This is a genomic window from Methanobrevibacter sp. (assembly GCF_045603845.1).
Classification (GTDB): domain Archaea; phylum Methanobacteriota; class Methanobacteria; order Methanobacteriales; family Methanobacteriaceae; genus Methanocatella.
Window position 1 is genome coordinate 1 of record NZ_JAZUMY010000066.1, and the last position, 49,347, is coordinate 49,347.

Annotated in this window: 48 protein-coding genes; 26 read left to right on the forward strand and 22 right to left on the reverse strand. The window is 35.0% G+C overall.

What is annotated here, in order from left to right; translation table 11 throughout:
- Positions 1 to 238: 238 nt before the first annotated feature.
- Positions 239 to 3,580, forward strand: coding sequence for a hypothetical protein (locus tag ACKI2W_RS05960; RefSeq protein ID WP_407380209.1), 3,342 nt, complete (start codon positions 239 to 241; stop codon positions 3,578 to 3,580).
- 13 nt (positions 3,581 to 3,593) lie between these two features.
- On the opposite strand, the gene ACKI2W_RS05965 is transcribed toward ACKI2W_RS05960, so the two are convergent.
- On the reverse strand, positions 3,594 to 4,148 hold the full coding sequence (locus ACKI2W_RS05965; RefSeq protein WP_407380211.1) for a hypothetical protein: 555 nt from the start codon (positions 4,146 to 4,148) through the stop codon (positions 3,594 to 3,596).
- Positions 4,149 to 4,373: 225 nt separating this feature from the next.
- On the opposite strand from ACKI2W_RS05965, the gene ACKI2W_RS05970 reads away from it, so the two are divergent.
- The 10 genes from ACKI2W_RS05970 (at position 4,374) to ACKI2W_RS06015 (ending at position 14,503) form a co-directional block, all read left to right on the forward strand.
- Positions 4,374 to 5,177 carry a DUF169 domain-containing protein gene (locus tag ACKI2W_RS05970; protein ID WP_407380213.1) on the forward strand — a complete coding sequence of 268 codons (804 nt, stop codon included), beginning with the start codon at positions 4,374 to 4,376 and terminating at the stop codon, positions 5,175 to 5,177.
- A 556-nt stretch (positions 5,178 to 5,733) separates the two neighbouring features.
- Entirely contained in the window at positions 5,734 to 6,474 is a 741-nt protein-coding gene (locus ACKI2W_RS05975; protein WP_407380215.1) for a hypothetical protein, read from the forward strand.
- A 2-nt stretch (positions 6,475 to 6,476) separates the two neighbouring features.
- A complete protein-coding gene (locus ACKI2W_RS05980; protein ID WP_407380217.1) occupies positions 6,477 to 6,929 on the forward strand; it encodes a MarR family winged helix-turn-helix transcriptional regulator in 453 nt (150 codons plus the stop codon).
- A gap of 84 nt (positions 6,930 to 7,013) precedes the next feature.
- Positions 7,014 to 7,553, forward strand: coding sequence for a glutathione peroxidase (locus ACKI2W_RS05985; protein WP_407380219.1), 540 nt, complete (start codon positions 7,014 to 7,016; stop codon positions 7,551 to 7,553).
- A gap of 9 nt (positions 7,554 to 7,562) precedes the next feature.
- Complete coding sequence (trxB, locus tag ACKI2W_RS05990; RefSeq protein WP_407380221.1) at positions 7,563 to 8,471, forward strand: thioredoxin-disulfide reductase; 909 nt, start codon at positions 7,563 to 7,565, stop codon at positions 8,469 to 8,471.
- 114 nt (positions 8,472 to 8,585) lie between these two features.
- On the forward strand, positions 8,586 to 9,416 hold the full coding sequence (locus ACKI2W_RS05995; RefSeq protein WP_407380224.1) for a zinc-ribbon domain-containing protein: 831 nt from the start codon (positions 8,586 to 8,588) through the stop codon (positions 9,414 to 9,416).
- Positions 9,417 to 9,494: 78 nt separating this feature from the next.
- The gene (locus ACKI2W_RS06000) at positions 9,495 to 10,895 is read left to right on the forward strand and encodes a radical SAM protein (protein ID WP_407380226.1); all 1,401 of its coding nucleotides are present in this window, start codon (positions 9,495 to 9,497) and stop codon (positions 10,893 to 10,895) included.
- Positions 10,892 to 11,692: a nitroreductase family protein gene (locus ACKI2W_RS06005; protein WP_407380228.1), complete on the forward strand. Its 801-nt coding sequence runs from the start codon at positions 10,892 to 10,894 to the stop codon at positions 11,690 to 11,692. Before ACKI2W_RS06000 ends, ACKI2W_RS06005 begins: the two co-directional genes overlap by 4 nt.
- A gap of 43 nt (positions 11,693 to 11,735) precedes the next feature.
- Entirely contained in the window at positions 11,736 to 13,919 is a 2,184-nt protein-coding gene (locus ACKI2W_RS06010) for a hypothetical protein (protein ID WP_407380230.1), read from the forward strand.
- Positions 13,920 to 13,927: 8 nt separating this feature from the next.
- Positions 13,928 to 14,503, forward strand: a complete 576-nt coding sequence (locus tag ACKI2W_RS06015; RefSeq protein ID WP_407380232.1) for a flavin reductase family protein — start codon at positions 13,928 to 13,930, stop codon at positions 14,501 to 14,503.
- A gap of 14 nt (positions 14,504 to 14,517) precedes the next feature.
- Here the strand turns inward: ACKI2W_RS06015 and ACKI2W_RS06020 are convergent, their stop codons facing one another.
- From ACKI2W_RS06020 to ACKI2W_RS06055, 8 genes are all read right to left on the reverse strand, one after another.
- Positions 14,518 to 14,766: a hypothetical protein gene (locus tag ACKI2W_RS06020; RefSeq protein WP_407380234.1), complete on the reverse strand. Its 249-nt coding sequence runs from the start codon at positions 14,764 to 14,766 to the stop codon at positions 14,518 to 14,520.
- 2 nt (positions 14,767 to 14,768) lie between these two features.
- Positions 14,769 to 16,001: an FprA family A-type flavoprotein gene (locus ACKI2W_RS06025; RefSeq protein ID WP_407380236.1), complete on the reverse strand. Its 1,233-nt coding sequence runs from the start codon at positions 15,999 to 16,001 to the stop codon at positions 14,769 to 14,771.
- Between the two features lie 45 nt (positions 16,002 to 16,046).
- Positions 16,047 to 16,841 (reverse strand): TrmB family transcriptional regulator, encoded by a 795-nt coding sequence (locus ACKI2W_RS06030; RefSeq protein ID WP_407380238.1) that lies wholly within the window; start codon positions 16,839 to 16,841, stop codon positions 16,047 to 16,049.
- A 107-nt stretch (positions 16,842 to 16,948) separates the two neighbouring features.
- Entirely contained in the window at positions 16,949 to 17,419 is a 471-nt protein-coding gene (locus ACKI2W_RS06035) for a pyridoxamine 5'-phosphate oxidase family protein (RefSeq protein ID WP_407380240.1), read from the reverse strand.
- Between the two features lie 39 nt (positions 17,420 to 17,458).
- Positions 17,459 to 18,187: a flavodoxin family protein gene (locus ACKI2W_RS06040; RefSeq protein WP_407380242.1), complete on the reverse strand. Its 729-nt coding sequence runs from the start codon at positions 18,185 to 18,187 to the stop codon at positions 17,459 to 17,461.
- 2 nt (positions 18,188 to 18,189) lie between these two features.
- Positions 18,190 to 18,813, reverse strand: coding sequence for a TetR/AcrR family transcriptional regulator (locus ACKI2W_RS06045; RefSeq protein ID WP_407380244.1), 624 nt, complete (start codon positions 18,811 to 18,813; stop codon positions 18,190 to 18,192).
- 102 nt (positions 18,814 to 18,915) lie between these two features.
- Complete coding sequence (locus ACKI2W_RS06050; RefSeq protein ID WP_407380246.1) at positions 18,916 to 19,881, reverse strand: carboxypeptidase-like regulatory domain-containing protein; 966 nt, start codon at positions 19,879 to 19,881, stop codon at positions 18,916 to 18,918.
- Between the two features lie 46 nt (positions 19,882 to 19,927).
- Positions 19,928 to 20,758 (reverse strand): HIRAN domain-containing protein, encoded by an 831-nt coding sequence (locus ACKI2W_RS06055; protein ID WP_407380248.1) that lies wholly within the window; start codon positions 20,756 to 20,758, stop codon positions 19,928 to 19,930.
- 74 nt (positions 20,759 to 20,832) lie between these two features.
- On the opposite strand from ACKI2W_RS06055, the gene ACKI2W_RS06060 reads away from it, so the two are divergent.
- Together ACKI2W_RS06060 and ACKI2W_RS06065 are read left to right on the forward strand one after the other, a co-directional pair.
- The gene (locus ACKI2W_RS06060) at positions 20,833 to 22,281 is read left to right on the forward strand and encodes a dihydrolipoyl dehydrogenase family protein (RefSeq protein ID WP_407380250.1); all 1,449 of its coding nucleotides are present in this window, start codon (positions 20,833 to 20,835) and stop codon (positions 22,279 to 22,281) included.
- 69 nt (positions 22,282 to 22,350) lie between these two features.
- Positions 22,351 to 24,510: a hypothetical protein gene (locus ACKI2W_RS06065; RefSeq protein ID WP_407380252.1), complete on the forward strand. Its 2,160-nt coding sequence runs from the start codon at positions 22,351 to 22,353 to the stop codon at positions 24,508 to 24,510.
- Between the two features lie 471 nt (positions 24,511 to 24,981).
- Here the strand turns inward: ACKI2W_RS06065 and ACKI2W_RS06070 are convergent, their stop codons facing one another.
- The 4 genes from ACKI2W_RS06070 to ACKI2W_RS06085 form a co-directional block, all read right to left on the reverse strand.
- Positions 24,982 to 25,245: a zinc ribbon domain-containing protein gene (locus ACKI2W_RS06070; protein WP_407380254.1), complete on the reverse strand. Its 264-nt coding sequence runs from the start codon at positions 25,243 to 25,245 to the stop codon at positions 24,982 to 24,984.
- Positions 25,245 to 26,204 carry a PLP-dependent cysteine synthase family protein gene (locus tag ACKI2W_RS06075; RefSeq protein ID WP_407380256.1) on the reverse strand — a complete coding sequence of 320 codons (960 nt, stop codon included), beginning with the start codon at positions 26,202 to 26,204 and terminating at the stop codon, positions 25,245 to 25,247. Before ACKI2W_RS06075 ends, ACKI2W_RS06070 begins: the two co-directional genes overlap by 1 nt.
- A gap of 275 nt (positions 26,205 to 26,479) precedes the next feature.
- Positions 26,480 to 27,520: an aldo/keto reductase gene (locus tag ACKI2W_RS06080; protein WP_407380258.1), complete on the reverse strand. Its 1,041-nt coding sequence runs from the start codon at positions 27,518 to 27,520 to the stop codon at positions 26,480 to 26,482.
- 1 nt (position 27,521) lies between these two features.
- Positions 27,522 to 28,613 (reverse strand): radical SAM/SPASM domain-containing protein, encoded by a 1,092-nt coding sequence (locus ACKI2W_RS06085; protein ID WP_407380260.1) that lies wholly within the window; start codon positions 28,611 to 28,613, stop codon positions 27,522 to 27,524.
- 108 nt (positions 28,614 to 28,721) lie between these two features.
- Between ACKI2W_RS06085 and ACKI2W_RS06090 the strand changes: the two genes are divergently transcribed.
- Positions 28,722 to 29,510, forward strand: coding sequence for an ATP-binding protein (locus tag ACKI2W_RS06090; RefSeq protein WP_407380262.1), 789 nt, complete (start codon positions 28,722 to 28,724; stop codon positions 29,508 to 29,510).
- A gap of 26 nt (positions 29,511 to 29,536) precedes the next feature.
- Here the strand turns inward: ACKI2W_RS06090 and ACKI2W_RS06095 are convergent, their stop codons facing one another.
- Positions 29,537 to 30,145, reverse strand: coding sequence for a GNAT family N-acetyltransferase (locus tag ACKI2W_RS06095; protein ID WP_407380264.1), 609 nt, complete (start codon positions 30,143 to 30,145; stop codon positions 29,537 to 29,539).
- Between the two features lie 11 nt (positions 30,146 to 30,156).
- A complete protein-coding gene (locus ACKI2W_RS06100; RefSeq protein WP_407380266.1) occupies positions 30,157 to 30,867 on the reverse strand; it encodes a hypothetical protein in 711 nt (236 codons plus the stop codon).
- 137 nt (positions 30,868 to 31,004) lie between these two features.
- Between ACKI2W_RS06100 and surE the strand changes: the two genes are divergently transcribed.
- A complete protein-coding gene (gene surE, locus ACKI2W_RS06105; protein WP_407380268.1) occupies positions 31,005 to 31,817 on the forward strand; it encodes a 5'/3'-nucleotidase SurE in 813 nt (270 codons plus the stop codon).
- Positions 31,818 to 31,822: 5 nt separating this feature from the next.
- Here the strand turns inward: surE and ACKI2W_RS06110 are convergent, their stop codons facing one another.
- Complete coding sequence (locus ACKI2W_RS06110; protein WP_407380270.1) at positions 31,823 to 32,896, reverse strand: acyltransferase; 1,074 nt, start codon at positions 32,894 to 32,896, stop codon at positions 31,823 to 31,825.
- Positions 32,897 to 32,937: 41 nt separating this feature from the next.
- Positions 32,938 to 33,783 carry a pyridoxamine kinase gene (locus tag ACKI2W_RS06115; RefSeq protein ID WP_407380272.1) on the reverse strand — a complete coding sequence of 282 codons (846 nt, stop codon included), beginning with the start codon at positions 33,781 to 33,783 and terminating at the stop codon, positions 32,938 to 32,940.
- A 157-nt stretch (positions 33,784 to 33,940) separates the two neighbouring features.
- Between ACKI2W_RS06115 and ACKI2W_RS06120 the strand changes: the two genes are divergently transcribed.
- Positions 33,941 to 35,107, forward strand: a complete 1,167-nt coding sequence (locus ACKI2W_RS06120) for a cytosine permease (RefSeq protein WP_407380274.1) — start codon at positions 33,941 to 33,943, stop codon at positions 35,105 to 35,107.
- A gap of 11 nt (positions 35,108 to 35,118) precedes the next feature.
- On the opposite strand, the gene ACKI2W_RS06125 is transcribed toward ACKI2W_RS06120, so the two are convergent.
- Positions 35,119 to 35,358, reverse strand: coding sequence for a hypothetical protein (locus tag ACKI2W_RS06125; RefSeq protein ID WP_407380276.1), 240 nt, complete (start codon positions 35,356 to 35,358; stop codon positions 35,119 to 35,121).
- A gap of 122 nt (positions 35,359 to 35,480) precedes the next feature.
- Positions 35,481 to 36,467, reverse strand: a complete 987-nt coding sequence (locus ACKI2W_RS06130; RefSeq protein ID WP_407380277.1) for a coiled-coil domain-containing protein — start codon at positions 36,465 to 36,467, stop codon at positions 35,481 to 35,483.
- Between the two features lie 341 nt (positions 36,468 to 36,808).
- Here ACKI2W_RS06130 and ACKI2W_RS06135 point away from each other — a divergent pair, with 341 nt between their 5' ends.
- The 7 genes from ACKI2W_RS06135 (at position 36,809) to ACKI2W_RS06165 (ending at position 43,170) form a co-directional block, all read left to right on the forward strand.
- Complete coding sequence (locus ACKI2W_RS06135) at positions 36,809 to 37,786, forward strand: SAP domain-containing protein (protein ID WP_407380279.1); 978 nt, start codon at positions 36,809 to 36,811, stop codon at positions 37,784 to 37,786.
- A 54-nt stretch (positions 37,787 to 37,840) separates the two neighbouring features.
- Positions 37,841 to 39,706 carry a histidine kinase dimerization/phosphoacceptor domain -containing protein gene (locus tag ACKI2W_RS06140; protein ID WP_407380281.1) on the forward strand — a complete coding sequence of 622 codons (1,866 nt, stop codon included), beginning with the start codon at positions 37,841 to 37,843 and terminating at the stop codon, positions 39,704 to 39,706.
- A 3-nt stretch (positions 39,707 to 39,709) separates the two neighbouring features.
- The gene (locus tag ACKI2W_RS06145) at positions 39,710 to 40,336 is read left to right on the forward strand and encodes a sister chromatid cohesion protein PDS5 (protein WP_407380283.1); all 627 of its coding nucleotides are present in this window, start codon (positions 39,710 to 39,712) and stop codon (positions 40,334 to 40,336) included.
- 62 nt (positions 40,337 to 40,398) lie between these two features.
- Complete coding sequence (locus ACKI2W_RS06150) at positions 40,399 to 40,542, forward strand: hypothetical protein (RefSeq protein WP_407380285.1); 144 nt, start codon at positions 40,399 to 40,401, stop codon at positions 40,540 to 40,542.
- A 332-nt stretch (positions 40,543 to 40,874) separates the two neighbouring features.
- Entirely contained in the window at positions 40,875 to 41,552 is a 678-nt protein-coding gene (locus ACKI2W_RS06155) for a type II CAAX prenyl endopeptidase Rce1 family protein (protein WP_407380287.1), read from the forward strand.
- Between the two features lie 345 nt (positions 41,553 to 41,897).
- Positions 41,898 to 42,404 carry a hypothetical protein gene (locus ACKI2W_RS06160; protein ID WP_407380289.1) on the forward strand — a complete coding sequence of 169 codons (507 nt, stop codon included), beginning with the start codon at positions 41,898 to 41,900 and terminating at the stop codon, positions 42,402 to 42,404.
- Positions 42,405 to 42,876: 472 nt separating this feature from the next.
- A complete protein-coding gene (locus tag ACKI2W_RS06165) occupies positions 42,877 to 43,170 on the forward strand; it encodes a hypothetical protein (RefSeq protein WP_407380291.1) in 294 nt (97 codons plus the stop codon).
- A 401-nt stretch (positions 43,171 to 43,571) separates the two neighbouring features.
- On the opposite strand, the gene cas1 is transcribed toward ACKI2W_RS06165, so the two are convergent.
- Together cas1 and cas2 are read right to left on the reverse strand one after the other, a co-directional pair.
- Positions 43,572 to 44,561 (reverse strand): CRISPR-associated endonuclease Cas1, encoded by a 990-nt coding sequence (gene cas1 / locus ACKI2W_RS06170; protein ID WP_407380293.1) that lies wholly within the window; start codon positions 44,559 to 44,561, stop codon positions 43,572 to 43,574.
- Complete coding sequence (cas2, locus tag ACKI2W_RS06175; protein ID WP_407380296.1) at positions 44,562 to 44,837, reverse strand: CRISPR-associated endonuclease Cas2; 276 nt, start codon at positions 44,835 to 44,837, stop codon at positions 44,562 to 44,564.
- Between the two features lie 188 nt (positions 44,838 to 45,025).
- Here cas2 and ACKI2W_RS06180 point away from each other — a divergent pair, with 188 nt between their 5' ends.
- Positions 45,026 to 46,222 carry an AAA family ATPase gene (locus tag ACKI2W_RS06180; protein WP_407380297.1) on the forward strand — a complete coding sequence of 399 codons (1,197 nt, stop codon included), beginning with the start codon at positions 45,026 to 45,028 and terminating at the stop codon, positions 46,220 to 46,222.
- 42 nt (positions 46,223 to 46,264) lie between these two features.
- Here the strand turns inward: ACKI2W_RS06180 and ACKI2W_RS06185 are convergent, their stop codons facing one another.
- The gene (locus ACKI2W_RS06185) at positions 46,265 to 47,047 is read right to left on the reverse strand and encodes a DUF4013 domain-containing protein (RefSeq protein ID WP_407380300.1); all 783 of its coding nucleotides are present in this window, start codon (positions 47,045 to 47,047) and stop codon (positions 46,265 to 46,267) included.
- A 336-nt stretch (positions 47,048 to 47,383) separates the two neighbouring features.
- On the opposite strand from ACKI2W_RS06185, the gene ACKI2W_RS06190 reads away from it, so the two are divergent.
- Together ACKI2W_RS06190 and ACKI2W_RS06195 are read left to right on the forward strand one after the other, a co-directional pair.
- Positions 47,384 to 48,358, forward strand: a complete 975-nt coding sequence (locus ACKI2W_RS06190; RefSeq protein WP_407380302.1) for a hypothetical protein — start codon at positions 47,384 to 47,386, stop codon at positions 48,356 to 48,358.
- Positions 48,359 to 48,369: 11 nt separating this feature from the next.
- Positions 48,370 to 48,942 carry a hypothetical protein gene (locus ACKI2W_RS06195; RefSeq protein WP_407380304.1) on the forward strand — a complete coding sequence of 191 codons (573 nt, stop codon included), beginning with the start codon at positions 48,370 to 48,372 and terminating at the stop codon, positions 48,940 to 48,942.
- The last annotated feature ends 405 nt before the right edge of the window (positions 48,943 to 49,347 follow it).

Consider the following 49,347-nt stretch of genomic DNA (forward strand, 5'->3'; position numbering starts at 1 on the left):
GTATCATTCTCTAACTTTTTGATTTCCGTTTGAATCTCGGAAATAATCCCAGGATATTCTTCAATTAATGTTTGATTAGACATGATTATAATATTTATAATCAATAGTATTTATAATTTTCAGTGTCGAGTACTATAATCACTGATTTTAGTAAAGCTTTTTTATACATTATTAACATACATTTATATAATGATTAGCTTATTTTTTCAATAATCATTAAAAAAATGAGGGATTAATAATGAAAATTAGCAAAATACTTTTATTTTTAATATCATTCGTTTCACTGATATTAATTATATCCTCAGTTAATGCGGCCGATTTGGATAATGAAACTGTTTTTGAAACTCCAGCGGATGACAATGTTCTTTCAATAGAAGTTGGAGCCGGAGATTTCGCCAGTTTGGAAAATGCAATCGGCATGTCAAGAACTATTGAGTTAACTGGAGATATCACTCGTACAAGCAGTGACCGGGACATAAACATTTATGACTACAGGAATGTCACAATAAACGGTAACGGTCACACAATAAATGCAAACAGACTTGGTAGAATCTTTTTCGTGCTTCCGGGAGGACAGCTCACATTAAACAATGTCAAATTGACTAACGGTTATCTGGCATCAACTTTGGCTGAAGACTTCGACGGAGGCGCTATTCTGAATATGGGAACGCTCACTGTCACCGACTGTCAGTTCACCAATAATTTCGCCCGTAACGGCGGAGCCATTGCAAGTGACAGTATGGATGCTGCAGTCACATTGTCCGGAACCAACACCTTTTCCAGAAACAGTGTATGGCAGGACGGTGGAGCCATTTCCAACCAGTTCGGATCCAAGTTAGTCATAACCGGAAAAAATACTTTTGATTCAAACAGCGCCTATTTCACAGGCCAGACAACCATAACTGTCGATGAGGGAAAAGGAGGTGCGATTTTAAACGCATTTGCATCCCTTGAAAATCCAAGGATAAAATCCTCTCTTTACATGTCAGGGGAATCTATCTTCAACAACAATGAGGCAAATTCCGACGGAGGTGCTATTTTCAACCACCAGGCCGTTGCCAATGTAACCGGAAAAAACACTTTCACAAACAATAAGTTAAGGTATGCAACCAGTAAAGGCGGAGCAATAAACAACGAAAACGCAACTTTCTATTTAAGCGGGGAAAACCTCTTCCAGTCCAATGCAGCTTACAGGGGAGGAGCTATAGACAACAATCTCTTCCTCTCCACATTCACCATGTCAGGTAAAAATATCTTCAGGGAAAACAGAGGCAGTCTTGGAGGAGCAATAGCCAACCAGCAGTCAACAAGACTGGACATATATGGTGAAAACATATTCGAATCAAATAAGGCTGATTACGGCCAGAACGTTGGCGGAAACAATATCGGAGGTGCAATCTTTTCATACAGCGGATATCTCAATATCGATGCCAACAATATTTTCACCAAAAACTCTGCTCTGGGAGCCGGAGGTGCAATATACTCTGCAAATAACAATGTGGCAATTAAAGGAACAAACACCTTCACTCAAAACTCCGCACCGACTGGAGGAGCACTGATTTTCCTTGATTCAACACGTGTTGACATTTTAGGTGAAAACGTATTCGATTCAAATACAGCATCTTCCACTGCAGGTGCCATCAGAGCAAACAACGTCAAGGAACTGATTTTGGGCAATCACAATTACTTCTCAAACAACAGGGCATCCCACAGCGGAGGAGCTATTTACACCCAGAACTCAGTGCTTAACACTCAGGGAGCATTATATGAAAGCAATTCTGCCCAGTACGGCGGTGCAATATTTTTGGAAAATACAGCATTTGCAGGTAACTACAATATTTTCAAAAACAATTATGCAAGCGCAACCGGTTCAGACATTGAATCCTATCAAAGCTCAATAAACAGCCTTGAATATAATTACTGGAATTCACAAAACAAGGTAGCGCAAAACAACATCCACAATTATGACGTTTCAAATATAAGGACATGGACTGTAATTGACTTTACAATACCTTCCCAAATCAAACAGAACACAGACACTGAAGTTGTAAGATTCAAAACAAACACTTTCACCAATCTCAACGGTGAAATGCCTATGTATGGCGTTGCAGCATCTCCAAACTTCAATCCGTCAACTGTTATAATTAAAAATAACGTCGGAACAAGCCAGTACACAGGCCCTACCGGTCAGGTAACAGTAACTGTGTCAAGCTCCAATTTCGGCGGATCAAAAGCGGTCAATGTCATTGAAGGCAAATCAAAAACCAAACTTACAGGAAACAATGTTATCCTGAATGATTCTTCACAAAGCGCAAACTATGAGGTTGTACTGAGCGATGCCAGCGGAAAAGCGCTGTCAGGCAAATCTGTTTCAATTACCGTTGACGGCAGGAAATACACCAAAACCACCAACAGTCAGGGTAAGGCTACTTTGACTTTGAATGATTTGGAAAATGGTTACCATGAAATCGTCTCAAGTTATGCCGGTGAAACCAATTATTACGACTCAACCACCAAAAACAGCATAGTATGTCTTTTCTCCAACCAATCAAATACCAATATTACCGGAAGCGATTTTGAAATGTATTACAAGGATGGTTCCAGATATTACGTTACCCTGACCGATTCCAATTCAAATCCTCTCGCTTCAAAAAATGTCAAGATTTATATCAATAATAATGCATATGACAGGGTAACCAACAGTGAGGGAAAAGCATCCATTGCAATCAATCTTGATGCCGGTGAAGCCAATATCCTTTCTGTCTTTGCAGGTGATGATGAAAACGAATTCGCATATGTTGAAAACACAATTACCATAAAAACCACGATTTTCGGAAATGACGTCGTAAAGTATTACAGAAATGCAACCCAGTACTATGCCAAGTTTTTAGATTCAAACGGCAATCCTTTGAAAAACACTGCAATAACCTTTAACATAAACGGTGTGATGTATACAAGAAACACCAATGCAAGCGGTATTGCCCGTATGAACATTAACTTGAACCCTGGAGTTTATGTTATCACCGCAATGAATACCAACGGTGAAATGAACAGTAATACAATCACTGTACTTTCATTCCTTCAGGGTAATGACTTGACAAAATATTACAGAAACGACTCACAGTACTACATCAAGGTATTGAACGATGACGGAACTCCGGCAAAGGCCAACGATACTGTTAACTTCAACATAAACGGTGTATTCTATAAAAGGGCGATTAATGCAAGCGGTTATGCCCGTATGAACATTAATCTTGATCCGGGTGTCTATATCATCACGGCAGAGTATAACGGTTTGAGATATTCAAATACAGTCACTGTACTGCCTGTACTGTATGGAAATGACATTACCATGAAATATAGGGACGGAACCCGTTACAGAGTTAAACTGATTGACGGTCAGGGAAATCCTATGGCCGGTAAACTTGTCGGATTTAATGTAAATGGTGTATTTTATGAAAGGACAACTGCCAGTGACGGTTATGCGTCTTTAAATATTAATCTGATACCTGGAAAATACATCATAACATCAATCTATGATAGCGCAAGAACGTCCAATCAAATTTCAATAAGCATGTGAGGATATCATTTCCTCATATTATTTTTTTATATTTAATTTTTCTGTTTTCACGTTTTCTTGAATCCATATCCACCAGATCATAGACCAGTCTGTTTTTCAATAAAAATCTCCAGGTCTTGTAGGTCTCTTTTACAAAATCATCATTCAATTTTATATTGTCCTTTATTAAGGGGCACCTGTAGGGATACTGGCTGTCATCAAAGATTAAATGAAAACGCCTGTCCTTGGTGATGTGGGGAATCAATGGAAAAGTCCTGCACTGGATGGGTCTTATTTCACGCTCGCAGTTAGGCGGATTGGTGCACTTTACCGTGTATACTCCATCCTTCCATGAATGGGGATATTTTATTTCGCTGATTTTGAAGTGTTTGAGTTCAAAGGATTTGCTGTTTTCATAAAGTGTCTCTTCGCCCGGAAGCAGATAGATTATCAAATCATCATTTGGAAACTCCTCGCTGTCATAAACGCAGCAGATTTCTCCGCAGAGCTTTCCGCAGTCATAATCAACCGGTGAGACTTCATTGAGCTTTTCATGAATTTTTCTGATGTTTTCTTCAGTGATTTCCATTGATTAATATTTTGTCGGATAATCTTTATAGCATTTGCCATTCGTTTAGTTGAAAGTATGGTTAATTATATTGGTTTTATTATTTTAAACATATGAATTATTAATGCTATAATCATTTTGTTCGTGTTTAATTAAAAATTCTGTAATATTTTGTATTGTCATGTATGGATAAAGTAAAAAATTTTATTAGTTTCATTATAAAATATTAAATCAGAGGTTATTGAAATGGAAAGTTATATTGCTAATGAAATGGGATTAAAATTTCCGCCAATTGTTCTTTTAAAATCAGATGAAAAACCTTCTGATGCAAAAGGACCTAAGCCGGGCCGTGGCGGATGTGTGATGAGCTTTGTTGCACAGACTATTGCAAAAAGAATCACCACATGTTTTGGCCGTGAAAACATTACCTGCGGCGGAATCGCAACAGGATTCGGTTGGGGAGACGGATTTTCCACACAGGAGGATATGGATTTTCAGGCCACATTTCTTTCATGCGGACTTGAGTCAGCTCCCGATAAGGAAGCCTATCAAAAGAGACTGGACAGGATGCCCAGAGTAAGTGAAATGTTTCTTGAAGGCGAAAGGATTTATGCTGACTTTGACACGGCCATAACAAACATCAAAAACCGGCCAGTATATGATGATGGTCAGTATGTGATTTTCAAGGCAATTGAAAATCTTGAGGAGGGCGATATTCCAAAATCTGTTATATTTACCCTAAATCCCTTGGAGCTGACTGCCCTTATTCAGATTAACTCCTCTTTCAGGACAAAGGATGCCTATTTATTGACTCCTCAGGCATCATCATGCCAGTCCATAGGTTCTTTTGTATTCGAGCAGGATGAAAGTGATGATCCAAAGCCTATTTTGGGGCCGATTGATTTTGCAGGCAGGTCAAAGACAAGACATTTCATTCCGGATGAGTATCTGACATTGTCAATGCCTTGGAAGCTTTTTTTAAAGCTTGAGGAAGTAAGCAAGAAGAGTGTTCTTCAGACTGAACTTTTTAGAAATTATTTGAGAAAATAATTTCTCTTTTTTTATATCTTTTTAGCATGTTTGCATAATTTTTATTCATTTTTTCACATTTATTTTGAAATTTAATATTATTAATCATTTATTCATTTTAATGGGGGTTTATTTTTACTGTGAAAAAACTTTTTTTACAATCTGAAACAATTTTACTCGCTAAAAGCAATATTATAATCGAAAAGGCTTTAAATTAGTTAAAATGAATTATAATCAATTTTTCCCACAAATCCGAATAATATATATGGAAGTTAATAAAATTTAATAAATAGAATTATTTTAATAATTCAAAGTGAATTATTTTTTCACTAAAAAACCATGGTATATAAAATCAATGTCTCGGGGATTTTGTGGGATTTTTAATCTCACATTAAGGCATTGATTATAAATAACGCTTTTTTTGCAGTAAACTTAAAGAAAACTGCAGTAAATTATCTCACAGAAAACCATATGATGTTAAAATCAATGTTTAAGAGATTTTTTCAATCTTGGCCATATGATTCAAATACCTGATTGTTCAATTAATTTATTAAAGATTAATAATATAATACTGATTATGTTGAACAGTCCTCCAAGTGATGATTCTTATCAGGTTGTCAATGCATTGTTTTCAAAAGGCTTTTTCAATGACTATGAAATGTCTGTAAATTCGCTTTCATTGACCGTTTTGGAATTAATCAGAAAAGGTTATATCAAAGTTGACATTGACTGTGATGAATCATATTCCATAGGCAAAAAGATTAAGGATAAGGATTTGAAAGTAATGAACGCCATTAACTTCAGAATCACTTCCAAATCCGGTGATTTAAAGACTTCCGAGGTCATCGCTACCAGTATGCTTAAAACAGTTAACAAGTCTAAAAAATTCAACCTGAAAAGCATGTACAATCAGATAAAGACAACTTCTATTGCCAACAAGTTCAAAAGAGACTATCTGAAATATGTCAGGATTCTTGAAGGCGAAAACGACTACTCTTCAAAGGAATATAAGGACATTCTGGCCGAATCCACACTGTCCGATAAAGGAAAGGATTTGAAAAGGCAGTGGAAGGATTATTGCAAATATCTGAAAAGCGAAAAATGCGGAGATTTTCATCTTATCTGTGCATGCTGCTTTAACATCGAACGGGATGTTGAATGTGAGGATTCACAGTTATCTGATTTCATTGATAAGGACGGTTATAAAATGCTGAATGTTATTTTTAAGGAGGCATTGTCTAATGCCCGTGAAAAATCAAAGGGTGACGGTATATTTTATGACATCAACGACAAGTATACCATTCCGGGAGGCGGATGATTATGGTTGAGGAGAAGTGGAAGGAAGACAGGATTATGTTTACTCCATTGAATCTCTATATGGAGTATATCCTTTTGAGCTACAACAATTATCTTAAAAACAATCTGGAGGATGTGGACATCACATACGGTGAGCTGACCTATATCTACTCCATAATGTATTACGGGCCAAGTTCACAGAGGCAGATGGCTGAAAGATTGTATGTAAGCGAGGCAAATGTTGCCAAGATGATAAAAAAGCTTGTAAATAAGGGACTTGTAGAAAAGCACAAGGACGAAAGAAATAAAAGCAGAAATGTTGTTTCATTAACGAAAAAAGGTGAGGAGGCTCTTGTTAAAATCAACCTTTTAACTTGCGGCTGGGAGAGAAATATTACAAGGCAGCTGTCCAATGAAAAATTAGCTGATTTAAAGGAAATGCTGTATCAATTGACCTTAGAATCTGCCGATTTGTAATCAGTTAACTTTATATAATAATTGTTATAAATATTTAGTCAAGCCTTAACTTGGTTAAGTCTATATTTTTAGTAGGTGAAAAACATGTCAATTTATGATTTTGAAGTAAAAGACGGAGAAGGAAACACAGTAAGCCTATCCGAATACAAAGACAAAGTATTGTTGATTGTAAACTCAGCAACAAAATGCGGTTTCACTCCGCAATACACTGAACTGAATGAAATTTATGCAGAATTTAACGAACAGGGATTTGAAATTCTGGATTTCCCATGCAACCAGTTCGGAAATCAGGCACCTGGTGAAACCTCAGAAATCAAGGAAGTATGCCGCAACAAATGGCTGGTTCCATACGCAATATTCGATAAGATTGACGTCAACGGGGAAAATGCAGATCCGTTATTCGAGTACCTTAAAAACGAACAGCCTTTCAAGGACATCACCGGAAAAGGTGCAACAAAACTTAAGCTTGTCTTAAAAGCTGTTGACAGACATTACAAAGACAACAATGACATCAAATGGAACTTCACCAAGTTTTTAGTGGACCGTGAAGGTAATGTTGTAAGAAGATTCGAGCCGACTGAAGATTTGGCCGATGTAAGAGATGCCATAAGGGATTTAATTTAGAGGTAAAATATGGAATATGACATTATAATTATCGGAGCAGGTCCGGGAGGCCTTACCGCAGGAATCTATGCGGGACGTCAGGGAACCAAAAACCTGATTGTAGACCGTGGCCTGGCAGGCGGAATTGGCCGTGAAGTTCCGCAAATGGAAAACTATCCGGGATTTGAAAGCATTTCAGGTCTGAAGTTAGTTGAAACCATGAAAGAGCAGGCAATGAAAAACTGCGAGCTTCATGAAAATGAGGACGTCACCGAAATCATCAAAACTGACGGCGAATACAGATTCATTGTTAAAACCGACAAGGCAGAATATAAGTCAAAAACCATTATACTGGCCACCGGAAGCTCACACAGACATCTTGACGCTAAAGGTGAAGATGAATTTCTTGGAAAAGGTGTCAGCTACTGCGCAACATGCGACGGATTTTTCTTCCAGTCAAGAGACATAATCATGGTTGGCGGAGGAAACAGCGCACTTCAGGAAGCCCTTTACCTTAAAAACCTTGGAGCTAACGTTACCTTAGTCCACAGAAGGGATGAATTCAGAGCCCAGAAGCACCTGCAGGACATGGTTGAAAAGGAAGGCATTAATGTCATCTACAATGCAACGGTCGAAGAGATAAAAGGCAACATGCTTGTGGAGTCAGTTGTCCTTAAAGATACTCAAACAGGAGAATTGAGTGAAATGCCGGTAAACGGAATTTTCATAAGCGTAGGATATCTTCCCCACACTGAACTTGCCACTCAGCTCGGTGTCGATTTGGATGAATCCGGCCACATCATAATAGACAAGGACCAGAAGACCAATGTGGATTACGTATATGCCGTCGGCGATGTATGTATAGGCCTGAAACAGTGGGTTGTGGCATGCGGTGAAGGTGCAGTGGCCGCAACAACGGCTTTCAACGAAATCAAATAAAACAGCTAATTTTTTGAAGTATTAATTTACTTCTCTTTTTTATATATTTCAATTAAATTACTATAAACTTATTAATTAATGATTTACAATATATTAATTAGGAGGTATATTCTTATGTCTAAGTATTGTAAATCTTGTGGTAAAGAAATCGATGATGATAGTCAATTTTGCCTTTATTGTGGAGAAAAAGTTGATGATATTGTTAAAGTACAAAAACATGATGATGGCAGTTTTATAAATAAATTACCATTAATTCTAGCTGTAATTTCTATTATAATTGGAATTGTTGAAGTTCTTTCTACTCCCATATTGATGGGTTATGATTCAATTGCAATTGCAGGTTTAGTGGCAGTTGTTGGTGGAATACTTGGTATCTATTTCTTAATTAAACTAGATGAACCCTTGGTTACAGCAATTCAATTTATTGTTGTTGGTGCATTAATCTTCTTGTTCATTGGAAGATTCGGAGAAATTTCCACAATACTGTTTATCATAACCGCTATAGTCACATTATATGTTGAAGGCACTCATATTCACAATAAAAAATTAGTTCTAATACCTATTGCGATTATTATAATTTTATTTTTAATTTTAATCATTGGTGGAGTTGCATATAATATCAATGCAGAAAATTCAATAGCTGTTGGAAATATAACTAATGATATTTCTTATAGTTATGGTTATTGGGATGGTCATGTAAAAGGAGATATCCATATTGATACTTCATTTGATTATTTATGTGTTAACGTAAATTTCTATGATCAAAATAATAAAATTCTTGATTCAACAATAGGGTGGAATGAGTTAAATCCAACATCTGGAAAAACATATACTTTTGATGCAATGTATTTCAAGGATACTCAACCGGCAAAAGCAGAAATTATCGTCACTGATACATCAGATTCTTCAAATATATTGTATACTGAAAATATAACTTTGAATTAAAATTATATTTTCTATTTTTCTATTTTTTTAAACTTTATTAACCCTTTTGACCAAATATAATATTTGTAGGAGATTTCAATGAATATTATATCTCAGATTAAAAGCAAGTTCAATAAAAAAGAGGAAAGAACAGTAATCGAACCGCAAAGGGAAGAAATGCTATTTGATGCTGTCAATATGGATATAAACAATACATGCAACCAGAGATGCCGGTTCTGTTTCAGTTCCTTTTGGGACAAGCCTGTAAATATGGATGCGGACACTTTCAGAAAAATGATTGAGGTTCTTCCCCTGGTCAGGGATTATGCAGGCGGAGGATACGGCTTTTACATTTCATGTATCTATGAGCCTACAATCAACCCGAATTTTATAGAATGTCTGAATTCACTTCCCGAAATGGCTAAAAGGAAATGCTTTTTTACTACAAATCTGGTAAGGCCAATGGATGAGGAATATATAACAGATATGATTTCGGCCAATGTGGGCCTTATTAACATCTCAATAGAAAGCCTCAGGCCTGAGCGCTTCGAATACATTACCCAAAACAAGAAATTCCACCATTATCACAACAATCTCAACATGCTGGAGAGGATTTTAAAAAATAGGGATGATTTGCCACAGTTCAGATTCATCACAATGCTTCTTGAGGAAAACAGTGATGAAATAATTGATTTAATCAAGTATTGCCAAGAACACTTCCCGATAATGTCTCATGAGATAAGAACTCCATATATATCCGTTTATGACAATATGAAGTGGAATGAAAGCCAGCTGATGTCAAAGCAAAAAGTTGAAAAACTTACAAATGAAATAAAATCTCTTGGATATCCTGTGGATATGGACATCAAGTCAGTTGACGATTTGGAGATTCTCGATGATGCTCCTGACGAGTCCTGCGGTGAAGAAAACAAAACAGATTTTTATGCCGAGGCCAGAAAAAGATTTTCAAAGGTTGAAGACTATGAATACCTCTTTTTAAGAATCAATCCCGATGCAACATGCATTGACAAGATTCATAACGAGCCGATTCCAATTTCAAGGGATGATTCCCGCAAATTCTTTGAGGATAAGCTTTTTGAATTATACCTGAATAAGGCAAAAGCCTCATATTGCGATGATTATGCTGAGATTAATCCAACAGACGGTGACGCTTTCATATTAATAGACAAGCTTTCACGAAATGATGCATATGTCGAGTTCACCGGATGGTGCTGTCCCGACAGGAAAGTTGATACAGACAGATTAATCATCAGATTAACAGGAGATAATGGAGATACCCACTATTATCACGCATCAACAAGAAAAAGGCCTGATGCAGATGAATTCAAAGGAAAAAGTGAAGGCTGGTGCGGCGGATTCACCACATATATTGAAAACGATTCATTAAAAGACAGTACCTATTCAGTGGATCTGCTCTACGAGGATACATCAGGTAAAACGATACGCTATAGCTGGGAGAATCTGGTGGCGATATCATGAAACATTTGATAATTGACGCTGAGAAATGCGTAGGATGCGGAATCTGCAAATCGGTCTGCATAAGGGACAATATTGAAATAATTGACGATATTGCAGTTGACATTGAAAGCAACTGTTTTGACTGCGGCCAATGCTCAACAATCTGCAAGCAGAATGCGATAGTCCTTAAGGCATATCAGGACCAGATGGATCGGATTGAGGAGTACAATCCCCGTGAAATTCCCGTTTCATATGATGATATGCTGCAGTTTCTAAAGCAGAGAAGGACCTGCAGATGGTTTAAAAGAAAAAAGATTGATAGTGAAACATTTGAAAAGCTTATGGAAGCGGCATATTACAGTCCGAACAGGCAGAATATTCAGGACGTTGAGTTCGCTGTAATTGATGAGAGACTGGATGAGTTCATAAGCCACGTTTACGATATCATAAGCGTAAAGGAAGATGAATTTTTCAGAATCAGACAGCTTGGGGATTACTTAAGGGATGAGGCAAGAGATCCTAAAAGACATCCTCTATTGTGGGAAGGAAAACAGCTGATTTTAGCATTTTCAGAGGCTAAAACCGATGCGGTTATTGCAATGACTCGTCTGGAACTTCTTGCATACACATTGGGGCTTGGAGGATTTCATTCATTGTTTATAGGCATGGCTGATGAGGTAAACCATGAAAAGCTAATGGAATTTTTTCCTGAAATAGATAAAAACAAGCATATGTATGCCGCATTCATCATAGGTTATCCTCGCGTCAGATACAGGCGAACCAGACCTCACAAGCAAATCAAATTAACTTATATGTAAACTTTATTAGGAATAATAAATAAAAATCAATCATAGTGATTTGATGATTGATTTTAGTAAAAGGGAATTAACGTTAAGTGCAATTTTTGCTTTAATATTTTCTGCACTTCTTGGAATATATGTATCGATAGTTGAAAATTCATATCTTTTCTATGAGCTTGACGGGATGGACTATCTGAATGTCCTTGCTTCAGTAATATCTATCAAGCAGATTATAGTCTTTTTTGCAATCCTTTTTGTTATATTTCTAATTTTGAGCAATGTCAAATCACGAAGCAGTGTTTTGGAATTCATTTACAGAAACAGAATATTGCTTTCAGTCTTATTGTTTATAGCATGCGTAATTCTTGAAATCCACGGTTCATCCATTGGAGTCATAACCTTTGGAGCGGAACCTCACAGATCACTTCTGGGAACTGTCAGATGGACAAAAACTGATGAATATGCAATCAATACAATGTTTGCTTTTTCCCAGTACCATAACGGATTCGGATACATCTCAAATATCATAAGGGCATTTCCAACCGATGTATTTGTAATCGGTGAGCTGCCTATACTTGACCCTGCAGTCATTTTCAAGCCTTTCCAATGGGGATATCTCTTCTTATCACAGGCAAAAGGCCTTGCGTTCTGTTGGATGGGTCGTTTGATTGCGCTTTTTGTAATATCATTTGAATTTGGGTTATTATTGACCAGAAAAAACAGGATACTGGCTCTTGCATATGCAGTTCTGCTTACATTTTCACCGCTTGTTCAATGGTGGTTCGGTGTAAACGGATTAATCGAAATGTTTGTCTTCGGACAGCTTTCAATACTGATTCTTGACTGGTATATGAACATATTAAGCTATTCAAAAAGATTTTTATGCATCATAGGTCTGGTTTTCAGCCTTGGCGCATTCACCCTTTCACTTTATCCTGCATGGGAAGTTGCCCTGGGATACGTATTTCTTGCAATAGCTGTATGGATAATCCATAAAAACTGGAATGATTTTGAAAAATCAAAAATAGACATATTATACACATTGATATTCGCTGCATTGTTTGGACTGTCAATGTTTTATGTTCTTACAAAGTCATCAGAGGCAATCGCCATCCTAAGCAACACTGTTTATCCTGGATTGAGGCTTTCAACCGGAGGAGCAGATTTCTACTGGCTGAGCGGTGACCCGTACATTTACTTCGATTATATGAGAAATGTATTCGAACCTTTAAAGCCGACCCAAATCATATCAAGGGTGAGCATGAGCTACTGCATTTCATTTTTCCCGCTCGGTCTGATACTCTTTGGCCTAGTCCAGTTTGTCCAGAAAAAAAGGGATGCTCTTTTATATTTGCTGATTATTGCATATGTGATTTTACTGTCATTTTATCTGTTTACTTTCCCGGAAACTTATGCAAGACTCACATTGCTTGGAAAAACCCAGCCTTCAAGGCTGTTTGCAATCATTACATTCATTGATTTGCTGATATTGATAAGGGCAATGAGCATATCAGACAGGATAGACTTTTCAAAAGTCACAGACAAGTTGCCTTTAATAATAAGCTTTATTTTGGTTGGAGCAATGCTTGTTCTGGCATCAACACATCTGGGAGAGCGCTTCTATTCACTTCCAATTATGCTGATAGCGCTTGTGATATTTACCGCAAGCTTCTACTTTATCCTTAAAAGCCCTGACAACAGAAAAGCCCAGATTGGATTTTTATGCTGCGTTTTAATAATATCAGTTCCTGCCGGAGCAATGGTCAATCCGGTGGAGATGGGTACAGATTACTTCTTTGACAATCCGGCACTTACTGAAATCGCATCGATTGTAGAATCCAATCCGGATGCGATATGGGTTGTTGACGGTGATGTTCTCCAGATTTCAGCTCCAACAAGCGTAGGTGCGCGTACGCTTAACTCAGTCAATCCTTATCCTAACTTTGACATGTGGTCCAAGCTTGATCCTAACGGTCAGTCAAGGGATATCTACAACAGATACGCACTGGTTCAGATTGAACTTGTCAACAATACTCCTACGACATTTGACTGCGGAGACGACCAGTACAGCATCAACAAGTCAGACCAGGTAAACATGGCGCTTAATATTAATGACCTTGAAAAGCTCAATGTAACCTATGTCATCTCATCAAAGAATCTGGAGCAGTTCTCAAATGACAATATGAGCTTTATCAAGACTTATGAGTTCAATGCTTTAAAAATCTATGAAATCAGATACAAATAGGGGTTAAAATGAAAGTAAATGTTAAAAATCATACGATGATGTATCCGGCACCTGCCGTTGTTGCAAGCGCTTATGACGAAGAGGGAAACGCCGATGCATGTACGCTGGCCTTTGCTACAATGTGTTCCCATCATCCTCCGGCAGTGATGATAGCAATCAACACAACACTGAAGAGAAAAACCCTGAAAAGCATATTGCATTCAGGGGAGTTCTGTCTTGCATATCCGAGCGCTGAACACGTTGCGGAAGTTGACTATCTTGGAATTGAATCAGGATATAATGCGGACAAACTGGCCAAAATAGCTTTTACCCACCAAAAGGGCGAAAAGGTAAATGCCCCTATTATAAATGAATTCAAGGTGTCCGTTGAATGTAAGGTAATGCATATTGCCGAGGTCGGATCCCATACACAGATAACAGGTGAAATCGTTAACGTGCAGGCCGATGAAGATGTAATCACAGATGGAAAAATAGACTTTTTAAAACTTGATCCTCTTGCATATGACGATATAACTCATTCATATTATAAAACTGGTGAAAGAATATCAAAAGCCTTCAAAGCGGGTCTAAAATATAAGAAATAAAGAGTTAAAACTCTTTATATTCCATATTTGAATTTGATTCTGTATTCTTGGTTAATTGATTCTGTTGAAATGTATTCTCCTTTAACTATATCAGAGATTTTAGCAATGTCCTCTTCGGAGATATTGTTGTCGTCTGACAAAGGTAAAAAGAATGTAATTTCATCATCAACAATCAGGTAGTTTAGCAATTTTGCTTCTCTTTTTTGGTATTTACCAATAATGTCTTCTATTTCTTTTTCTATGTTTTTGTCTAAATTTGTCATATTCATCCCTTTATTGATTTTGCAAGTTCTACACCTTTTTGGAAAGCTTGTGATAATATGTCTTCATCAGGTACAAAAGTAACATCCAAAGTGTCAAAAATTGTAAATCCTGCACTTTCCAAATCGCTCTGGAGTTTAGCAACAGCACCTCCTCCCCATCCTTTGGATGAAAAGATCAGTGCATTTTTCTCGCTTGTCGTTCCTTTGAAGTTAAGGCAATTCAACCAATACATTATATTTCCAATACGCGGGAAAGGCTTGTTCATCATGGTAGGAGCACCTAATGCAATAGCTTTACTGTCTAGAATGTCATTCACTACCTCAGATTCCCAATCCTCCTGCATGAAGTATATTTTGGCTTCAACGCCCTCACTCATAATTCCTTCAGCTATTTGATATGCTAATTTTTCTGTTGAATGATGCATAGTGTCATAAATTATGGTGATTTTGTCTTCACAAACGCCTGTTGCCCAGTCAGAATATGCATTAACTATTTTGGAAGGGTCTTTCCATATTTGACCATGGCAAGGAGCAATCATCTTTATTTGTTCAACAATTCCTGCATCAGTCAATTCCTGAAGTTTCATTCTAAGCATAGGAGCTCCCAGAACAACAAGATTAGCATAGAATTTTTTAGCTTCATTCATAATGAATGCCTCATCATAGTCCTCAGCATATCTTTTAGACATACACACATGCTGACCGAATGCATCATTTGAGAATAATATTCCTTCTTCATTCAGCATTACAAACATACTGTCTGGCCAATGAAGCATCGGGGCAGATACAACAGACAAAGTCTTGTCTCCCAAATCAATTACATCGCCTGTTTTTACAGTTGTTATTTCAACATCACTGTAATTATGATATTGCTTTTCTAAAAATTCAGCCCCTTTAGGGGAAGCATATACTTCAGCATCACTGAATCTATCAATTGTTTCCTTTAGTCCAATAGAATGGTCAAGTTCAGTGTGATTTTGTACAAATACGTCAATTTTCACTTCACGGCCTTCTTTGGCAAATGCATCTTCAATTCTGGCATTCAACTGATCAATCATGCCATCGGAAAATACATTGTCAATCAATGCTACTTTTTCATTTCCAAATACGAGATAACAGTTGTATGTGGTTCCAGGTATTGCAAAGCCATGGAAACTTCTTGTATTCCAGTGCAATGCCCCTACCCAGTATACACCTTCTGCTATTTTTACAGTTCCGCTTTCATAATTTTTCACCTTGTTTAAGTATTTTAAATTATTTTAATAATATAAGTTGTGTAACTAATTATGTGTAAAATGTGAATTGTTCAACATATTGAACTGCTTAAGAAAATAATCGTTCAGATTGCTGCAGATGTTTTCGTATTGGTTGCATACTCCAACTGCAGTGTGGGGGATTATTGAATTGTTTTCTTCGCTGAAATCAACGAATGTTCCAAAGACTTCTTCACCGTCTCTTATTAATAGTTTAATCATTGGCAAGTCTGCTTTGACAATTTTTAAATTATCTAAGTTAGAGTTTTTAAATAATTTAACAATTTCAATTTTTTCATTGCTACAATAGCATTTTTCATTAGCCAGAATCTTAATTTCAACATTTTTTGGAAGTTTTTTAAATGCTTTCAACATTTCTTCCCCTTCATTTTCAAGTAAAAATCCAAGTCGGACGGTAATTGATTTTTTAGCCTTTTTAATTACTTCCATTTCTTTTTTGATTATGTCTTCATTGGAATGAATCAGCCATACTGGAGCTCTTACTTCAGATATCTGATTATCATATAATTTCTGAAGTTCCTCTTCACATTCATCTAATTCTTGGATAATTTCATTTTTTCGTTTTTTGATTATTGTCTTAGGTTCAATAACCCTGTATTGGATAGGCCTTTTTCTTTTTACTTCAACGAATCCTTTCTTTTCTAATTCATTCAAAATGTCGTATATTCTGGAACGTGGTAACTGAGATATCTGCGCTATTTCATCAGCAGTTCCTGAAATAATCTTATTGATTCCAATATATGTTAATGCTTCATATCTGTTTAATCCAAGTTTTTTCAAGGAATTAATTAATTTCTCCATATAAATTGCCTTCTAAAAAATCTATAATTAAAATTTTCCTTTGAAAAATAATAAATATTTTGTAACTAATTATATGCAATAAGTGAAAAAGTGATGGTGCAGGTAATTCATTTTTCTACAACTTTTTTACCGCTCATGTGCTCAACTGTTATTTCAAAGACTTCAGTCTTTTCAAGCAATCTTTTTATTTCATCAACGGTCTCCTCATGTGTTGGGAAAAATTTATCACCCAGATGAGTCAGTTTATCAATTTTCTCATCATTTTCTGTTAATGTCCTGATTTTTCCAAAGACAATTACGCTTTTGAATGTATACCACCATTCCCCTTCATTTCTGACGCCTTTATCAACAACACAATATGATACTTTTGAATTGTTCTCGACAGCATCGTTTTTATGTCCCTTTTTTGCGCCGTGGAAATATATTTTACCGTCAACGTAAACGTGGCTCATCGGAAGGGCATAGGGATAGTCATCATCTCCGATTAACGCCAAAACTCCTCTAGGTTCGTTAATCAGTATGTCAATGCATTCCTCTTCTGACAGTTCCTGTTTTTTTCTTCTCATCTTTCTAAACATATTATTACATATATCAAAATGATTTAATAAGTTTGGTGATTATATTACTCTTTTCATTATATTAAACATTATTCTTGAGAAAATCCTTTTGAAAAAACCAAGTTTGACATCCGGTGAAAAATCATTGTTGACTAAGCCTGTTTCAAACCAGAATTCCTTATCTGCTTTAATTGGGTCATCTGTAATGGCCATTGCCTTCCACACATCAAAAAATATGATATCTCCCAATTTGGGTGAATGCATTTTCCCGGATTCAACATCCTTTCTAAATTTCCGGGAAGTTTTATCGATTTTGGATGTTTCAAGAGAATCTTTTCCTCCGCATTGAATGGCAATCTTATAGACTTTGTTGACTCCCCAGTGCCTTAATGTCTCATCAAGGTAATTTGCCACTTTTTTGTGTCCGGCTCCGGCGGTGGACACTACAACCAGCGCCTTTTTGGTGAAAAATTCCTGCCTGTGATATAAGTATGCCGTATGGTCAATGAAATTCTTCAATAATGCTGTCACATTCATGGCATAAACTGGTGATGTGATTATAATGCCGTCGCATTCTCTTAACTTTTCAATGATATCATTGATTTGATTGTAATGAGGACAGTATTTCTCGCCGTTCATTATGCAGTTTTGACATCCCCTGCATAATGCAATATCCTCTTTAGATAAATGTATTTCTTCAAAATTGCCTTCGAGATTGCTTTTGACCTGTTCAACTATTGCCCAGGTATTTTTCTTTCTTGGAGATCCGTTAATTATTAGATAGTTCATTTTCACACCGCTTTAACTGAATTGTAGATTAGTCTGATTTGATTTTTTGATTTTTCACCTAACTTTTTAAGAAATTCCTCGTCATCTTCCGGATAATCTATCATGAAATGCTGATATATCAGGAAAAATCCGTAATAATAGAATGATTCCGCCAGCTGTTTTGAATCGCAATCCTCTTTTATCAGCTTTTTTGCTTTCATAAGTTCAAACAGCTGACACCATCCGTTAACCGGCGTTTCAATCATTTCATTTTTTAGAAAACGACAGATCTTTTCATTATGATATGATTCGATTAGGATGAGCCTTGTAATCTTCATCATGTTCGGACTCTTCAATTTGGACATGTAAAGCTCCAAGCCTGCATTATAAAAGTAATCGAAGTCAACGTCCAGGTTTTCTTCAGCTTTTGACAGGGGAATCTCATCATTTGTCATTTCATTTATATAGAATTCAAGAATGGCATCCAAAATGGATTCCTTGCTTTTATAATGGTTATATATTGAACTTTCCTTTATTCCTACTTCTTCTGCAATTTGGCGTATTGAAACGCCGTCATATCCATATTTTGAAAACAAATCTATGGAACTATTGAAAATCTTTTCTTTGGTACTTAACATAATAATCATTAACTAACACTTGTTAGTTATATTATCTGGTTAATGAATATTAAAACTAACGGTTGTTAGTTAAAAATAATTTCAAAAAAAATAAGAAATTGGTTTTAATTTTTAATAAAACCTTTTAACAAGGTCATGGTCGATAACAAAACCATGAAGGTGCCATATTCTTGAAAAAGAATCTCCATTATAGCTTAATGTATATAAATAATCCCCTGATGGAAGATTAATGCTGTTGTGTCCGTCGGTTATGAAAATTCCATCACCACCTGTTTTGAATTCATATATTGCTCCATTGATATTGATGCTTATGGATGCATTAGCTAAACCTTCTCCCTCACCGTCAAGCACTCGGGCACTAATTACGCCGGAACCGATTTCATTTACCGGATAAAACATCAGTGTAGGCTTAACTATAATCTTGTTTGAGACCTTACAGCCATTATATTCTGTTGTTATGATGTAATTTCCAGGCTGCAGGTTAATATTCAATTTAGCTACTCCTTCAGCATTTGTCTGGCGGGTATAGAAAACACCATTAATATTGAATGTTACATTTTCTCCGGCACCTGCAGGTTTTCCTTCCTTATTCAGGATTTTAACAGTGAACTGTGAATCGTTTTTATAGAATTTGGTCAAATCATTGTTTTCTATTATTGAAGGCAGTACTGTAATGGTATTTGTATTTTTGATAATGCCGTAATATGTTGTAATTGTATAGTTTCCAGGGTCTAAATTAATGTTCAGCTTTGCCGTGTTATTCTGAATAGCCCTGTAATATAGAATGCCGTTTACTTCAAATATCACTGATTGAGGTTCAGTTAATGGGACAAGAATGACCTGACTTTGAGAATTTTCTTTAATTATCTTTGCACTGAATTGTGAATCATTTTTATATATTTTTGTCAGGTTATCTGTCTGTAGAGATACTTTTGGAGTTTCTAAAGTTACAGGATCTTTAAATTCTGTCTGATCATAATCTGCTGTTTCATTTACCGAATCTTCAATTGCTGAAACGGCTGAAATGGAAAATAATATTAAAATCAGGCATGAAAAAAATAATATTTTTTTGTTCATGTAATCACCTGTAATATTTTTATTACTTATATATATATAAAGATGACTATTTGATGATTTTGGCAATGACATATTCATCCAAATAAACAAAGAGTATTTCGGCCTTGCTGTTATCATCAATCATGCCTTTTATCTTGGTTGCGCTTCTGAGCTTATCAAAAAGAGTATATTCGCTGTTTGCAACATAACCTATTTTATCATTATCCAAATAGACTGCAATCGCATCGCTGTCATGTTCATTTTCAGGCTCTTCAACCAGTCTGACAACATCTCCGGGCCTTGGAGTATAGCCGTGATAATAGCTTCCGGTAATATTAATCAATGTATCTGGGGTATTCTCCAGATAGTCAAGCTGTCTTTGAAATTCATTTAATTTATCGAATTCCTTATATGCTATCAGATAATTCTTTCTTGATTCAACCCTTTCACCCATTGATTCAAGAACTTCAGCCTTTAAGAAATAGAATTCGCCGGAATCTTCGCTTTCGGGCAAGATGTCAAGAGCACTATCAATCAGCTCCAAAGCCTTGTCATATTTCAAATCGGGAAAATAGGATACCTTTGCCCATTTATAAAGGGAATTGATCTTATTTAATAAAGCTTCATCATTTCTATCCAATCCTAAAGCCTTATCAAATGATTCAACGGCACTTTCATATTCGCACAGGTTATCGAGAACGATTCCCTTAAGCTTCCAGTTTTCATAACTGGTGTCCTCTTCAAGCATATTGTCAATTAATGTGAGGGCTTCATCATATGAGTCCTGATTCATCAGATATTCGACTTTGGATGTTTTTGAAACCTTGAATGTGGACTGATATGTATTGTCGGCGTCACTTTTAGAGGAATCTTTGTGAAGATAGTCATTACTTTTCATCAATAGAATGTATTGTTCTGATTTCTAATATATTTATAAGATTTCAAACAAATATTTAAATAAGAGGTTAATTCATGGATTACGATATAATTTATATTGGAAGCGGAAATGCATCATGGCAGGGTGCACGTTTCTTAAGAAAGGAAGGTTTCAGAATACTGATTGTTGAAGAAAGCTTGTATGGCGGAACATGTGCAAACAGAGGATGCAACTCAAAGGCGCTTCTGGACGCCCCTTATGAAATCAAGGCCCTTGGAGATAACTTTGAAGGGGTTGGAAAAGCGGGAAATTTCGATGTGGATTGGCCGGCACTGATGGAATTCAAAAGAAAGAGGATTGCAAACATGGCACCTTTCCTCGACGGCAAGTTTGAAGAGTATGATTTGGATGTTGCCCACGGTAAGGGAGTCATCATCGATGAGCATACCGTTCAGGTGGGTGATGAAAGATACACTACAGAAAAGATTGTCATATCCACAGGACTGAAGCCTGTCATCCCAGATATTGAAGGAAAGGAATTTCTCCATGACAGCACAGATTATCTGGACATTGACGAGCTTCCAAAGCATGCGATAATTATCGGAGCGGGTTTTGTTGGAATGGAGTTTGCATCCATACTTGCAGAGGCAGGCCATGAGGCCGACGTCATCATAAAGGGAGACATGGCTCTGAAGTATTTCCACCAGCCATATGTCCAGAGGGTCATTGACATATTAAAGCAGAAAAACATTCGCTTCCACTTCAACCAGCAAATTAAGGCGGTAAAAAGCAATGTGGAGATTGAAAACCCTGAAGCAAAGGTTTTAAATGTTGAAAAAGCACTGAACTCAGATGAACTTTTAAGGGATCCCGAAGCCAAAATAGACAATAAGGCTTATGAAAACGGATTTACAGTCATCTGTGAAAGCGGCCTCAGCATAACCGGAGACTATGTCGTTGCGGCCATGGGAAGGGAAGCTAACGTTGAAGGCATCGGCCTTGAAAATGTAGGCCTTACATACACCAAAAATGGAATTAAAGTCAACGGACACCTCCAGAGTGAAGTTCCAAACATTTACGCATCAGGTGATGTTGCAGATACAGGTGTGGCCAAACTGGTAACTGTCGCAATACATCATTCAAAATATCTTGCAAAGGAGCTTTCCGGTGGTGCTGGTGAAATAACATATCCTGTCGTTCCTGCTGTTGCATATACCATTCCAAGAATAGCTACGGTAGGTGTTCCGGCCTATATTGCACAAGAGTCAGATGAATATGATGTCCACACAATAAGATATGGAAATTCATACTCACTTGAGCTTAAAAACGACACGACGGCCGAAGCCAAGGTTATTGTAGATAAGGATTTGCAGATTGTAGGTGCTGAGATATATGCTGCCGATGCGGAAAATGTTGCTAACATGTTCGCATTCATCATAAATAAGAAAATAACCCTTGAAGAGCTTGACTACATGATATATGCATTCCCTTCAAGCAGTTCGGTTTGTCTTTATAAACTGCATAATATTCACTATGATTTGTAGTTTACCAATAATCTTTAATATCATTTCAAATATATCTTATATATAATAGAAAAATGGAGTGTTTAGATTATGAAAAAGCAATTTATATTAATTTGCTCTTTATTTTTAATTTTATCAGTTACAGGCGTTTGCGCCAGTGATGATTTTAATTTGGATGATTCATCATTTGACGGTGATATTCCTTCAAACTCGATATTGGCCCTACAGAATGATGATTGTCTAGCGGCAAATGAATCCGTATCAATTTCCGCACCTAACGTAACCAAGTATTGCGGGGGTTCTGAAAGATTTCAGGTAAGCCTTTCAGATGGCGATAACAATACCCTTTCAAATAAAAGTGTTCTTATTTCAATCAATGGTGTGGATTATGCAAGAACCACCAATTCACAGGGAAGCACTTCCCTAGCTCTTAGATTGAATCCTGGAGAATATCCTGTCACAGTATCCTGCGGCGATACTGTTGTAAATTCAAATGTGGTGGTTTTATCAACGATTAACGCAAGTGATATTGTCAAAATGGACAAGAACGCCACACAGTATTACGCAACTTTCCTTGATGGAAGCGGAAAGTATCTTGCAGACGGAACCACAATCAGATTCAACATCAATGGAGTGTTCTATGACCGCAAGGTCAGGGATGGTGAAGGTCTGGCTAAATTGAACATCAACCTCAATCCTGGCCAGTACGTTATCACTGCAATGAATCTTGAGACCGGCGATTCCATCTCAAACATGATAACTGTCCTTCCTAAGCTGATTGAAAACAGTGATCTCACCAAATACTATAAAAATGCAACCCAATATACATTAAAGGTCCTGGATGATGAGGGAAATGTTGTTGGTGCCGGTGAAACTGTCACATTCAACATAAACGGTGTTCTCTATAACAGGATGACCAACAAGGACGGAATTTCCAAAATGAACATTAACCTAAATCCCGGAGATTATATTATAACCGCTCAGGTTAACGGAAGCTTCGTTTCAAACAAAATCAAGGTCCTGCCTATTTTGTCAGCAAGTGATCTGATTAAATATTACGGCAATTCAGAAAGGTTCGTTGCAACTCTTGTTGATGGTCAGGGAAACATTTGCCCTAACCAGAGTGTATCATTCAACATTAATGGTGTTATTTATAACAGGACAACCGACAAGAACGGTCAGGCAAGGCTTAACATAAACCTTCTTCCTTCAGAATACATTATAACCTCAATGTTCAACGGATCAGCAATTGCAAACAATGTCATAGTCAAGCCGGTAATGGTTTCAGTTTATGACATCATCAACGCAGCTTATGAGCTTAATTCATACTATGAGAAAAATCACAGATTCCCTGATAGTGTTAAAGTTCCTTTTTATGGATTTACAATGCCTGAATTCTTCTATATGATGAACAAGGCTATTTCTCAAATAAAATCTTCAAATTTCTCTGAAATTAGAATTATTGAAGGTGTCGGCGGACCTGACGCATCAGGTGAAAGTACAGTCAGCGCATGTCTTGTCAAAAGGGATGAGTTTGCAGGTATTGCCGATAAGCTGGCTTCACAGATTGCCAAGGACAAAAAGGTTCCGGCCACTGTCGACACTTCTATGGGCAAGCTCAAGTTCAATGACTACATGGTAGTATCCACACGCATATTGTCATTCTATCATGATTATAATGCAAATTTGGCAGATTACGTTACCTTTGTTGATGACGGCGCATTTAAAAATTTTGCAAATCCTTACGGCATTTCAGGCAAAAATGTTTATATTGATGCCGATGGAGGTTCAGACGATAAAAAATGGGACCTTGCAAGAGTATTGACCGCTGCCGGATGGAACGTTAAGGTAGGTCAGACTGACAGTAATTCACATTACAAGGATTACTTCAATACTCCGGCTAATTATGTTCTAATTAACATCTACAACGGTTTCTGCGCAGGAACCATAAGGGAACTTGCTTCAAGCTATATTCAAAACGTTTTAAGATCCAAGAATGTTGTCTGTGTACCTGTATGGGACACTATCAATTGGACAAACCCTGACGGAATGGGTCCTTACAGATATGGGGACTTCTCAGGCTATTCTGCAAAAAGGGCTTGGGATGATAACTTCAGCATAACTGATCCTTACATCAGCAATGTTGCCCAGTACTTGGCTTCAAACAACATCAAATACTGTTCATATCCGACCACTGAAGGTCTTGCATATCAGTTCCTTCATGGCGGTGCTGTTCAGACTATGAGCTAAACAGGCCTCAATGGCTTGTTTATTTTTACTTTTTATTTTTTTTCATCTATATTTCAATTATAATTAATCATTGTTTTTGCATTGATATCAATAAAATTAAAAATATGATTGATTATTTTTATAGTAATGAATTTTGAATTGATTTGCTTTATCATAAATTAATTTATATTGACTTAAAATTTCATGAAAAATACTGGTGTGGAAATATGGACAAAATTGTATTTAAAGATACACATGATTTTGAAAGAAAAGATTTTCTGTGGGATGGTCTTCAGGTTATTTTTCCGATAAACTTGTCATTGCAATGAAAAACTTTGAAAAGGTATTTTCCACATGGGATAGATAAACTGGTAGGTTTGATTTGTGCAATGGATGATGGAGTTATGACTGATGAAAATTGCGGCTTTGAAAAGGCTGATGGTGCAAGTCCAATGTTTATTGCGGATTTGTGGGCCTGAAGATTGATGGATATTATTTCATCCATCTTTTCAGTTTTGGAAAGATCTCTTCAGACATTTTTCTTGCTTCCTCTTCACTCATGCCGGTAGCCTGGGCGGTTTTCGGAACGCAAAAGTCAATCATCTCCTCCATTGTCATGTCACTTGTAAATTCACCGTTCTGATAACAGTATTTGCAGTAATCAGGGCTTTTGGAGCCGTCCTTTTCTGTTCCGTAGTCATCATCTGTCATTGGCATGGCGCAGGACTGGCAGAAGTTCATATCTTCATAATTCATTAAATCACTTCAAAGTCAATTAGTTTTATATGGTTTGAAAGCAGTTTCGGATTTTCATCGGAAATCTCGGACAGTCTTGTGGTGATGTATTTTTTGCTGTCATCAGCAAAGACTGTTGCAATGGTCAAATCGTCGCTGTCCATAATGACGCTTGCCAAAAAGTTTGCTCCGCTTGAAATGCCGACTCCCAGACCGAATTCTTTTGCTATTTTTTTGGACATGTTAATTGCATCGCAGTCATCAATCAGCACGATATCGTCAATCAGATTTTCATCGACAATTCCTGGAATGAAGTCATCTCCGATTCCTTCAATCAGATGTGATCCCTCTTCCATTCCCATTTTTAGAATTGATAACGTTGAGGGTTCCAGGGCGAATATTTTGGAGGACGGGTCATTGTCCTTAAGTCTTTTTCCGACACCCATGAGAGTTCCGCCGGTTCCGATTCCTGAAACGAAAGCGTTGACGCCGGGAACTGCATCAATTATTTCCTGTCCTGTGCTTTTGTATTGGGCCTCGATGTTTAGCGGATTGTCAAACTGGAGTGGTCTGTATGCATCGTGTTCATTGGCAAATTCCTCTGCAAGTTCCAATGCCCTTTTAAATCCTCCTTCCTCTTTGGATACAAGATGAACCTGAGCACCGTACATTTCTATGAGGTTTCTTCTCTCCAGAGATACCCAATCAGGCATGAAAATATGTACATCATGGCCGAAAAGGGCGCCGATTGCACTGAATGAGATGCCTGTGTTTCCGCTTGTAACTTCCACAATGGCCTGTCCGGGTTTCAGATTGCCGTTTTTCCTTTCCTTTTCTATTATATATAGTGCAATTCTGTCCTTTATGCTTCCTGTGTAGTTGTAATATTCAAGCTTAGTGTAAATGCTTCCGGATTTTCCTTCATATTCATAATTAATCTTTATCATTGGTGTATTGCCAATTAAACCTTTAATATTCATAATAGCCCACTCATTGTATATATTGTTATAATGTATGTGGCTTGTAAATAAAATATTTTTATATTTTCCGTGATGATGTGTAAAAATAGCTGGTGTTTTAAAATTAAAATAAAATCAGATTAATTGGATTAATCTGAGTCTTGGTCTTTTTCTTTTTGTTTTTCCTTTAGATTTTCAATACCAATAATCACGATTACACCTCCCGTTGTAAAGGAAATATTCTTTGATATAATATTGGCATTCAAAATATATAAATATTTAGGTATACCTAAAAATCATATTCTATCTTTAGTATGTTTGGCCCAGACCTTTTCGCTGTCTGTAGCTGAAACCATATTGTCTGCCATAACACCAACCAGATCATGTGCAACATAAGGTTCTTCGAGATATTCAATGTCTTTGGAAGAAAGATTCAAATCAACTGAAGCTACAGCACCTGTGACGTGATGTGGCTTTGTAGCACCAACAATAGGGGAAGTCACTTTTGTATTGAGCCATGCAAGTGAAACCTCAGTCATTGTAACATCATAATTAATGGCAAGCTCATTTACACGTTTGATAATTTCCATATCCTGCGTTTCTGTTGTCTGATATTTCAATTTGGCATAATAATCCTCATTCAGTCTTTTTGATTCCTCACCCGGCATCCTTGAAAGCCTTCCTGAAGCAAGGGAACTGTATGGTGTGGTTGCAATATTGTCCGTCCGGCAAAGGGGAATCATCTCACGCTCCTCTTCCCTAAAGATTAAATTGTAGTGGCCCTGAATTGAAACGAATTTTTCAAAGCCGTTGGCTTCGGCAAGTGCATTGGCCTTTGCAAGCTGCCATGAAAAGCAGTTTGAAATTCCGATATATCTTACTTTGCCCTCTTCAACTATTTCACTTAATCCTTCAAGAATATCAAAGAGGGGAGTGTTGTAGTCCCACATATGATAGATGTAGAGGTCAATATAGTCAAGCCCCAAATTGGAAAGGCTTTTTTCAGCCATGTTATGAATATGCTTCTGGCCTGAAACGTTGTTTTTAATGTCCTCTTCTGAACGTGGAAGGAATTTAGTTGCAACAACGACATCATCACGGGAGGCATTTTCCCTGATAGTTTTGCCTAAGTACTGCTCTGATGTGCCGTTCTGATATCCGATGGCCGTATCAAAGAAGTTGATTCCGTTATCAAGACCGTTTGTAATGATTTCTGCTGATTCCTTTTGGGGCAATGTCCATGTATGCATTCCGTTTGTCGGATCTCCAAATCCCATGCAGCCCATGCATATTTTACTGACTTTCAAATCTGAATTTCCAAGTTTAGTGTATTTCATATTAATCATTCCTTAATAATTTTTGAACTTCCTTTTCATGCTCAAAAAGCACACATCCGCCTTCTTGATGACTCATCAGAAGTTCGCTGCTTCTAAGTGTTGTGAATAAATCTGATTCAAGGGCTTCCAGAACAGAAGTTTCCTTAACATTGATGTCTGAATAGGGTGATGCCGGGCACGGCTCGGCACCGCCGTGGGAATTGATATGGAAAAATCCACGTCCGGCCGCAAGACATCCTCCGCTTTCCTTTTCGTCACCTGGAAATGACATAAAAAGCATTTCACTGTATCTTTTGCGCAAATCAATAATCTCATCAAGCAGATAATCTCTCTGCTCATCACTAAGCGCTAAATTTTTAACGTTCACATCCACAGGAACATATTCGATGAAAAACAGCACTTTGCATCCGAGGCCATACAGATTAGTGATGAATTCATCGCAAAGCGCATAGGATATGTTTTCATTCGTGATGGTAATTGAAGCGCCGAAAATTAAATTATTGTCTTTCATATGATTCATTGATTCAATAAGCTGATTATAAACACCATTGCCTCTTCTTGAATCAGTTAGCGTTTCATCCCCTTCAATTGACACAATAGGGATGATATTTCTGTTTACGTCAATCAAATCGTAATACTCATCAAGCATTGTCCCGTTAGTGAAAACTGGAAAAAGTATTTCCGGATAATCGCAGGCCTTTAAAATAACATCTTTTCTAATTAACGGCTCTCCTCCTGCAAGTACGATGAAGTTGATTCCCAAATCCCTTGACTGCTTAAAAATATCTTCCCAGTCCTCATCTGACAGCTGATTGTAGGCAGCATCGTCGCTGCAGTTGTCGTTTGCCCTTGAATAGCAGCCTGCACAGTGAAGATTGCATCTGCTTGTAATGCTTGCAATCAGAAATGCGGGAATATTGATGTCTTTTTTAGCATACTGCTTTCTGATTTTTGAGGCTTTGCGGGAATTTTTCATGAACTTAGCCAAAAACAGGGTTTCTTTAGGGTTTTTAAGGGTCGCTGATATTGCATTTTTAATAATGTTTTCTGCCCCGTTAGCCAAATATTCCTGAATATCAAAATCATTTCCCATTTTTTCACCTGTAATTAAATTTTTCAAATTCAATGGTATATAACACTATTGAAAAAGAACCTTATATTATCCATTAAAAACAAAGTAATATTAAATGGGTGAGAAAAAATGGCTAAAAGAAAGTCAGTAGTAAATGAGGATCTTTGTGTTTCCTGCGGATGCTGCCTGAAAGTATGTCCAAAGGAAGCGATTGAAGTTAAAAACGGGTTATATGCAACGATTAATCCCGATTTGTGTATAGGATGTGGAAAATGTGTAGTTGAATGTCCGACATCAATCATTGAAGGGGAATACTCCAAACGTGAAAACAAAGTCCGCTTCAAAAAATGGTACGATTACCTATGGATATTTTCAATAGTCTATTTCACATTGGGATTTTTCAATATAATATTTGCATGGCTGGGCATGATTTGTTTTATAGTGCCGTTGCTTTTTGCAATATTCAAGGGAAATAAGGCATTCTGCAATCGATACTGTGACAGGGGTCAGCTTTTAGGATTACTGGGCGGACGCTTAGGTTTATCAAGAAAAAGGGATGTTCCAAAATGGATGTATTCAAAGGCATTCCGTTATGGATTTTTAGTATTCTTCTTTGCAATGTTTTTTGTAATGCTTTGGAACACATATCTTGTATTTGCAGGAGCAAAAAGCCTGTCTCAGGCAGTAACACTTTTGTGGGTGTTCAACGTGCCTTGGGCATGGGCTTATCATGGAAATGTGATTTCTCCATGGGTTTCACAGTATGCCTTCGGTTTCTACAGCGTAATGCTTACATCAACGATACTGGGACTTTTAACAATGCTTCTCTTTAAACCGAGATCATGGTGTGTGTACTGTCCTATGGGAACAATGACTCAGGCAATATGTAAAGTAAAAAATATAAGAAAAAGTAAATAGCTGAAATAATATTTAATTATTTCAGTTTATAATTGATTTTCATGGACAATTTTTCTTTTGAATTCAAATTGTTCATCAAATTCATCCACATCATCAGGATTAACATCAAAAACTTCAGGATTTGAAAATATGCCTCTTTTAGATGTAATCTGGGCACTGTCAAATATCCGAATCATGAAAAATGGACATTCATCATTGAAATCACAACCTTCCAAAAACAGATTGTATCCGGATGCGCTTTCAAATCCAAATCTGGAGTAATAGTTTTCATCGCCGATAACAAAAACATAGGGGATATCTTCTTTTTCAATTAATTCTAAAGTGTAGTTTACAAGTTTTGTGCCGTATCCTTGGTTTTGATAGTTTTTATCAATGGATAGAGGTCCTAAAACCACAGCATCTGCAATTTCACTATTTTCATAGCTGATTTTACCTACTGAATAATTGATGTGGCATATAATTTTTTCATCCTTTTCAATGACATATGCATATTTGGCCATGAATGAACTGTCTTTTCTTAGATTATGCACAATGAAGTGTTCGTAAGCTCCAGGGCGATATACATTCCAGAAGGAATTTCTAACAAGCTTTTCAACTTCAAGATAATAATTTTCCGTTTCCAGCCGTATATTCATAGCATTACCTCTTAAAGCTTTAGATTGTCCACTCCTCTGATGAGCTCAAGCATGTGGGAGTCCTTAATGTCCTGTGGGAAAAAACTGTTTTCCTCAAAGTAGAATGCGGGAACTCCATTCTCGTTTAAAGGAACTGTCAGGTAAGGGCCGCTTGTCGTGAAATATGGATTGTAATATGAAATGTTTTGACTGTTCATGGAGACATCTCTTCCATAGCTTTCACCGGCAGATCCGTCAACGGGACTGAATACAAAGGTTTCATGCTCGCCGTATGCCCCTCCGTGCGCATGAACGTCAACGGCTAGTTTGTAGCTTCCGTTAACTATCTGTGGGTAGACATATTTCAGTGCCAGTTCCTGGCCGGTCTGCCTTCCGGGTTCGTCATCGGGAAGCAGTTCACCATATTTGGAGAAATCCTCGCTTACATTAATTATGTAGATGTCATATGAGTAGTTCAGATTGTCTAAAGCAGGCATCATATTCAGAAATGTTTGGTGAGTGTCGTTTTCAAGGGGATGGACGCCCACAACATAGGCTATCTTTTCACCGTCAGGATTTCCAATGTTTCTTATGACTTCAACTGTGCCGTTGGTGTCATTGGCTATGATTTCACGGTTTAGTGAGCTATCATTGGAAGTGCCTAAAATAATATAGCTGACTGCAAAAGCAAAAATGAGAATGATTAAAATCAGTAATATTAAACGGAATTCTTTTCTTTTCATGTTAATTAATTTTAATTTTTTAAGTTAAAAAGTTAATTCATTTTACACATATTCTCAAATGGCGGATGTCAATGAATAATTTTATATTCATATTATTTAATAAATTATATCAAAAGACTTTTTGAGGTTTCAGACCTATGAATATTTTAATATCAAATGACGATGGAGTATCTGCACCTGGGATTTTGGCCGCCAAACAGGCCGTTGAGGATATTGCTGATGTGACTGTTGTAGCTCCCGATAAAAACAACAGCAGTGTCGGGCGCCGATTATCATTATTCAAACACTTGAAATTAAGTTCATGTGAGCTTGAAGATGGAAGCCCAGCATATTCGGTTTCCGGAAGTCCTGCTGATGCGGTTATTGTAGGGGCGGATTATGTTATGGATGAAAAGCCTGATTTGGTCATTTCAGGAATAAATCAGGGCGTTAATATCAGCTGTGATATAACATCATCGGGAACTGTATGTGCGGCTCTTGAGGCTGTCAGCATGGGAATTCCTGCAATTGCGGTGTCACTCTTCATTGATCCGAAAACTGCTTATAAACAGGATGAAAATGGTGAATGGTATGTTGATTATGATTTTACCCTTACAAAAAAGGTCTTGCACGATTTGGTTTTAAAAATTAAAAATGAAGGATTTCCCGAAGGTGTTGACTTGTTCAATTTAAACGTGCCTTCTAATTATGAATCTGAAGAGGTTAAAATTACTCAATTGTCTCCTAAAATGCTTGACAAAAAAGTTATTGACAACACGGACAGTGAAAAGGCAGAAATATTCAGCTATCCGTTAAAGGAAAATCAGAAAAGTGATGATCTGGTCATGATTGCTTCGGATTTGGTTGGGCAATATGATAAAAACAGTGACGGATATGCACTATTTGTTGAAAAAAAACCTAGCTTAACGCCGCTTAATGTTAACATGACATCAAAGGATTGGATATTATAATTCAATTATCCTTTTCCCGAAACCTTGTTTATATAATGAATCTTATCCAAAATTTCAAGCACAATTATTGAAATTGCTAAAGTAAGCACTACCAATAGCGGAATCAAAATTATCAAATTTTCACAGGTTATATTAAGATTATTGAATATAATCTTTAAAATCAGGTAATGTGACAGGTAGATTCCAAAGCTGTAGTTGCTCACTAATCTGGTCAAATCTCCGAATTTATTTTCAAATTTCATCATTATATTAGTGTCTGATAGATATTTGAACATTAGGAAAAAGCTGACAGACATAATCAAAATTAAAACATTGAAATAGGACAGATAAAGGAAATGATTATTTGAAAGGGATGTTGGAACTACAATTGCATAAATGTAATAGAGATATGTAAATGCAAATGTCAGTCCTGTTATTGCAATGAGTATTTTTTGGCTGATTAGAGATTTCAGATAGCTGTTGTGAGTAATGAAATATCCTATAATTGCATATGATGAAAAGGAAATATAATAAACCAGAAGCTGATATGGAATGTCCTCAAATAAGCCCAATTGATATAGTACAATGTAGATTAGTGATAATGCAGTTAGAATATTGATGAATCTATCGCCAAAACCATCAATCTTTCCGTTTCCATATATGATTACTCTGTTGATTATGAATATCATGACATAGACCATCACTATCATCCATATGAACCAGAATATCACACCAAAGCTTCCGCTTTTTCCTAAAAATATATTGATTATGTTTTCCAGGCTGAATCCATTCTTGTAATATATGAATGAATATATGGTGTAAAGTATATCCCAGAAAACAAACGGAACAAACAATCTGGAAAGTCTCTTTTTGAAAAATGTTCTTAAAGAATCTTTTTTGCCTATTAGCAATGCTCCGCTTAACATGACAAATACAGGTATTGAAAAATCTCTAAAACAGTCAAAAAAAGCTGAAATATAAAAATTGAATCCGTTAAGGTCTTTTGCAATAAAATTTGCAGATGTGTGGCAGAATATTATTCCAATAATTGCAATAGCTCTTAACAGGTCAAAATAGAAAATTCTTTTGGTTTTTGTCATTATAATTATTTTTATTGTAAATTATATATAAAAAATAAGGATTAAATTGAATCAAGCAATCCATATATCTCTGGAATTACCTGTTCGAATTTAACGCCGTATGTATGGGTTTCATCACCAACGGTTTTCTCAATAGCCTTTTTAGTTAGCTCTCCTGCAATCTTTGCGGATTGTGAAGGTGATTTGCCGCTTATGGTTGATCCTACAAAGGAAGATGCGAAAACATCTCCTGTTCCGTGTGATACATAGTCAACCTTATCGTTATATACAACATCAACTGAGGAGTCTTTTTTATCAAGGACAATCATTCCCATCTTGTTTTTCTCATTGGTATCTCCTTTTAGAATCACATATCTTTTAGTAAACTCTGAGAGTTCATTTGCCATTTCAAGCATTTCCTCTCTTGTGAAATTCTCTTTCCATGGTTTGTGCAAAAGGTAGCATGCTTCAGTTGTATTAGGCAATATATAGTCTCCCAATTTGCATAGCTCACCCATTTTATCTGCAAATTCCTGGTCGAATCCGTTGTAGAATTCGCCATGGTCTGCCATTGCCGGATCGACAAATACAAGTCCGTCCGGTTTCAGTCTTGAGTCTATAATATCCTTGATGTAGTCAAGCTGTTCTGCTGATGCAATAAAACCTGTATAGATTGCATCAAAGGAGATTTCCTCTTTTTCCCAGTGTTTACGTATTTCAGGCAAATCTTCGGTTAAATCCCTGACTGTAAAGTCTGTAAAGCCTGATGTGTGAGTTGAAAGCACTGCTGATGGAAGAATTGCTGTTTCTATTCCGAAAGCAGAAATCATTGGGAGTGCAACTGTTATTGAGCATTGTCCATAGCAGGATATGTCCTGTATTGTCAAGAGTTTAATATTTTCATTCATCTAATCTATCCATAAATTTATTACAATTGTTATTATTTAATTTTTAACATATATATTTTTCTTTATATTTAATTTATAGTACAGTTTTGTACTAAAAATCTTTAAATACTTTGTAATATAACATATTTTTATCAAAAATCAAAATTTTAGGGATTATATGGAAAATCGTACAGGACTTTTTACAAATATTGTCATATGGTTTGGTGTTGCAATATCTGTTTCTGAAATTCTTGCCGGTGTGCAGATTGCATCGGCAGCGCCTATAGATTCCATATGGATTCCACTAATCCTCGGTCATATTATTGGCGGAATCCTACTTTTTCTGGTTGGCCTTATCGGAGCACGACTCAGGGTTAATGCAATGGAGTCAATTAAGTCAACTTTCGGAAATTACGGTTCAAAATTATTTGCTGCATTGAATGTGATGCAGCTTATAGCATGGGTTGCAGTTCTAAACGCTCAGGGAGCGCAGGCTCTGATGGGCCTTAACCTGCCGATTTCATTTCCGGCCACATGTTTTATATTAGCTGTTCTTGTTGCCCTATGGGTATTTGTCGGGCTTAAGCGTTCATCAAAAATTGCAAGCATAGTGATGATAGTTCTCACAATATTACTGGTTATATTGACAGTGCAGCTGTTCGCACTTAAAAGCGGTTTGGCGTTGCCTGTAAACGCATCATCACTGACCTTCTGGAATATCTTTGAAATATCAATCGCAATGCCGATTTCATGGCTTCCGGTAATATCAGACTATACTAAAGACGTGAAAAGCCCTCTCAAGGCAACAGCCCTTTCTGCAACAGCATATACCGTTGCAAGTCTTTGGATGTATTTCATAGGGATAGAAGTCGTATGCATTGGAACAGTTGATATAGCGCAGGCAATCCTCATTTCAGGTCTTGGAGTTCAAGGAGTAATCATAATGGTTCTTTCAACGGTGACTACTAATTTCCTTGCAACGAATTCCGCAGGAGAGTCTGCAAAAGCCATATTCAATAAGCTTGATGTGAAAATCACTGGAGTTATTGTAAGTATTTTAAGTGCACTTATTGCAATTTCAGGAATAATGGACCATTATATTGATTTTCTATATTTGATAAGTTCAGTGTTTGCTCCAATGGCAGCCGTGCTTCTTGTATCATATTATATCGGCGATGAAAAAGGCAAATGGTACTGGAATATTTTTTCATGGTTTGTAGGTTTTATAATATATCAAATCACTGCAGGATTGGATTCTGTCTTTTTAGGACCAACACTGCTGGCAATTATTGTATCAGCAGCACTTTCATTAATGGGGATTATTTTTAGTAAGCATTTGTTTTAGAAAATAGGATTCTATTTTTCGTTAATTTGTGCGGTTAATCTTTCGATTTCAGCTTTAAGCTTTAAAAGTTCAGAAAGTTTATTATTCTTTTTTAAAAGTTTTTCATTAGCTTCTGCTAATTCTTTCTGGACTTTTTTTAATTCTGTTTTTGTGTATTCTAGGTCTTTTAGTGTATATATTAAGCTTTCAATTGTGTTTTGATGTGCTGCAGTTATTATTATTGTTTTTTCTGAGGTGTTTTTTTCTACCATATTAATTAGCCCCCTGTATTCTTTTTCGTTATCAAAAATATGAATCAAAGGATTTTGAATATTTTCTTTTTTTGTCTAAAGAAGAAATAAATAATGTTTTAGAAAATCGAATTTGATGCATTCTATTTTCCATTAATTTGTGCGGTTAATCTTTGGATTTCAGCTTTAAGTTTTGGAATTTCAGAAACTTCCTTTTCTAGGGTCATGATTTTTCCATTAGCTTTGGCCAATTTTTTCTGGGTTTTTTCCAAATCTGTTTTTGTATTTTTCAGGTCTGTTTCTTTGTTTTTTAAGTTTGCTTTTGTATTTTTTAAATCTGTTTTTGTGTATTCTAAGTCTTCCTGTGCATATTTCAAGCTTTCAATTGTGTTTTGATGTGCTGCAGTTATTTCTATTGTTTTTTCTGAGGTGTTTTTTTCCACCATATTAATTAGCCTCCTGTATTCTTTTTCGTCATCAAAATACGCATCTATCATGATTGTTATAACCTGGTATAAGCAAGTTTCCATTTTAAAATCCAGGTTTTTAGCTATCTTTTGATATAGGTTAACAACGGTTTCGGTTATTTCCCACGCTTCCTCTCGAGGAGCATAGAGAATTATAATGCCTAAATTCAACGCATTTTCAGTAGAGAGATGCTGGTTATTATTAATTATTTGACTTACAGTATATAATCTTTGTCTAATGTTTTCTTCACCAAGGTCAAGGAAATAGAGTTTTGTGATATCTGACGGTGATCTGATGAGCATATCCTTTGACTTTTCTTTTTCTAGATGTGATGCAATCACTATTAGCGTCGGCAAGTGTTCATCAACCACCAGCTGCGTGTCATAATCCCCAATCTTATTTAATTTTTCATCATTTATATAAGAGGACTGGTGCTCCAAATCCGTTGCTACTTTTTCAAAAAGAATTATATCGTCAGGTTTGTTCAGATATGCGGAATCCATTTCACCGCCAGCACCATTTTTCAAATGAACTCGTCGATTAATCTTTTTTTCAAATTCCCCAGGAACCCCAATTTCGCGCGTATACTCAAGAGGATACTCGTTGAAAAGTATACTATGGCACAAATCAAAGGGTTTTGAATATTTTCTTTTCCTAATCATACTTTCACCATATTTTTTTAAAACTGAATTATCATGTAATAATCCTATGAAAATTCTTGGATAAAAAAATTGTTGAAGTGCGACTAGGCGCCTAGTCGCACTTGCAAAAGGCTTAAATATGAGATATCTAAAAACTCTTTATACAAATGCTTTTTTAAGATAAAGGGTGATTCCGAAGTGAAATCCTATTAATTTGGTGATGTAATTTTGATTGTTCAATCAGGGACTGCGACACTCAAGGGGAAAATAAATGATATGTATATGGATTAACTCAACTAAAACAGGAAATCATACTTTTCCAAAACCTATAAGAATTATTACCAATATAGTTAATATTAATTATGTTTGACAATACAGCCAGATTATCCCTTAAATATCCAAAAAAAGTCCCTAAGGATTATCATATTTCACAGATGCAGTATACTTTTGATTTCATTTATCTTCTATATAAAAGAGATGTCAGTATTGAAGGCGCCATTAACAGTGTTGCTTATGAATACTCATTATCAAAGGATTATCTTTTGGATTATCTTGTTGAAAACAAATATCTGATGAATAAGACTGATAAAGATGAGCTTTCATCACAGTTAAAACAGTATAATACCAAGGCCTTAAAAAAGATTCTCAAAAAGCATGGTCTTAAAACATCAGGTAAAAGGCAGAAAATAGAGGAAAGGATATTAAAGAACTGTCTGATTGGAAATAACTATTACCTGTCCTCAAAATCCAAAGTATTTTATAAAAACAAGAAAAGAAGAATGGACATTTTTACAGACTACCTCTCGGATAATTACTATTTTGACGAGTTCAACGAGTTCTACATGGACAACTACAGGAAAAAAGAGGAAAGGATACCTGTCGAATTCATTAAATTGCATATTAATAAATCCGCTGAAGATAAAAATCATGACTCATTCATTTTAAATAACCGGATTATGGCAGAGCATTTCTCCAAAAAAGAAAAGTATGGAAAAATGCTTGAATATACTTTAATTAATTACTGTATGGATTTAAATCCTATCTGGAAGATTAATGACTTGAAAAAACATACAGGTATTAACGCCACCACTTATGACAATCTAATGTTTTTAAATGATAAATTAACTAAAAACACCATAATATCCACTTATTTTGTGGTTTGGGATTCATTTAATTTTGAAAGAATAATCGTGCCGAAATATGAAGGATACAGATCTCTCAAAGACCTTCTCAATCTCAAAGATCCTTCAAAAATCATTGGTGATTTAGAAAAAAAGTTCTATGGAAACGATGATTTGAAGATTAAAAGGATTACTCAGAAAACCCTGTTCGATTTTTGAATCAAATTTAAATAAAATTAATGCCATATATTATTAATGTATTATGGTGTTATAATGAGAGTGGAAAAAGAATACAGACATTTGGAAGGCATTGATGAAATTCGTATTTTTAACGCAAGTCAGAAAAACTTTTACAGACCGACACCCAGGGAGTTTGAGGTTGGCGACCTTCCGCTTCCGGTGCTTATGAACAATATTCCCGTTGAAATCCACTGCCTGCTTCCCTATGATGATGGCAACGATTTCATTATTGAAAAGGTAGGTGATTTTACTCTCGGAAAATACAACTGCACGCCGAATGACGTAAAAGGAAGGCTTTTAAGCAAGCTCTCACCGGGATTTTATGAAATAATTCATGATGAGCTACTTGAAGTCTACCACAATCATCAGGTTAAAAAAATAAGGTTTGTCTACTATAACAAAAACAAGCTGGCGAAGCTAAGCCAGGCTAAATTTCTTTTTGACAACGGAAGGATTTTCGTAACGAGCAATAACATAGACACGAGAATCTCAAGCCGTGTGGATCTGGAATACAGGGATTTCGATGAGGACAAATCAGACATAATAGAGAACTTTTCACAGACGGGCAGCTATTATAACATCGACGGAAAATACACCTGGTCACAGGGAATATTCAATATCATAAACCGTGCAAAAGAGGAATCTGATGATTTCTACAATATAGTCTTTGATTTGGTAATACCTGAGGACAAGCATATTGTCAACAAAATTTTTGATATATGCAATAAGGAGACTGCCCAATTTGAGGAAATCATCCGCATCAGAACGGACAACGGAATCCTGAAAACAATACATCTTAATATCTATTCCTACTTTGATGAAAGCGGAATCGTCATTCGCCAGGGCCTTATAAACGACATTACAAACTATTCCGATGATGAGCTTACAAAGCCTGTTGATTTTCTTTTGAACGGTTTTAAAAACAGTAAAAAGCTGGCTCTTATGGTCGAGCCTTTAAATGCAAAGCAATTCAAGTTCTCCAAAGGTTTCTATAATCTGATAGAAATAGATCCCGGCAAATATTATCATTCCAGAGAAATTTTAGACAATATTGTTGAAAAAAGCGCAGTCAGACGACTGAACAGACTGATTAACGGTGAAATCAATAAGTTTGATGAAACGTTCAGCTATTATATTGACGGTGATTCTGATAACAGAAAGGTCGTTGATTTGTATATTGAACGCTTTGAATATGGCAATGCCATACACAGTATAGGTTTTCTAACGGATATCACCGAAGAGAAAGAAAATTATGAGCAACTGATTTTATCCAATGACAACAGGCTGATATTAATTAAGGAAGTTCACCATAGGGTAAAAAATAATCTGCAGGTTCTAAACAGTTTTTTAAACCTTGAAAAAAGAGCATATAAAGACAATCCTGATTTGATAATTGAGCATATGCAGACACGTCTTTCTTCACTTGCGCTGCTTCATGAAAAGACATATAATTCAAAGGATTTCAAGAATATCAACCTTAAGGATTATGTCCTTGACCATGACAGACAGACAATGGATGTTGTTGATTCAATCAACCCAATTGAATTTGATACATATGTGGATGAAGATTTGAACCTGTCACTTGAAGTTATCACCCCATTACTTTTAATTATTGATGAGATAACCATGAATGCAGTCAAGCATGCATTTCCCGATGCATCAAAAGACAATAAGATAACTAAAACAGTACGAAGTTTAGACAATAATATGGCCGAACTGATTATAAAGGACAATGGTGTCGGCTTAAAGGATTTGGACAATATTACCAGAAATCTTGGATGTGAAATAATCAAAAGCCTTACAAAACAGCTTGGAGGAAAAATCAGCCTGATTGAACAGGAAAAAGGAACAGGATACAAGCTGATTTTCCCAACAGAAATGGAACACACCATAGATTAACTGATGAAAATGCCTGAAAAAACCCTTGATGAATTAAGAAAAATTCAAAAAGACACCGGAAACTGGAAAGAAAATATTGATAAAGTTGCAGCAAAGCTTGATGAGGACTACCCAGTAAAAGTCAATGCCAAGGCATTATGGATTCTGGGCGAAATGGGACTGAAATATCCTCAAGAAATTGAATCATATGTTGCACAGATTGCCTCTTTTATTAAAGATGATGATGCAAAGCTCCGGGAAAGATCTCTCAATGCACTTGGAAGAATAGGAAGGGCCAACAAGGATTTAATTATCCCTTATTTTGATGAATTGATGAACACAAGAAATGATGAGAATGGCAAAGTCCGCCTTGCATTTGTCTGGGCCTGTGAAAATATAGCGACAAACGCTCCGGAACTTTTCTGTGACAGATTAGCTATTTTTTATGAAATGATTGATGATTCCTACGAAAAGGTCAGAATAGAATCGCCTGAAATGTTTCGGGTAATGGGAAAAAGAAAACCTGAATGCGTGAAACCTTACCTCGAGAAGTTACAATATATTGCTGATAATGACGAGCATCCTGTTGTTCGTATTCACTGTGCAGGCGCAGTAAGAATTACAGAAAATGCAATGAATAAAAATGATTAGGTTGTTTTGAATATTTCAGTAGGAAACATTTGTTTCAAACTCCATCAGACATTAGAGAAGAAATGGATGCAAGATTCAGTTTAACATCAAGAGTACTAGTTGATTTAAGAGAAAAGAATATTTTAGAATGCATGGATTCTGAAGCTAAAACTGGAAGGGTATACTATCTAACAGATCTCGGATTAAAAATTTATCTGGATTCATAAATAACTATTTTTCAAAGCTACAAAATAATCAATGGCACTGTTAATAAAAATCAATAGCTACACTTACTCTTTTAATTAAATCAAAGGACATTAACATTAACGGCAGTGATTCTGGAATTGAATTTGGATTTTACACTGCGATATATATGAATGGTTTCGGAAAATAAGTTTTTAATAGTTAAGTTGGTGTTAATGTTAATAGTTTATTTAAAAGCCTTAAACTTTTTTTTTCGAGTGCAAAAGAGAATATATATAAATATTCTTTGATAAAATTTTAAGTACCTATATAGGAGGTAGTTAATATATTTAATCTTAAAGAAAAATTTGAATTTTTGGAGAATGGAACTGATTTTCCATTCTATAATGATATACCAAAATTGTCCAGTGCTGAATGGGTGATTTTAGCAATTGTAGTAATTCTTTTTGCAGCAGTAGCTTATACGCATGCGATTCCTCAACCATATTCATATGTATTCTACTTTGGGATAATGCTCGGTCCTGCACTTTATATCTGTAAAGGCAATTATGGTCTGTTTTTCAAAAAATTGGGACTTATTGATTTAAAGACCATTATTTTATGTACTGTAGGATATCTTATTTATGCCACACTAATGGCTATGGTTTTCTATTTTATGGGGTATCATGCCGCAGCTGATTCAGCACTTCCTTCAACTTTCAGTGTGGTGTTTATCATCGCCACATTTGTCCAATTGATTGGTGAAGAATTCTTCAAGGTATTCCTTTTGTTAATTGCAATGTATCTTGTCTATAAATTCACCAATAACCGTAATCTGGCTGTCTGGTTGGGCATTATTTTTACATTGTTCATATTTGGTGTTTCACATATGGGATCTTATGGAAGGCTCCTGCAGATATTGTTGATTCAAGGTTTGGGATCAATATTCGATTTGTACGCATATATGAAGACTAAAAATGTTCTTGTCTCATATATTGTTCATTTGCTTATTGATTTCTATGCATACTTTGGACAATTGGCAATGCATGCATGATTGGAGGCTTTTCAGCTCCTTTAAACTTTTTTTAATTGATTAGGTATTGCTGATGGTTTCTAATGGCTAATCTGATTTTAAACTGTGATATATATGTAAGGGAGTCGGAAAATAAGTTTTGGATAGCTGAACCCAATCGTTAATGTTAAAAATGGATGTTATGTTTCGTTTTGAATATTTCAGTGGAAAACATTCGTTTCAAACAGAATGTGTAGTAGATTATTTCTTTAATCCTAAAAGATTATTTCAATTATTTCCAGCAAAAGCAAAATTTATAAATGATATTTTTAATAAATATAATTACAATTATGAACATAATTTATTAACAATATTGGGGTAATATATATGTCCATTATTTATGTTGATGATCCTTCTGAAGAGTTATTTATTCTACCAAATAAAATGCAAATTTTAATTGATTATGGGTTAAAAGATGATTCTTTTAAAGATCCGTTTATTTTTGGTTTTACTAGATGTTCTTCATTGTATCGGAGATCTCGGTTACTAGATAGAAATCAAAATGTTATTTCACAAGTTATAGAAGAAAATCCAGATTTTATTTCAGAAGAGGACCAACAACAATTTTATGAGAAAGGTCTTCTACTAGGGAATGAATTTGAAAAATATGTTCATTTTGAAAATGATATGGTTGCAAAAATTGATTATTGGTCTACACCTAAAGAGAAAAATGAAAATTGTGGTAGATTCACGGCTAAATTCATGAAAATAACTTTATATGATAAATTTAATAAGATTATTTCTGAAATTATGGAACGCAATCCATATTATTTACCAACAGGAAATTTAAGGGTTGTTGATGAGCGGTCCTATGAAGATGATTTCTTAGATTAACTCTTTTTGTATTGGATTATTTTTTTTCATGTTATTTTTGTTAATTTTGTAATATAATCATATGGTGGAAATAATCTTGGCGGGGTTCGATTCCCTGTTCCACCAAAAAAAACAATATTCTACAAGTAAAGAGTGGTCTCTTACACAAATTGTAGAATAAAAAATGATAGACACATTGTCTTTTTTTTGCTTTGTCCCCCAGAGTAAACTGGGACAACAAATCCGTTCTTTTACAAATTCTTTCAGAAACCTAAAACAGCGTCTTTGTATAAAAAAACCATTTTTTTACTCTCTGGTACCTAAAAATCTAGTGAATTATTCTCTGTGGATTAATTTTTTTTCGCCTTCGATTTTTCCTTTCCACTATTAAAAGGGAATAATTCCTCTTTTTTTAGGTTAAAAAATTAAAAATAATGTGGGATAATTAAGTTTAGTATATTTCAGTGGAAAACATTCGTTTCAAACACTATTCATGACAGGAACATTAGGAAACAAAGACAAATTCTGCTACTGGATAGGAATCAATCCCGATGAAACATATTACATATATGTAAAATCACCATTCCCCAAAAAGAACAGACCAATCATCAGAGATTATGTGGGGAACATGAAAAGAGGAAACTGGAAAAACGTTAATGGATTATACAAAATCGAAGAAATACTCCACAAACACAAAAATGAAAAAGGAGTAATCCATGTATCCAGTAACCAACAAGCCTGGTGGTTGTTTAGTATATTTCAGTGGAAAACATTCGTTCCAAACTGAATAAACATAAAAAATTAATTAAGGATAAGTCCAAAGATTATGCAACATCCTGGGGAGAATTTCAATGCGTAAAAGAACTTAGTATCTTAATAAAATTCTTAAGTTATGCAGATAAAGTTGGTTTAAAAGTTCCTATTAAACAAAACATTAGAGAATTACTTGAACAAAGTTTAGTATATTTCAGTGGAAAACATTCGTTTCAAACACTAAATAATTTTTCTTATTTTTACTATTTAAACATCTATTTGTTCTCCTTTAAAAATTTTTATGGGGACATCATTTTTCAGCTAAATTTTATGGGTAGGTTTCCCCTAAACCAATACAAAAAAATTCAGTTTAGGGGATGTTTTCAATTAATTTCAGGGACATTATTTTTTCACTAAAATTTAACCTAGTTTTCCCTACCATGTCAGGTAAAATCCATTAAATTCGACATCATCAATTAATGTATTTACAAGATTTTTAGTCTGATAATCAATGATTTCGGCATAACTCATTGTTTTGCCGTTATATGTTATTGTAGAATAGATTTTATCTAGTATTTTTCTTACAATTAATTTTCTTGCTTCTAATTTCAGGAGATTATTTCTTTTGTCCAAATCATCTATTTTCACCTGCTTCCTATTAATTAGGCTGATTACACTTTTGTCAACAATCTGCTGTCTGAATGGCTCTATCAAATCAAAAGTCAGACTTGTCCTGTTAGTCATGTCATAATGCAGGAATCCGCAGTAGGGATCCAGTCCATTTAGCAATATGCTTTTTGTTATTTCGGATGCAAGAATTGCATATCCGTAGTTCAGCATGGAATTTAATAGGTCGGTAGGCTTTTTTGTTCTTGCATCAAATCCTAGTTCTTTTGGAATGAAATATTTCACGCTATTCCAGTAGTCATTTGATGATTTTCCTTCTATTCCCATTATCTGCATTTTGATGTTATTATTATTTAAATTCAAATTATCCAGTTGCTTTACATATTCATCCATTTTTAGACGTGCATTTGCAACTCTTTTCAGCTGTTTATTCTTATTTAATGTTTTTAATACTCCTTTTTGGTTTTTAATTTTGGATTTGATTAGTTCACGGCTTAATTCAACTCCAATTTTATTTTCAGATAATTTATATTGCTGTTTTTTCAATGAAACATTTCTCCAGTCAGGAGATTCTAATGTATATGTCAGCTCTCCTCTTGGATTTATTGATATCAGTTTAATGTTATTCTCAGCCATTAAATTTAGCGCATCAAAGGTAACATAACCTTTTCCAATGATGGTTATGTCACTAATTGCTGAAGCCTTAATTGAATCCAGGATTTCATCTTTTTCATGTATAACCAATTGGTTATCTTTTTTGTGGATGGATTTGTTATACCCGTCAATTACAATTTTCATTCAAAACACCTTGTACAATTCTTCCTGAAAAATAATTTTTCTTCCGCTGCTTTCCTTTTTTGAATAACAATTTTGACAGAGAGGTATAATCAAAACGTTATCATAATCCTTAATGATTTTTGATATATTTTCGCTCAACTCTTTTCTTTCATTATTTTCCAAACTCCCTACATATAATGAACTTTGAATCTTCCGAAGCCCATAATGCTGAAAGGTCTTTTCAATATTTTCCTTGTTTGTCTTAAATTTACAGTCAAAACTAGCTATAATGCACATGAATTAATTTATATTACTTAAGTTTTAAAATTTTTACATCCAAAAATTTTGTATTTCATTCAGAACAATTTTTCAATTCAGAATAATATGATTAAATAATATTAAATTTAGATTATATAATCAAAAAAATATTATATATTATATGTAATTAAATTATATTATGTAATCAAAAAATATTAGGTGATTAAATGAATAATATACCTTGGGGAAATAATGAAAATTTAGACGATAATCAATTCTATAATAGATCAATTGAATTAACTCATTTAAAACAAATGTTATTAACTACTGAAAATGAAACACCACCAAACATATTATTAACCGGAAATAGAGGTATTGGAAAAACTGTTTTCATCAAAAAAATTCAAAAAGAATTAGAAGAATATGGTTTTTTAGTTATATATATCAATTTTTCCCAAGCAGAATGTTTTAGAAGAAAAAATATGACTATTGAAGGATTAATGCAATTTTATTTTAAAAAAACATTAATAAGCTGTAATAACAATAAATTAATAAATATTGGAGAAAAATTAAAAAAATATTTTAAAACAAATAATTTTCATTTCAAAGAATTTCAAGAAGTAAATGGAATTCCTATTCCAATTTTTAAAAGTGAAATAAATAAAGAAGATTTAATGGAATATGTTTTAACATTTCCAGAAAAAATTTATAATAATCATTCCGACCAATTAAAAGGAATCATTATCTTGATTGATGAATTTCAGTTAATAAAAGAGTTAGATGATTATAAAGAATCATTTTTGTGGAATATTAGAAGTTATATTCAAAATCAACGAAATATTGCATATGTTTTTACAGGTTCCATGAGTTTAAATGACACATTAATTTCTGAAATTTCAGGCCATAATGGGGTTTTTGGCGGCAGAATGATTTCATTCCATTTATCTACATTTTCAAAAACAACTGTTAAACAGTATTTAAATGAAAAAAAACCAGGATTAAAATTTACTGATGGTGGTTTTAATAGATTTTATGAGAATACTTTAGGAATTCCGGCATATATAAATAATTTTGCTAAGATTTTACCTGAAAATATTGAATTTACTTCTGATTCAATAACAAGAGAATTTAATGAATCCATTTATCAGATTTCCTCTAATTTAGTAAATATTTGGTATGAATTAAGCTATAAAAATAAATTAATTCTAATTTCACTATTAAACGGACCTGCAAGACGTATTGATATAGCAAAAAGTTTAAATGTAAAGTCAGGTTCATTAAGTCCAAATTTACGTGAATTGGAAAATTTATCTTTAATCAATAAAACAGGTAATAAATTATATTCATTCACTGAACCATTATTAGCTAAATGGTTACAGTCAGAATATACTGAAAAAGGAGAATATCCATTTACAAGCATATAAAAAAGAGTTAATTATGAAGGAGTTTGTCTCATATTAATTCTATCACATAGATTCTATTTCATCAAATTGATTAAAATCCAAATTACCATAATTTCTAGCTATATTAGAATACAACAAACCTAAAGAATAATTGGCTATGCTTTCAATTACCGGAATAACGATGCAGATGTATATCAGAAATCCGACATAGGGAATGGAAACCACAAAAGATGTGACAAAAGTGACTGCATTCAAAAGTACTGCCATAACTATCAGCCATTTGATTATGTTTACAATACCGATATTTCTGATATCCCCTATTACTTCATTGATCTTTAATGCTTCTTTCAGGCTATTAAGGTAAGCTAATCTGGCTTTTGCAAAAAACAGCAGGAATTCAAATACCAGATATACGATTAAGAGCAGCACCAAAACCAGACCGACTGTTGCTAAAAATTCAGGTATTCTGAAATTGAAAAGCAATTCTCTGCTTGTCGGGCCTAATGTGGTTAGGGCAATGTAAAATACAGCCGCAGGGACGATCATGTAGACAATCCTTAAAAGAAGCACCCTAATGGAATCGTAAATGTTGTTTACAATATTGAATGACGGAAGCATTGCTGACTGGTTTGAACCCACTTTAACGATGGAGAGAAAATATCCAGGCACAAGCATTATGAATAGGAAAAATGCAATCACTCCTATTGTTGTAATATATTTATTGTCTGATATCATGCCGATTGGAATGATAGCTATTAGAATGAATAGGATACAGATTACCGGCAGTTTTTTAATATTTCTGAATGGATATTTGAATGAATTTGAAACCAATTTTCCTAAATCCATAATATGTCACCTGAGATTTGTTATTAAGAGTTTATATTTCTTATTTTAAAAACTTTTTGTGATTGGTAAGTTTTTTGGATACAATTTTTTTCTATTATGAAAATAGTTAAGTATAAATACTATGTTATTCTCAGAACAATTTTTATGGGTCAGAACAATTTTAATAAGTCACGACAATTCGATAAAACTTAAATATAATGAGTACAATACTTATTATTAACTAAAAATTAATCATCACCGAATTTATTCAAATTAAAGACAATTCGTCAAAAATAAATTTGTTGACATCTGATTTATCAGCATTAATTTTTAGTATTAAAATTCATTTGTGATAAAATGTCAAGAAAGGAAAAGTTGCTCAGAGAAAATTATAAAATCAACGAAAAGGAATATTATCATTTATTATATGGGGAATCAAGGAGTATTTTTGATTTGGAGAAATGGTCAATATTCTACAAATGGGTAGGAATACATAAGAAATTAAATAATCTATTTCAAGATGATCCGTTCATATTCAAACTGATATTCAGTCCCGCTTATTCCAGTTTACTTACAGATAAAAATGAATACGGATGCATTGGTGAATTAACTTCTTTTTCATTTGATCATACTTCTTCAATGCAATTGCGTTCTGATGTAAGCAAAATTAATGGCTCAGATACTGTAACCGGAATCGTCACATTTCCATACTTTCACAATTGGGAGGAAATAAATAATTGGATTGATAAAGTGCCCGAAGACAATTTTAGTGTTTATATCATCAATCCAATCCTGATTTATTACGGGCCTGGAACTGTAGGTCTCTTTCTGACTCCAAAATATTGCGGTGGATATGTCATTGAATTATGTAATCGATATATAATTAGTTTAACCGGCTATCCTTTGTTTTTAACGTTTTCCAGCGAAGAGAATGTTGAAAGGATTAGCTATGTTGATTTGGAATTATCCGTTGATGATTTTATAAATGAATTATATGAATCAGGTGAAAAAAGTAGGAGCTTGCTTAAAGTCTTGAATTTTTGGAAGGAAAATGATGATGTGAGTATTCCATCAGTTGATGAAAATTATGAATGCTATATGGATGTACAGCCATATCGTGCATGCAATGATTTAAATTTCATGAAAATTATCTCCAAAAAACCTTTCAAGTTAGTTCATGAAGATACGAAAAAGGTTTTAGGAACATTTAAGGAATTTTCGCTTGATGCGCCATTCAAAGTAATTGACACAGAGAATGGAGAATTCAAATTAAGCCAAAGCCAAGTGGACGACCTGTTAAATGGAAAATATGATTTCATCATTGAAAAATAGGAGCTAATCTCATGTATTTTTACAGAATATCTGCTGAAGGATTTGAAGAGTCCTATAAAACTACTTTCTATTCGTCTGAAAAGTATAGTCAGGAGGAATTTGAAGATATTATTGTTAAAGCTTATCAAAAAGCTTGTAAAAAGCATATAAATGATGACTTCAATATTTGTTTTCCTTACGAGTTCAATATTGTAAATATTTTCTGGTTTGATTATAAAAATAATTTCAAAAAGATAATGGAAGATGATTATGGATTATATTGCCTGTCAGATATATTGGATGGCAATATTGCTTTTGATTTGACCCATCATGGTGAATCTAAAGAGATGGATTCGAAAATCCGAAATGCACTTTTTGAAATTGAAATTGATGAGTCTTGCTGGGATAACAACTGTTCTAGGATAGATAATAAAGATAATATTCGTGATCATAGGAATTCCTGTCTGGTTTTCAAAAGAAAGGAATCAAGAATAGAAAATAGGTGTTGTGATAACTGTAATTTCAAATCGCATAATCATCCACAATGCGAAGGTAAATTATGTGAATATTGGGAGTGGAATGGTGATGAAAGTCTTGAAGGCTAAATAGCTGTGATTATTGTAATAAGTAATTTTGAATTAAACAAATTTCATAAATTAAAATAAAGGAGGCTTAAAATAGATTATGATAAACTTTTAGAAATAAGTACAATTGCAATTGATGTAATATTGATTTACTATGCATTGAAACTGGTTGCAGAATATATTGTAAAGTATCTTGATTTTACAGGGATTTTGTGCTTGTTAATAATATTTGAAACCATCTTGCTGATAATTGCATTGAATGGAAATATATCTGTAACTATTAAAAATTAAACTACCACGGCTTGTAGAAGCCGTGGATTTTCTAGAATTTTCTGGAAATCCACTAGTTTAATAGACAAAGACCAATTGGGTCTACGTTACTCAAGAATAATAATAATAGGTACCGTGGAATGTTCAATCCCAGTT

Excerpts from the sequence above, each read along its gene's own strand:
- surE (WP_407380268.1), top strand. The coding sequence starts at position 31,005 with ATGAATATTTTAATATCAAATGACGATGGAGTATCTGCACCTGGGATT.
- cas1 (WP_407380293.1), bottom strand. The coding sequence starts at position 44,561 with ATGAAAATTGTAATTGACGGGTATAACAAATCCATCCACAAAAAAGAT.
- ACKI2W_RS06135 (WP_407380279.1), top strand. The coding sequence starts at position 36,809 with ATGTTTGACAATACAGCCAGATTATCCCTTAAATATCCAAAAAAAGTC.
- ACKI2W_RS06140 (WP_407380281.1), top strand. The coding sequence starts at position 37,841 with ATGAGAGTGGAAAAAGAATACAGACATTTGGAAGGCATTGATGAAATT.
- ACKI2W_RS06130 (WP_407380277.1), bottom strand. The coding sequence starts at position 36,467 with ATGATTAGGAAAAGAAAATATTCAAAACCCTTTGATTTGTGCCATAGT.
- trxB (WP_407380221.1), top strand. The coding sequence starts at position 7,563 with ATGGAATATGACATTATAATTATCGGAGCAGGTCCGGGAGGCCTTACC.
- ACKI2W_RS06150 (WP_407380285.1), top strand. The coding sequence starts at position 40,399 with ATGGATGCAAGATTCAGTTTAACATCAAGAGTACTAGTTGATTTAAGA.
- ACKI2W_RS06115 (WP_407380272.1), bottom strand. The coding sequence starts at position 33,783 with ATGAATGAAAATATTAAACTCTTGACAATACAGGACATATCCTGCTAT.
- ACKI2W_RS06015 (WP_407380232.1), top strand. The coding sequence starts at position 13,928 with ATGAAAGTAAATGTTAAAAATCATACGATGATGTATCCGGCACCTGCC.
- cas2 (WP_407380296.1), bottom strand. The coding sequence starts at position 44,837 with ATGTGCATTATAGCTAGTTTTGACTGTAAATTTAAGACAAACAAGGAA.
- ACKI2W_RS06190 (WP_407380302.1), top strand. The coding sequence starts at position 47,384 with ATGTCAAGAAAGGAAAAGTTGCTCAGAGAAAATTATAAAATCAACGAA.
- ACKI2W_RS06070 (WP_407380254.1), bottom strand. The coding sequence starts at position 25,245 with ATGAATTATGAAGATATGAACTTCTGCCAGTCCTGCGCCATGCCAATG.
- ACKI2W_RS06100 (WP_407380266.1), bottom strand. The coding sequence starts at position 30,867 with ATGAAAAGAAAAGAATTCCGTTTAATATTACTGATTTTAATCATTCTC.
- ACKI2W_RS06160 (WP_407380289.1), top strand. The coding sequence starts at position 41,898 with ATGTCCATTATTTATGTTGATGATCCTTCTGAAGAGTTATTTATTCTA.
- ACKI2W_RS06085 (WP_407380260.1), bottom strand. The coding sequence starts at position 28,613 with ATGGGAAATGATTTTGATATTCAGGAATATTTGGCTAACGGGGCAGAA.
- ACKI2W_RS06040 (WP_407380242.1), bottom strand. The coding sequence starts at position 18,187 with ATGAACTATCTAATAATTAACGGATCTCCAAGAAAGAAAAATACCTGG.
- ACKI2W_RS05965 (WP_407380211.1), bottom strand. The coding sequence starts at position 4,148 with ATGGAAATCACTGAAGAAAACATCAGAAAAATTCATGAAAAGCTCAAT.
- ACKI2W_RS06195 (WP_407380304.1), top strand. The coding sequence starts at position 48,370 with ATGTATTTTTACAGAATATCTGCTGAAGGATTTGAAGAGTCCTATAAA.
- ACKI2W_RS06145 (WP_407380283.1), top strand. The coding sequence starts at position 39,710 with ATGAAAATGCCTGAAAAAACCCTTGATGAATTAAGAAAAATTCAAAAA.
- ACKI2W_RS06035 (WP_407380240.1), bottom strand. The coding sequence starts at position 17,419 with ATGTTTAGAAAGATGAGAAGAAAAAAACAGGAACTGTCAGAAGAGGAA.
- ACKI2W_RS05995 (WP_407380224.1), top strand. The coding sequence starts at position 8,586 with ATGTCTAAGTATTGTAAATCTTGTGGTAAAGAAATCGATGATGATAGT.
- ACKI2W_RS06075 (WP_407380256.1), bottom strand. The coding sequence starts at position 26,204 with ATGAATATTAAAGGTTTAATTGGCAATACACCAATGATAAAGATTAAT.
- ACKI2W_RS06045 (WP_407380244.1), bottom strand. The coding sequence starts at position 18,813 with ATGATTATTATGTTAAGTACCAAAGAAAAGATTTTCAATAGTTCCATA.
- ACKI2W_RS06005 (WP_407380228.1), top strand. The coding sequence starts at position 10,892 with ATGAAACATTTGATAATTGACGCTGAGAAATGCGTAGGATGCGGAATC.
- ACKI2W_RS06055 (WP_407380248.1), bottom strand. The coding sequence starts at position 20,758 with ATGAAAAGTAATGACTATCTTCACAAAGATTCCTCTAAAAGTGACGCC.
- ACKI2W_RS06125 (WP_407380276.1), bottom strand. The coding sequence starts at position 35,358 with ATGGTAGAAAAAAACACCTCAGAAAAAACAATAATAATAACTGCAGCA.
- ACKI2W_RS06185 (WP_407380300.1), bottom strand. The coding sequence starts at position 47,047 with ATGGATTTAGGAAAATTGGTTTCAAATTCATTCAAATATCCATTCAGA.
- ACKI2W_RS06050 (WP_407380246.1), bottom strand. The coding sequence starts at position 19,881 with ATGAACAAAAAAATATTATTTTTTTCATGCCTGATTTTAATATTATTT.
- ACKI2W_RS05975 (WP_407380215.1), top strand. The coding sequence starts at position 5,734 with ATGTTGAACAGTCCTCCAAGTGATGATTCTTATCAGGTTGTCAATGCA.
- ACKI2W_RS06030 (WP_407380238.1), bottom strand. The coding sequence starts at position 16,841 with ATGGAGAAATTAATTAATTCCTTGAAAAAACTTGGATTAAACAGATAT.
- ACKI2W_RS06080 (WP_407380258.1), bottom strand. The coding sequence starts at position 27,520 with ATGAAATACACTAAACTTGGAAATTCAGATTTGAAAGTCAGTAAAATA.
- ACKI2W_RS06120 (WP_407380274.1), top strand. The coding sequence starts at position 33,941 with ATGGAAAATCGTACAGGACTTTTTACAAATATTGTCATATGGTTTGGT.
- ACKI2W_RS06065 (WP_407380252.1), top strand. The coding sequence starts at position 22,351 with ATGAAAAAGCAATTTATATTAATTTGCTCTTTATTTTTAATTTTATCA.
- ACKI2W_RS05960 (WP_407380209.1), top strand. The coding sequence starts at position 239 with ATGAAAATTAGCAAAATACTTTTATTTTTAATATCATTCGTTTCACTG.
- ACKI2W_RS05970 (WP_407380213.1), top strand. The coding sequence starts at position 4,374 with ATGGAAAGTTATATTGCTAATGAAATGGGATTAAAATTTCCGCCAATT.
- ACKI2W_RS06000 (WP_407380226.1), top strand. The coding sequence starts at position 9,495 with ATGAATATTATATCTCAGATTAAAAGCAAGTTCAATAAAAAAGAGGAA.
- ACKI2W_RS06095 (WP_407380264.1), bottom strand. The coding sequence starts at position 30,145 with ATGAATATACGGCTGGAAACGGAAAATTATTATCTTGAAGTTGAAAAG.
- ACKI2W_RS06090 (WP_407380262.1), top strand. The coding sequence starts at position 28,722 with ATGGCTAAAAGAAAGTCAGTAGTAAATGAGGATCTTTGTGTTTCCTGC.
- ACKI2W_RS06060 (WP_407380250.1), top strand. The coding sequence starts at position 20,833 with ATGGATTACGATATAATTTATATTGGAAGCGGAAATGCATCATGGCAG.
- ACKI2W_RS06165 (WP_407380291.1), top strand. The coding sequence starts at position 42,877 with ATGACAGGAACATTAGGAAACAAAGACAAATTCTGCTACTGGATAGGA.
- ACKI2W_RS05985 (WP_407380219.1), top strand. The coding sequence starts at position 7,014 with ATGTCAATTTATGATTTTGAAGTAAAAGACGGAGAAGGAAACACAGTA.
- ACKI2W_RS05980 (WP_407380217.1), top strand. The coding sequence starts at position 6,477 with ATGGTTGAGGAGAAGTGGAAGGAAGACAGGATTATGTTTACTCCATTG.
- ACKI2W_RS06110 (WP_407380270.1), bottom strand. The coding sequence starts at position 32,896 with ATGACAAAAACCAAAAGAATTTTCTATTTTGACCTGTTAAGAGCTATT.
- ACKI2W_RS06020 (WP_407380234.1), bottom strand. The coding sequence starts at position 14,766 with ATGACAAATTTAGACAAAAACATAGAAAAAGAAATAGAAGACATTATT.
- ACKI2W_RS06010 (WP_407380230.1), top strand. The coding sequence starts at position 11,736 with ATGATTGATTTTAGTAAAAGGGAATTAACGTTAAGTGCAATTTTTGCT.
- ACKI2W_RS06180 (WP_407380297.1), top strand. The coding sequence starts at position 45,026 with ATGAATAATATACCTTGGGGAAATAATGAAAATTTAGACGATAATCAA.